Here is a 57671-nt window from a genome sequence, read left to right as displayed (position 1 = left end):
GCTATTGTGATTATACGTTCAGCCAGATCAATATTTTCAATTTTTAAGGCCAACGCCTCTTTAGGTCTGATCCCCGTATGGTATATCATCTGCATTACAACATATAAACCATAGTGCTTCTTTAGTAAAAAGTTGGAGATTCTTACTTTTTCTTCTGGAGTAAACGCTGCATACTTATTGCTTTCGGGAACAGGTTTGCTTCGTGTATTAAGCAGGTAATTGGTATCAATGATCCTATATTGTACCAATTCTGTAAAAATTGCGCGGAGGCAGCCAAGGTATTTATTATATGCGTGATTGCTAAACTTTCTTTTAGCCGAACAATCATCCATAAGTTCTAAGACTATTCCCCGGTCTAAACCCGCGACATTTAGATAGGCATATCCGTTTTCCTCGCTGACTTCCTTTATAAATTCTAGCATGTTTTCATAGTCCTGCTTAGATTTTTTTGCTAGAGATTTCTTACTTAGCCCAATATTTATGGCCTCATTAAGGGTATACATCTGCTTGGCCCGTATTATTTTCTTCTTTGCAAATTTTGGATCAATAATAGGATTCCAACCAGCCTTTAACCATTCCAGGCGTGCCGCTGCGTATGCTTCAGCCTCCTTTTGTCTTTCCGCAAGGTCTTTAATGCGGTTTATACCCCCGCTTAATTTGCGTTCGTGCCATTCGTTGTTATGGAGAAAAGTGAAAAAGATGTACCAGACTTGGGGATTTGTGGTACAGATAACCGGCTCTGTGTAGTGCAGGTTGGTAGTGGACATAAAAAAACGTTTTCGATTAACAACTTTTGTTTACTTCCGACTTTACTTCGGAGTTTTGTTTTGTTAACTCGAAAACGTTTGATAATCAAGTCATAAAGAGCTAAAAGCGGAGAGAGAGGGATTCGAACCCCGGACCTGTGACAGTCAACGGTTTTCAAGACCGCCGCATTAGACCGCTCTGCCATCTCTCCGGCGCAAAAGTAGTATTTCAACTTATTCAACCAAAAAAATGACAGAAATTATTTTGTTTCAGTGCGTTAGCGAAAAAAATAGCATATTTCCAAATAGAATATCAAACAATTTTATCGCCATCCCAACCCAGGGGCCACATGCTCCAAAATAGAAGACAACACATGTACATTGTAGTCTACCCCTAAGGTATTGGGGATCGTCAACAACAGGGTATCCGCTTCCTGGATGGCTTCATCCTCCGCCAACTCTTTGATGAGTTGATCAGGCGCTGCCGCATAACTTCTGCCGAAAATGGCCCGTTTGTCTTGTTCAATCATCCCAATTTTATCTCCTCGCTTGGCTTCCTGTCCAAAGTAAATGCGGTCCTGATCAGTAACCAGTGGGAAAATAGACCGGCTCACTGATACCCTTGGCTCACGCTGATGTCCTGCTTTTTTCCAGGCTTCTTTGTACAACCTGATCTGCTCGGCCTGTTGTATATGGAATGGCTTGCCACTTTCGTCGAACTTCAACGTAGAGCTCTGCAGGTGCATGCCCTTTTCGGCCGCCCAAACAGCGGTAGCATTGGAAGCAGCTCCCCACCATATACGGTCCCGCAATCCTTCCGCATGGGGTTCCAAACGCAGCAAACCGGGCGGGTTGGGAAACATCGGGTTCGGATTGGGCAGGGCAAACCCCACCCCTTTTAGCTTATCCAGGAACTCCAGGGCTTTACGGCGTCCCATATCGGCGTCGGTCTCTCCTGCCGCTGGTTCATAACCAAAATAACGCCACCCTTCAATCACCTGTTCGGGCGAACCCCTGCTGATGCCCAACTGCAACCGTCCCCTCGAAATGATATCAGCCGCTCCGGCATCCTCCACCATATACAACGGATTTTCATAACGCATATCAATCACGCCCGTTCCAATCTCTATTTTGCTTGTTCTGGCGCCAATGGCCGACAGCAAAGGAAACGGAGAAGCTAGCTGCGACGCAAAATGGTGTACCCGGAAATACGCGCCGTCTAAACCAATTGCTTCGGCGGCCACAGCCAGGTCGATAGACTGGAGCAGGGTATCGCTGGCCGAACGGGTTTTATAGGCCGGATGATTAGACCAATGCCCAAATGATAAGAATCCTATTTTCTTCATAATTAGCCTTTCTGATACTGTAAACAGATTTGACCACCAATTGTTTACATGGCCTTGGGTGCACATGTTTTTTGACGCAACCCCCTTTTTTTTTGTCGCGCATCACCCTCCCGATAGTTAGGGCCTTCCAGTACTTTTGATGATATCCATAAATATAAAATCAAACCCATACAATGAGAAATGTGCTATTCGTTATAAATCTTAGCCTGGATGGCTATTGCGATCATACGACATTTAATCCCAGTGAAGAACTGATGGATTATTTTACAGACCTGATGGGCGAGGTAGGCCTCAATTTTTTCGGCCGTATTACCTATCAAATGATGTTTCCTTATTGGGACGATGTGGCAGCCAATCAATCCGGCACTCCGGAGGAAAACAGGTTTGCTGAAAAGTTTAGTGCTATCGAAAAGTTGGTTGTTTCAAAAACCTTAGCCAGTGCAGGAGAAAATACACGGATCATTCGCAGCAACCCGGCAGCAGCACTCCTGGATCTGAAACAGCAGCCCGGCAAAACCATTTCGGTAGGCAGTGTAAGCATGCTCCCGGAATTGATCACAGCAGGCCTCATCGATGAGTTTCGGATAGTTGTTCACCCGGGAATAGCCTGTAAAGGAAGGCCATTACTGCAGAGCGGCAGCCTTCAGGACACCCTTCATTTAAAGCTGGTCAATACGATTATCTTTAAATCAGGTTGTGTAGCGCATCATTACCTGAAACAATAAGAGCACCTATCAGCCAGCTATCGCCTGGTCTCCTCCTTCATATCGAGGTTTTCATCAAAAGGACTTTTCGTAAAAGGGTACACCAGTTGTTTCATATACCCTTTCGGGAAATGCGTCTCCCGCAGGCCGGTACCTTCCGGCCAGGTCTTACCTGGCAGGTAGTAGGTGCCGAATAGCTTATCAATAAAGGGAAATATGGTGGCGAAGTTCTTTCCATAGTATTTGGGATCTTCGCAGTGGTGCCAGTGATGGTATTGGGGCGTAGCAAAAATGTACTTCAGGAAACCAAAATTGATCCGGGTATTGGCATGAATGAGCACCGCATGGATGGCCATGAAAATGATGTAGGTATTAAAAGTGATCTCCGAAAATCCAAAAACGTACAAGGGAATAAAGGTCATGGACCGGGTGACAAAAATATCCACAAAATGGGTCCTTGATCCGGCCAGCCAATCCATGTTTTTGGTGGAATGGTGTACGGAATGGAAACGCCATAAGTAGGTATGAGAATGGAAAAAGCGGTGCGCAGCAAATTGAAAAAGGTCCGTGATCAGGAAGGCTAAGAAAAGCTCGATCAAATAAGGAAGCTGCTGCACCCAATGCTGTACCTCCGACAGGCCGATCCATCCAAAGAATAGTTTTGCCGGCTGCTGGGTTATCACGCCAAAAACTGGATGAACAAATGACTGATCACAAAATAGAGCAGGTCGGTTCTCCATTCTTCGTGAAACTTGCTTTGCTGCCTGTTTTTAGGAAACACCATTTCAATGGGAACAAAGATCGCGGCCATCAGCAACAGGTCAAGCAATAACCAGTCAACACCCAGGTGCCAACTGTTCTTTTCCACCGGCCGGCCCTGTACCTGTAAACCGCCGAACACAATGGCCCCGGTACAGAGCAGCAAGCCGGTCATGGCCCATTTCTTTTGTTTGCTCAACATAAAACTGATGAGGGCAAAGAGAAAAGAGGCGATGATGGTAGCCGTCAACACGATCTTCATAGACTCACCCGTATATACTTCCCTGAATTGGGGTGTGGTGAGCCACTCCGGGTATTTAAAACAAATAACGCCAGTCAGGGAAAGTAAGCCCAGGAATATCGACGAATAGCCGCTTATTTTCCCTTCGCCAATTCCAAGACGCTGTGCAGGTGTAGCCATAGTAATATATTCAATATTGTAAAGTACAAGAGTAGGTAATTAAACTCCCGGTTGCTGCTTTTATTGCCTGTTTATCAGTCCACAAGGTATAATATACTGCAAGGTATCGATGTCATGTCAGCGCATAAAATAACAATGAACGGATGGTAATAAATTTCTTGTGAATGGTGTAGTGTAAGCCTTGAAGTACGTCATTTCTGCGACTACCTTAGTTCCGGATTTGGTTCCGGGTATCCTGCTTGATCCAGACCTGATGCCGGGCCGTCTTAAGCCAGCCTTAAGGTTGCTTTAAGGTTGGGAGTTAAAGCGCACTTACTAAGGGTTGATATCCTCATCAACTCTTGTAAAGTTTTCCAGGAAAATGCCCTACCCCATTCTCCGTAGCTCCAAGCGGGGGCGCCCGTACTCAACCCGTACCTATCACGTACTGCAACCGTATTTAAGGCGCATTTTCATAAATACGCGCAATCCCTGCGACGCCCTAATTACCCTACAAGGAATAATAAATATTTAATAATCAATAATTTACGCGCTGTTGCCAACAAGTGCTACCCAATCCCCACTCCTCCCAACCCTTAGTACCCCTTAGCCCTTACACAATCTCTCCAAACTGTATTGGCTCGCAGCTCGAAGCTCACCGCTCGCAGCTGTCTTACCCCATATCATTCCCTGATGCACCTGTGGTACACGCCACAGCACTGCCATAGTAGTCCCTGGGTAAGTCCTGGGTTCTCCCTGGTCAGGTCCAGGTGAGCAGTAAAGCAACAGTAAAGGAACAGTAAAGCAATAGTAAAGGAACAGTAAAGCAATAGTAAGACTTCGGGGGTCACATGCAGGCCCAGTGCGGGTTTGTATTGTTTTGGATTGGCAAATCCAGCCCCGGCAGGGGTTTGATCGAAAAGGCGGTATGTAAATTTGTATACAAGATCATTTAAATAGCCATGTAATGGGCTTTCATCAATTTACAACAAAAAGCACTCCCAGCCATCCTTTTCAGGCTAAATTTCTCTAGCTCCCTTCTCCTCAGCAATCAGCCTCAATGAAAACGCCTCCTCCTTTAGTTAATGGGGGCGTCAAAAAAATAGTGCCCAAATGCTGTGGGAATGCAGGGATGTAATTATATTAGCAAATAAGATATTTACTAGTTAATATAATTATACCATGAGTAGCAGACCATCCGAACTGATCGTTCAGTCGTTCCGGAACGCCAGCCGTGCCTATTCCGATGCCTCCGTCCTGATGCACGAAGCCATTGCCCGCAAAGCCGGTTTGTCAGGCACCGACCACAAATACCTGGGCCTTATCATGGACAAAGGAGAGCTGAGTGCCGGCCAATTGGCCGACCTCACTGGCCTCACCACAGGAGCCGTAACCGGACTAATAGACCGCCTGGAAAAGAAGAAACTGGTCAAACGGGAGTTAGATAAAAACGACCGCCGCAAAGTGCTCATCATGCCCAATACTCCCAATGCCATCCGGATGCTGGAGCCCCTGTTTATCAATTTGCAACAGCAAACATCCGCCCTGGTCAGCTCCTTTACCGAAGGAGAAATAGTCACCATCGAACGCTATTTCTCCACTGCCGTAAAAATTATGCAAGGCATTACCGAATCCATGAACGAAAAATAAACAACCAGCCTGAATACGTTTACCACCGGCTTATCCTTCCGTCCCATTTTATAGTACTGGTTGTGATCAGCCACCAGGTACCCTGATTGAGATACTTATCCCTGCCCGCCAGTCAACACAAACAAAACAACATACTTATGGAAAGAGAAACCATACCTGCCAACCAGTTTCGGTTGGGCATCACCATGGCAGGCGCAGCTTCCGCAGGTTGCTATACAGGCGGTGTAATGGATTACCTGTTTGAAATACTGCATACCTGAGTCAGGCCAAAAAGGCCAGCTGGAAGCCTATAAAGCCGTACAACACCTGATTCCTACCCATACCGTGGTGATCGATGCACTGGGCGGCACTTCCGCCGGCGGCATGACGGCCACCATGGCAGCCGTATATGCCCTCAATGGACAGATCAAACCGGTCAACCAACCCGGTGAAGCCAAAGAATGGAAGAACAACCTCTTTTATGATTCCTGGGTGGTAATGGAGGACCTGGACCCCAACGACAAACGCGATACCTTTGAAAAGATATTTGATACCAGTGACCTGGCCGATGGTAAAGTGCGTTCCCTCCTCAATTCCGCTTTTATTGATGCCATTGCCGGTCGCTGCTTTGCTGCCAAACACGATATAGCCACCCAGGCAAAGCAATTGCCCGATTACATTTCACCCAACCTGCAGTTGCTCCTATCCCATTGTCTGCTGCGCGGCATTCCGTTTGATGTACACTTTGAAACACCCATCAGCAAAAAAGGCCGTAAAAGCATACTGCTAACCATACTACTTATGAACATTATGTAGTATCCCAGTATCACCTCAACCAGGGTGTTGCACCCGATCCTGACAAATACCTTTGGTTGAATCCTTATGAAGTGCCATCCATTGCCAATATGCAACTTGCTACCAAGGCTACTGGTGCATTCCCTGCCGGTTTATTGTACAGGGAGTTTACTGCAGACAATTTCAATAAGGCCTACCTGGAAAATGTAATGAAAAGAATTGCCCTGGGCCAACTGGGTACGGAAGACCCTGACCCCGAAAAACGGATCAAACTGAAATACCTGAAGAAAGGATATTCTTCATTCACAGTAGATGGAGGAGCCATCAACAATGAACCTTACCGGGAAGTGATGAGTTTGCTGAAAGACAAATACGCCCCCATCACCGATGAGCGTTATCCGCAATTTGGCGTAGTGATGATCGATCCCTTCCCTGATCAGGGACAATTTAGCGGGCCTTATGAAAAGCCGGCCGACCTGTTGGATGTGGTACCGGCTATCCTCGGTGCGCTGACCGATCAGGCAAGGGTTAAAAGAAGGGAATTGTTGGAAAATGACAGTGCGGATAGCTTCCGAGCTATCATCTTCCCACGGCGGTGGACGATACACCATCCTGAAGGTGGAGAACCTTTTCCATCGCCCGAAAAGCACCCCATTGCTTCTGCGGGGGCCATGGCTTTTGCCGGATTACTGGATATTGAGTTCCGTCAACACGATTTCTTCCTGGGCAGGAACAATGCGCGCAACTTCTTCCGGTACTGGTTTTCCTTTCCTTATGATGAAGCCAATGATATCATTCACCCCATTCACCGCAGCTGGACCCAGGCCATGCGTCAGGCCTTTGCATTTAAGCCCAACGAACGCTCGGACGACTTATTCCTGCCAATAATTCCGGATATCCAACTGCTGCTGGCGCCCCAGCCAACAGAAAAATGGGAGCATCTAAAGCTGACCATCGACCAATTTCCCCAATACGATGCCGACCGTTTATTCCGTTTACGGCCTGCCATGACCAGCCGTTTCCTGCAGATCATCGAGCTGCTGAAAACCCGGGAAGGTAAAAGGAGAACCAAGCCCCCTGGCAGAGGCGTGGATCGATCAATATGCTAAAAAGGGTGGTTTGCCCGGTTAAAAGGAAAGCTAGGCAGCGGCATCACCAATATGGCTTATAAAATGGGAAGAAACCCATTGCCGAAAAGATGACTGATGCCGCCATCAGCATGATCCTGAAAGACCTGGAGAAAACAGGTTGTTTAGCAGAACTGCCAAAGCGGTAACAATACCCGGCAACTGTTTTTGAATGCTATTGCTGGTTATTGTGCTTCGATTAACTTTTTATAGGCATCAGGGCTTAATAATTCCTTCAATTCGTCCTTTTTGTCGATGGACATTTTAATCAGCCAGCCTTCGCCATAAGGATCTTCGTTGATTAAATCGGGTGAATCGATCAAATCTTCATTTAAAGTGTTGATCTTACCTGTTAAAGGAATAAATAATTCTGACACGGATTTGACCGATTCAATGGTTCCAAAATCATTTCCCCGCGTTATTTGCTTTCCTATGGTGGGGATTTCTACAAAAACGATATCACCCAATTGCTTTTGGGCAAATTCTGTGATACCAACAGTAGCCGTATTGCCTTCTACCAGTACCCATTCGTGATCGCGGGTATACTTAAGATTTGCCGGAACATTCATACATGTATTTTTTTGAATAAATAAATCGTCTTTCAGGCGCAATACCCTTTCCTACAACAGCACCTGCTTATTGGACAGGTTTACGGTTACCGGCCCCCTGCCAAATCCTGACTGATTGATCTGCTGCTGCTGCTGCTGTTTTTTGTTTTGCAGCAGTTTCATTTTACCCATAAAACAGGCCCGCGCCATCAGCAACTGCTCCTGCAACCGGCCAGTGTCTAACCGGTAATATACCTGCCCGCCGGGCGCTATCATCTGATGTGGATCGGCGCCCGCCAACAGTTCCCAGTCCGTTCCCCGATCGGGGTGAATGGTCATACCAGCATCATGATGGTTGTAATCGCCGTCTGTAAATGCGACAACCTGATCACCAGCTTGCCTACAGGATCACAGGAAGGCGACCCGTCCTGATCAAATAAAATACCGTTGGCGGATAGCCGGAAACTTTCCAACTCGTTATCAGTACGCAGGTACAGCATATCCCATTCCCTCACCGACCTTGGACATAATAGCAGCGAATCAAGCAACTTGGCGCTGATACCACGCCCTATGCGTAGTTCATCCGTATGTTCGATGGCTTGTAAAAACCGGGTACTCCGTACTGTTGATTTGCGGCGGCCGGCCTGTATCATCCGGTATTTGAAGTCCTGGTCATCATACCCATAATCCTGGATACCTTCATCGTATCCGCGGAATGCATAAAAGTCTTTTTCCATAAGCACAAACGGCCTTGTACATCCCACCATTTCTTGCCGGGACCAATCCAGGGCGGCGCCAGGAAAATATTGTTATCCTTTACAAACAATTTGTTGATATAATGCGCAAATCCTGGTCCCGTATAATTGTCGGCATCCAGGCCGCATAAAATATCCCCTGTGGCCAGTTTAAAGGCCATGTTCTTGGAATGGCTCATCTTAAATACCTCAGGAAAATCAGCTTTGTAGTATTTCAGTATGCCCGATTCCAGGTATTCACCCATTTGGCCTATCACCCATTCATGCATATCATCTTTTGAACCATAGTTCAACAACACAAATTCCAGTTGCGGGTAATCGATATTGTCCTGAATATTCCTCAATAGTGTTTCCTTCAGGTGCTGCGTCCTGTTCATACATACCGTACAGAAGGAGATCCTGTAAAAGGTCATTATTAAAATATTAAATAGAGGCTGATCAATAAATCTCAGGCTATCTACCTGCTTTAGCATGAATGGTAATGGTTGAGGGGAATCAGATGCCAGAAAACTGGGCCGATATGGCATAGGAGTTGCACTAAAAAGGAATAGATATGGATACATACGAAATTACAAGGTTACTTAGATGCCTGCCGGTATTGTTGTAGGAATTAACTATTTGTTACCCCACCCATTTAACACAATAGGACCAGTTGTTGCCAATAGGTTATCTTTCACCGCAGAGCAATCACTCCTCCCCTCCTCCCACTCCATAGGATCAGTATTTCATCATTATTTTAACTACCACAATATGAGAATGATTCTATTGTCTTCCGGTTTGCTCCTGCTGGTCATGGTGCAGCAAGGATGTGTAAGCAATAAAAAGTTTGCTGCTCTAAAAGTGAATACGATGCCCTCCACGAATCCACCCGCGACCTGGGTAGCCGGTACCAAACCTGTCAACAAAACCTGGCCGGCGCTACCGCAAGAGTAAGCAGCCTGGAAGAGCAGATCGCAGGACAAAAAGCGACCCTGGCTTCCCTCCAATCGGCCCTCAACAAATGCCTTAATTCCACCAGCCAGGGCAATGTGAATATTTCCAAACTGGTAGATGAGATCAATGCCTCCAACAAATACATCCAGCACCTGGTGAATACCAAAAACAAAAGCGATTCACTCAATATGGTGCTCACCAACAACCTTACCCGCTCCTTAAGCCGGGAGGAAATGCGGGATGTAGATGTACAGGTATTAAAAGGCGTGGTATATATCTCTTTATCTGATAATATGCTGTACAAATCGGGCAGCTATGAGATCTCCGATAAGGCAGGGGCCACCCTGAGTAAAATAGCGAAGATCATCATGGATTACAAGGATTATGAGGTGCTGATAGAAGGTAATACCGACAATGTACCCATCAGCAAGCCCAATATCCGCAATAACTGGGACCTGAGTACCCTGCGGGCTTCTTCCGTAGTACAGGCTTTACAAAACAATTACCAGGTAGATCCCAAACGCCTTACCGCCGGTGGACGGGGTGAATACAATCCCATAGCCTCCAACGATAACGAAGCTGGCAAGGCCAAAAACCGCCGTACACAGATCATCATCACGCCCAAGCTCGACCAGTTTATGGACCTGATCGGCCAGGCGCCCGAGACTGATAAAAAATAATAAGTTTATAGAGGTGACACCTTTCCCTTGCGACGAAAGCGAAAGGTGTCACCTCTTAGGGTGGATCACCCTACACTTTCTGAAGAAGTGTCACCTCTCGTCCTAAATACCCGGTTATCTGTGGGGAAATCAAAACAGGGGTAGGTAGCGGTTTATCCGCTACATGCCCCTGTTGTTTTATTTTTTCCTGGAGAGGTGACACCTTTACCCTTGCGAGACGGACGAAAGGTGTCACCTCTTGTTGAACGTCTTAGGGTGGGTTGCCCTCTAAGGGCGGCTCACCCTAAACCAAGGGAGCTCGCGTCCTTAGAGCTGAAAAGGTTTTTCTTTCGGTCTTCCCGACTTCCCGACTTTCGGACCCTAAGAAATCTCCATTGAAGACGACTTTTACTATGCCTTACTTTTCCAATTGCGCCAGCGAAAACCAGTTGCCCGAATCGTCTTTGAACAAGGCTTCCAGTCCATAGAACTCTTTTTTGGGTGGCTTGATGAAGTGTACTCCTTTGGCTTTAAGTTCCTCATAAGTGGCATATACATCATCGCAGGTGAGTACGCCACAACCAAAAGTGCCTTTCTTTACCAGTTCACGTAAGGTGTCTGCTGTTTCTTTGGAATACCACATGTGTTCCGTAATAGCCGACAGGTTGATCTCCAATTCCGGTTGACCGGGTGGCGATACGGTGAGCCAGCGATGCCCATTGCCTGCAGGCACCAGCGGTACATCCGTCACCACTTTAAAACCCAGCTTATTCGTGTAAAAATCGAGGGCACTGGCCTGGTCCAATACATAGATGCTTACATGGGTGAAACGGGTGATCATTTGGTAGTCTTTATGTTTAACTATTAAATTGCCGCAGGTGATGGTCCGTATGTTTGTAGGCCAGGTAGCCCACCTGTTCCGTGGTCATTTTGCCAAAAAAATCATGCACAAACCCGTGGTTCACGTACTGCCCATACTGTTCTATCAGCCTTATCCATTCGGCTTTTTGTGCCGCCAGATTGCCACTGCCCGTTACTTTAAAAGGCGTGCTGGTGGGTGTATTGCGTGGAAGGGGCCGCTCATCCTTCAGAAACTTATTTAAGGCACCTTTGCCAAAGAGCTTTCAAGAAAAGATACTTTATTGGGTTGGCTTTTCAATATCCATGCCTCCCAAATGCTACAATGCTTCAGCATCTGGTAGACCGTCATTTTGCCCCATTGCCGTTCGCTGTTTTCGTTTACCTGTTCAATCCTGGCGATGAGCTCATCCCGGGTGGCTTTGTCAAATACTGTTTTCATGACTGTTTTTGCCACAAAGAAAGGCGCGGGAGGCAGACCCCATTTCTCTAAAATTGCTGTTTTTACAGCCAGCCGCTCTGGCGGGCAAAACAGGCGGGGATGAAGCTAAAGGGCGATTCCTGTATTTGCGATTGAAGCACCTGCTGCTGTTTGAGGTAAGCCAGGGGTGTGAGGCCGTGAATGCGTTTGAACAGCGCACTGAACGAGCCCAGGCTTTCAAATCCTACCGCATAACAGGTATCAGATACCGTTTTACCTGCTTTTAACAGTTCCAGCGCTTTTTCCATCCTTACGGCGATCAGGTATTGATGGGGTGTTTTGTGGTAAATGCTTTTGAACTGCCGGATGAAATGGAATTTAGACGAGTATACCTCATCGGCAATATTATTGAGGTCGATCTTGTCGGCATAATGCTGATCAATGAACAGCTTGGCCTGTACCAATCGCCTATACAGGAATATCCTGGGGTATTGTTCTTCTGACTTACCTGTCATTGATCCTTGTTGAATGTGCTGCTAAGTTCGGAAAAAGGGATGGTAATATGACTACCCGGTAAATTAGTCTTGCAGGACGAAAAATTGTGGTAACTTAACATTTCCATAGGCACTATCCCCGTGTCTCGTACAACTTCCCTTTATCTGATTATAGCAAGGTCATTGCTAACTTCTTTTAGTATAATCAACCTCCCATTGGTGTAACTGTATTTTCTAACCTTTAAAATAAAATGTTATGCCTTACTCTCCATTATTCGTAAAACCCTTCAGGGAAGAGTTAACCAATATTGGTGTAAAGGAACTGCTTACTGCTGGTGAAGTAGACAAAGCGATGAACCAATCAGGCACTACCCTGGTGGTCGTCAACAGCGTTTGTGGCTGTGCTGCCGGCACCGCCAGGCCGGCACTGAATCAAGCATTATTGGATGCCGGTAATAAAAACCGGACAGGATGGTATCTGTTTTTGCCGGACAGGATCTGGAGGCTACCGCCCGGTTCAGGCAGCACATCGATGATATTCCCCCTTCCTCCCCCTGCTTTGCTTACTTTAAAAACAAAGACCTGGTGGCCTATATTCCCAAACACAGGATAGAAGGCAGGGAAGCATTTTCACTGGCCCTTGAGCTGCAGGGTATATTTGAAGAAAATGCCTGATACAGATAAATGTAAAGGCCGGTCAACCAACCTGACCGGCCTTGCCTTTCTATATAAGGTTAGCATAATGCCTGTTAATACCTGATCGAAACCCCTATATTGATGGCTGTGCCCCTGCCCTTTGAATAAAAGCCAGGCTGCATAAACCATTGCGCGCGGGCGGGGAAATAATCTTCATTGAACAGGTTCTCTATACCCACACTCAACCGTGTATTGCTGTTGACCTTATAGCTGGCTGCCAGATTAAAGAGATTATAAGCCTTTACTGCTCCTTCATTGCCATTGTAGATACCAGTGGTGGCATTTTTAGTAAAGCGGTTGCGGTTCATGATACCATCCCCTATGGGTACTGGTTTCCCGACAAAGGTGAGTCACCCTGCGGCCCGGCATAGCAGCGCTGCAGGGTGGCCCACCTTCGTTAAAGCGCCCTTCACCTCTTACGCGCTCGTAGCTCACCATTCGGAGATTGCTTTCTCTCAGCTTGCTTCCCCCATAAAAGATATTATCTTGGCCACTGGACACCCTAATACCCCTAAACATTATGAAACTGTTGCATATACTGGCCATCAGCCTGGTATTTTCTATGCCGGCATGGGCCCAAAAAAAGCTTTCCTGCCAATTCAGTGCCAGCAATAAAAAGCAATTCGACAGCGTAGTACGACCACCCTACCTCGTCCTCAACCCGCAGGTCAAAAACAGCCCGGCAGGCTGATCATCCCCCTCACCAATCAAACTTTCAAAGTTTTTACCGATATCAATGTGGATAGTGATATGGGCGAGTTCAGTTACCTGGGCGATATACGCAATACGAAGATCTCCCTCATCCGCAAGATCGAATTGCACAACGAACGTTACTACCTCGTTAACCAGGCAACCGGTATGGTCGATAGCCTGCTAGGCGTACCCGTCTTTGCCTTCAACCTACAGGAGTTTGCCTGCATCAACAATCCCGATACCTGGGAGGATCAACAAATACAGGTGGGGCTCATCAAAGATAACCAGGTCATTGTTAAAGGATATATTCCGCCCAAACCAAAGACCTTCTTTTACAGTGTGGCCCATGCTGGTAAAAATGCCCTCTTTGCCAAAGACGATGATGGCAAATACTGGAAGCTGGTACTGGTAACAGATTAATAATATTCCGTGCAAACGATTGTCCGCTTTTTCCTGTTTGCCAAATGATTATTTTTAGCAGCTACAATATTTTATACGATCCATATGAGCGAATCACCCAACCAATCCCTCAACCGGAGAAACTTCCTGGGTTCCATAACAAGAGCGACTGCCCTGGGCACGGCGGCTTTGGCCCCCTTTTCAGTACTGGCCAAAGAGGAGAAAAAGGAAACTGTTGAAGTTGATCATGTGTTCCTGGCACAGCCTTATCTGCAGGCCATGAGCTCCAATAGCATGACCATCCGTTGGATCACGGCCAGGCCCTGTTATAGCTGGGTAGAATATGGTGAACAAGGCGCTTTTGATAAGAAAGCCCATGCGGTAACTGAAGGTCTGGTGAATGCGTATAACCGCGTACATGAAGTAGTGATCGAAGGTTTGCATCCTGGTAAAACCTACAGCTACCGGGTTGTATCGAAAGACATCAAAGAATTTCAGCCGTATAAATTGACCTATGGGGACAGCATTCAAAGCAATGCCTTCTCCTTTACCACCATTGATCCCACCGCCAAAGAACTAAACTGGCTCATCCTGAATGATATTCACGACCGGCCTGCCTCCTTTGGTCACCTGATGGGATTGAATAAAGACAATCCGTATGATTTTGTGTTCCTCAATGGCGATATGTTCGATTACCAAACCGATGAGCAGCAGATCATTGATCATTTGCTCACACCCTGTACCGCCGCCTTTGCTTCCAACAAACCCATGCTGTTTGTACGGGGCAACCATGAAACACGGGGTAAGTATGCCCGCAACCTGAAAGACTATTTCTCCAATCCCGGCGGACAGTATTTTAGTTTCCAATGGGGACCTGTATTTGCCATTGCCCTTGATACCGGCGAAGACAAAGAAGATACCCATCCTGTGTATGCAGGCATTGTTGATTTTGATGCCTATCGTATCAAACAGGCAGCCTGGCTCGAACAACAGTTGCAGAGCAAGGCTTACAAGAAGGCCAAATACCGCGTGGTGATGATGCATATACCTCCCCATTATTCAGGCAAGGGGCATGGCGCCATGCATTGCCGCGAACTGTTCTCTCCCCTATTCGATAAATACAAAATAGACATTGTGATATCCGGCCATACCCACACCTATGGCGTACATCCGCCCGTGGCGGGCCAGCATAATTATCCGTTGATCATTGGCGGTGGTCCCAACGAAGGCAAGCGCACCCTGATCAGGGTAAACGCCAATCAGCAAAAATTGTCCTTGCAAATGTTGAAAGATGATGGTACCGAGGTGGGACAATATGAGGTGATAGCTAAACGATAAACGCAGGCAGCTATATAGTGCCGGTAAGCCATCCTTACCGGCTTAATTCCGATTTTAGTTTCGTCAACTCACCCAATAAACGGGTTTCTCTTACCGTATTTTCCAACTGTAAAGTTTGGGCTATTTGTACAATCGCCAGGTTCAGCGTCTCGATCTCAGTAGGACGTTTGTGGTTTATATCCTGTAAGGTAGAGATCAGTTGACCATCCGACAGCCTACTGATCATCAGCACCGTTTCCATCACTTCATTCACCGTAAGGCCAATCCCCTGGGCATTGGCAATACCTACACATTCAGTAACTACCCGTTGGGCAATGGCCAGTACAGACGGGCTCCGGTGAAAGATACCATTGTCTATTTCCAGTAAGGGGCAAATGGAATTGAACACACTATTGGCAATTGCTTTTTCCAGATGATGGGTTGAATAGCAGACTCGGCCTTAAAGCCGAAATGCGGACTATTGAGCTGCTCTGCGATGGGATCAACCAGTTGGGCATCGCCTTTTATCAGCCCTACCGGAGAAGCCGTTACGGGCTTAAAGCTGATCTGGTTTTCGGCCATTACCTGGCTGGTCATAAACAATACGCAACGGAATACCTGCGGAAATCCGTTGTCAACAAATACCTGCTCTACACCCAGGCCATTCTGTAATAACACCAGGGGCGAATCGCCTGTTTTCCCCTTCAACCCCTGTGCCAGGCCGGCATTGCCAAAAGATTTATTGGTCAATACGATCAGTCCATTCAATGCGGGCGTATTGCTTAAGGTACTCACTTCAATATTAGCCTCCAGTACGCCCTGCTGCGCAGTGACCACCTGTATCTTTTCACAATAATCAGCCTGGTTGTCAACACTGCCGCGTAGCAGTACAACCTTTCTGTTGTTCAAGGCCATTGTCACTGCCAATACCTTGCCTACTGCTCCGGCGCCAATAATATACACCTGTTGCATAACTTCCTGTTTGTGGTCAGTAAAGGTCTGCCAAATTTCAACACTACAACAGGAGCAGTTTTATCAATTCCAGGGGTATCAGTTGCCCTATCCTTAATCCATAAAAAGGCCCTTACACCTGAACAAACAAGCATAAGGGTCAATTTCTACAAGCACGATCAATAATAGCTATTCAATGTTGTTTAGTTAAGCTGTTTCCCGGAGCTTATCGAAGGGTATTCCCGCCCCGTTAGGGGCACCAGCTTGGTAGAAATGAATGTCAATAAATTTCATTTGCCCTGTAGGGGCAAAACGCTAAACGACATTGAATTATTCATAAACCAAACCAGTCAAACTTTGAGGTCAATCCTTCCTGATCCTGTCGCGTTCTTCGCGCGAACCACTATCTACCTGGCGCTGACTCTTTACTTTGTTATTGCCAAACGATTTGGTATACGTGAGCTTAATAATAAAGCTTCTCCTGGATTCCGGTATCCCATCAATATTACTTGTTAATTTATAGGGCGCCAGGCCAGGCTCCATATACAACCTGTAATGCGTAAGACTAAACAGGTCAGGAGCCGACAAGAGGAAACTACCCTTGTTGTTTTTCAGGTCTTTTTCAGTCCGGCTCCCAGCGATCCAAATCCCCTGCGCTTGTAAGCGCCACTGTAATCCGTGGAATAAAAGAAAGCCGTCAGCTCCGCGGCGAAGCCAGCCGGAAGGGTAAAATATTGCCCCATCCAAATATTGATGACCGGATAGTTTTTAGTGAAATTAGGCGCAGCTGTATAAGCTGTTACAATTTCTTTCCAACCCAGGGAAATGGAATTGTACGTCTTCCACCAGGAAGTGATCGTTAATGGAAAAGAGGACTGCAGGATCACCGACTGCTGGTATTTGAGGTTTTGCGTTACAATTTGGAAACTGCTGTCCGAAGGGCTTTCTATATGTTGGTGTTCGATAAATTGATTCTTGTCTTTACTATATGTCAGTGAAAACAGGTATTGCTTGTACTGGAAGGTGGTCTGTATATTATCCGTAATAGCTGGCCGCAACATCGGGTTGCCCAGGTAAATAGAATAGATGTCGTTAAACGTTACACTGGGTGCAATGGCTGCAAAAGGTGGCCGCGCGATCCTTCGGCTATAAGCCAGCTGAATACTGGAAGCATCAGACAGTTCCCGCCGTACAAAAACAGAAGGGAATAAGTTACCAAAACGCCGGTCGAGCCCGGGTTTCCCGGCCACATCATACCCTACCTGCGTATTGGTATGCTCATACCGTAAGCCCACATTGAACTTGGTTTTATTGTAATCCAGTTCTACAGAAGAATAGGCCGCCTGGATCGATTCCTTCATTTTCATGTTATTGGATATGCCGTTGGCATACTGCCATTCGCCATTGTACATATTCACCAATTCCAGGGCATTTTCAGGGCGCGATTCGGAAGCCTTTACACCTGCCATCAACCGCACATGCGAACTGAAGCGCTTTTCATAATCGGCACTGTACACCCAGATATTGATCGGTGTTTTATTCGTGATCTTTTGCTGTGTAAAAAAGCAGGGTCCTGCGAACTGATATCCTTCCCGTCCTTATTACGGAAAAAATTGACGTAGGAAGAAGGGTTGTTATTCTCATAATAGATATAGTCAACCGCCAGGTTGATCTTTTCATCTTTGCCCAGCGTTCTTTGCAGGTTCACATTGTTAATGACCGTTACCCATTTGTTCTTTTCCGTCATGTCGGCGCCCAGCACCAACAATGAATCTCCATAGATCGTATACCTGGCCCGGGTAATACCCTGGGAAGGCAGCGTATTGAACGAGAGGATGGAACTGGCGGCAATACTGGTCTTTTTATCGATCATATAATCAATGCCTGCTGTAGCATTGTGTACCTGCCGGGTGGAGTTGCGCTCATTCACAAAGTCCGAAGCGCGGTGCCCCTTGCCATCATCATACGGAAACTGGAAACCGCCACGGGCTGTTAGTTTCCAGGATGATTTATCGTACGACCAGTTATACGAACCATATACATTCAGCCTTCCTTTGCGGTGATTGAGGCTAAATCCGGCTACCGATTTAAGGCCCAGTCCATAGCCGGCTGTAAAAGCCACTGACCCATTGGTACCATAATTCTCATCTTTCTTTACCACAATATTGATCACCCCCGCTGCCTTCCGCATCGTATTTGGCTGGCGGCACTGGCAGCAACTCGATCTTTTCAATATTATTGGCACTCATACCATCCAGCATATTGTTGATCTCCGAGGCCGATAGGCGAAGCACCCGGTCATTGATCATCACCAATACACTACTTTTCCCATTGAGTACGATCCGGTTGTTTTGCCGGTCGATCAGTACCCCCGGCGATCTTTCCAGCACACCCAGTACCGAACTGCCTTTGGATAAAATACTACTCTGTACGTTGACGATCGTTTTGGTCATATCCTGCTGGAACAGCGGTTTCGAGGCGCGTACTACTACCTCTTCCATTTCCCCCACATTTTTTTCCATTACCTGCAGGTCGAGGTGTTTATCTCCTTGGTTGCTATTGACCTCAAAGCTGGGTGAACTAAAGGTTTTGAAACCTACGGCACTGTATTGCAGGAAATAATGGCCATTAATGGCCACTTCCAGGGCATATTCCCCGTTCATTGGCCATGCTTCCTTTGGCAAGACTGGTATCGCTGGCCTTTAACAGGTATACATTGGCAAATGCCAGTGGCTTGCCATCGGCCTGGGCAATTTTGCCGGTTAGCCGCGCCTGGCCCAGCACAGGACCATACAGGCATAGGAGGGCAAGGCTCCATAATAAGCTTCTCATAATTGGCGTATTTGGCTGGTGATAGATTATTTGAAATTGAATAAGCCCCGTTGGTGCTTCCGCATCCGGAAGGCTACAAAGGCGGTTATTTCTTTCAGATGGAAGTAGATATTGTTATTGAGTACATGACTAAACGAAACACCCGGACCGGTGCCATAAGAATGCCCCGGGTAGATCCGCACAGCGGGGTCAATATGCCGGCGCAACTGTTGCAAGCTGTTGTACATATCAACCGGATCACTCCCCTGCCCAAAGCACATACCACATCCCTCAGGGAACAAGGTATCGCCCGTAAAAGATGATCTGTTACCTGGTAACAAACCCCGCCCCTGGTATGGCCGGGCGTATGCCAGGGAAAAACACTAAGTTGACCAAAGCTCAATACATGACCAGGCGTAAAGGGTTGAAGCCGGTCGCAGGTAAAGCCATGATACGCCTGTTCAATAGCACTCATGAATACCGGCACCTGAAAGCAGTTGGCAAAGAAGGAAGCCAGTGCCGTATGATCCTGGTGATGATGCGATAACAGGATGGCTTTAATGGAGCAGTTGGATTGCCTTATCTGCTCCAGGATCACATCGGCTTCTGCGCCGGGATCTATCAACAGCGCCTCCCTGCTGGCCCGGTGCACTACCAGGTAAGTATAATTAATGAGCGTGGCCCGGCGTACACGCAAGGGGTATACCAGTATCATATCAGGCTACATCAAATTTGTATTCCTGCATATCGATCGCTGTGGCCGCAGGGCCATCAATAACCGCTGAATCAACATGGTGTTGCTCATCATGCCTGTCTTTTCCAAATACAGCGATACAAAGCAACACATTAATGCTCATGAATAACAGCAGCGCATATTGACCAAGCTGGGCAAAGCTGGCGCCATAATGCACCACCCAGCTCGCCAGGCAAACCCCAATGCCGGCCAGCGCCATCAGGATATGAAAAGATTTGCTGAACAACAGCTCTTTCCATTTGAACCTGCTTTCTACCCCTTTGGCGGTCACTTTCCAACCTTGGGACACACCCACCAGGAAATTAATGGTGCTCCTTAGCTGCGTCAGCATAATGAAGGTATCTACCAGGAAGAAAGCCGAATACACGTACCTGATCCTTTTGAATAAAGACGCCTCCAGTTTGGTGACCGAGGTAAAGTAGATGGTGAAGATGCCTACCACCTGGGGCAGTATATAGCCTATCAGCAGAAACAGGTTGGCAGCGCTACCCGGCATAAACCATTGGAATAAGAGCGCAATGGGAAACACAAACCCATTCAACAGGTTATTCAACACATGGTACGAGATATCAAACTTCTCGGTCATTGATACATACCGGCAATAGATCTGCTTGAAGTATTTGAACAATACCTGTGAAGTACCATAGGTCCACCGCATCCACATTCCTTCCAGCGCATTCAGCGAACAGGGCACCCATTCGCCCGTAGGGATATTCAATGATTTACCATAATACCCATTGGCATATACCAATGCCGATTTCAGGATATCCTCCGTAACCATGATATTGCCCTTGTAGTAATCTGTCCACGTGCCTATTACTTCCAATACCGAAGAGCGCCACATGCCATTGTGCCCTTCAAATATTTTATACCCCCATAACTGCGGCTCACCAACCGCATACGGTGCAGGTTTTGTGAGGCCGCTACCGATTGCGTCAGGTCATTAAAGTGATTATTGGTAGCCCGGATGGTAAATTGCAGAAAGCCCAATTTACCATCGGCTATAAATTCCGCTACTGCCTTTTCCAACAAATTGCCATGTGCCGGTAAGGTAGAATCTATATCCAGGATCACTACAAATTCACTGTCTTCTACATGCAGCCAACCAAGGTCCAGGTTGCCGGGTTTTAATTTTCCCTTTTCTGTATTGTAGATAAACCGGGCCGTTACATTGTCTTCCGGGTGCAATAGCGCATACGTATTCACATAGTTTTGCAGCGAAATAAAATCTTCCGTGTCCGTATCCCGCGAATTATCTACCATGATAATATCCTTCCGCCCTTTGTACGGCGCTTTAACGATCGAGTCGAAGGTCATTTTAGCCACCGGGAAAGGTTCGTGATAAGAAGGTACAATAAAGGAGATCGTGGGATACCCTTTGTCGGCCGGGAATGGGGCCTTGGCATCATACGTATTGTTGAAGAAGAACAATAACTTCAGGTCAAACAGTATTTGGTAGAACTTGATCCATACCATCACAAAAATGACAATTTCAATAAGCACAATCGCGTATACGGGTAAATGACGCACTACCAGCAGATGCAAGAACACATAAGCAAAACTAAATAACAATACGAGCAGCAGCATGCGGCGGTTTACAAACTTCTTCCCGATCAGCGCTCTTTTTTCAGCAAAGACCTTCTTTGGCGTCAGTGGTTGGTTGTTCAATGAAACGTCAGCCTTTGCTTTTGGTTTAATGTAAGTTTCCATTTTTTCATTTTAGATAGGTGATATGGTATAAGTGACACGTCAATTGGCAGGCTCTCCTTTGGCAAGCTTGTACAGCAGCTCATTCCTGAGTAGCCAGAAGGCTGTTGCTGCGCTGATGATATCTACCACTGGGAAGGTGTAGAGCACACCCTGGTAGCCGAAACAGTAAGCGAAGACGTATAGTAAAGGGATCAGTAAAACAATGTTTTTGAGTACCGTTAAGAAAAAAGCCGTTTTAGGCCGCCCGATAGCCTGGAAATAAGAGGAGGCTACCACCTGCGCGATCATAAAGGGGAAAAACGAATAAATGATCTTCAGCCCGCGCAGGGTTTCGGCGGCAATAAAGGGATCCTTCGTCAGGTAATGAATAAAGTACGGACTGGTGAGCACCACCACACCGTACAATAGGTAAATGATGAGCAGGCCATATTGCAACCCACCCACTATGGCCTGCCGCACCCGGTACATTTGGCGGCTACCATAATTGTATCCAATAATGGGCCTGATACCACTTTCAAGACCTATTACAGGGATCAGGAACAAGTGATTAATGCGCAGGATAATACTAATGATCACCACCCCGGCTTCCTGCTGGTATTTGAAGAGTATCTGGTTGAGTACGATCACAAACAGGTTGGCCGTAAATACATCCAGCAATACGCTGCCTCCAATAGCAGCCATTTCACGGATCAACGACAGCTTGAGCTTTACATATTCCCAGGCGATCCTGATCTCATTTTTAGGACCGCTGAAAAACGCAGTACCAGCAAGGCATTGAGTGAATAGCCGATCATGGTGGCCCAGGCAGAACCTTCGATACCCATGTTAAATACTTTGATGAACAAGGGATTTAAGGCGGTATTGACGATCGTGGGCAATAGTCCGTTCAGCATGGCCGTTTTGGCATGGCCCATGGTATGAATGATATGATTGCCCAACATGGACCAGGAGAGAAAGGGTACACCAAACAACAATACCTTGTAATAAGCAAGGGCATGGGGAAAGATATCACCCTTGGCCCCGAAGAAAGTTAATATGGGGTCACGGAAGATCCAGCCCAGCAATACGATCACCACGTGGCAGGACCAGGCCAGCATATTCACGTTCATGAAAGCAAAGAAGCTTTCTCTTTATTGCGTTCTCCCAATGCCCGGGCGATGACCGATGAGGCGCCCACACCAATGGCCAATCAAAGAAGACAATAAAAATATCACGGCCCCCACTACCCCTACCCCGGCAATTTGTGCTGTACCCAGGTAGTGGCCAACAAAAAATACATCCGTCAGGTTGTAGATCGTAACCACCAAAAGTTGAGGGCTGCCGGCCAGCCAAGCATAAAGATGAGCTTGCGGACCTTTACAGAGCCCAGCATATCAGAGTTAGACATAAATATGGGTGCTATTTATTTTTGTGCAATAGAAATTCTGCGTGCTTGTAAAATGAGTTCCGTAATAAAAAGGGAACGGCCCAACAGGCCCAGGCCATGAGTATCTTCCGGTCAACGAAATTGCTGATATTCATTTTCGTCAACAGGTCTTCTACCGAACGGAAACCTATAAAGGACAGCGTGAGTACATAACTTTTGATCATCCACTCCCGGTGCATCATTACATTGCCCTTTATGATCGAGGCCCAGGCCATCAACGAAGTGCCCAGCCAAACGATACCCAACATGGCAAGGCCAGTGGCATAAGCTACACCCAACTGGGCAGTAGATACCAGGTAAAAAGAAACCAGGGTGGAAATAACAATGGCGCCCAAATAGGTTTTGCCCATATTGCGGTGCAACTGCGGATAACGGTTTCTGAAACGGGCAATGAATTGGAAGGGCCCAATGAGCGTGGCTACAATACCGCAAATAACATGCACCAGCAACCAGGGCGCCCGGTACCAGAAATAATCCGTGTACACTTCTTTGGAGTATTTGAAATAAACAAAGCCCCTCGTCCATAAATAATACAAAATGAGCAGCGAGGCCATACCTATTACTATTCCCCAGGCAATCTTGTTGTAATTAGGCGCTTGGCCTATCTTTTCGTTGGTTAACACTTTACTTTTCATATAAGCAGGTTTATGTTTTTAATTGTTTTGATCTTCTGTCACCAATAATGGTGAGTCTGTGGCGGCGCCGGAGAAATAAGTCACCAGGTCCTGGATAGTGGGATACTCAAACAACAGGCTGGCAGGCAGGTTGCCGAATACTTTTTCCAGGCTGTTTTTCAATTGTACCATCAGGATAGAATCCACCCCGTAATACTCCAGCCTGAGCGCCGGTTCCATCGTTGCTTTGTCAATACCCAGGGCATCGGCAATGGTGGTAGTAAGGAAATCGTGCAGGGCATTGGGATCGTGCTGAAGAACAGCTGCCAGGTCTTCGGGCAGCGTTTCGGCTACAGGGGCAGGTGTCACCACCTCATTCAATAAACCAGGGTATTCAGTAATAAAGTAGTGTCCTAGCGACCGGATGGTCGTGTGCTCAAAGAACAGGTTGGTGGGTAATTCGCCGGCCACCGCTTCCAGCTTGTTCTTTAATTGCATGATCAAAATAGAATCTATACCATAACTGGTAAAGGAAGTATCTACATCGATGACCTCCGGGGTAAGCCCGTAACCGAGCAAAGCAGGGCAATCAGGTATTGGTTGGTTTTGGCATGGCCATTCCCATTGGTGGCCTTTTTCTCCGGACTGGCTATTGGTGGCTCAATAACTTCGGGCGGCTTGGGCGCTTTGGGTACTTCTATCGGTTCCGGAGTGAGTACCACCACCGGTAGGTTGGCCAGTGATGCCTTTACCCAATATTTTTCCCGGGCAAAAGGATAGGTAGGTAGATGGATCCTTTGCGCACCCAATGTCGCATATAAAAGGCCGGCAGGCAATTCATATCCCTGGCAATAATAACCGGCCAGGATGGCCAGCCCTTCTTCATACACCTGCCCATTGGCAGGAGACTGATTTAATTGAGCGGCCAGGTTGTTGATATAGGTTTTTATGGTGGACTGGTTCCTGCTATCATTCAACACTTCGCCTTGAAACAGGTGCAGGTTGCTGACTCCATTGGCCAGTTGCTTCAACTGGTGAATGGCATCCTCCCTCGTAGACGCTACGGCCGCACAACGGTACCTGAAATGGTGACGGCCCGCTAATAATGTATAGGCTATATCCGTGAGGTTGGCTTGCACCAGCCGGCCGCTTTCCATGGCCTGTACCATATCCGTTAACTTGTCTTTTAAGGCGGCGGACGATTTGGCCGATAACACCAGCAAATAAGCTGCTGGTGGTTGCTTTTCCCTGGGCATAGATAAGGGCGTATAGCTTTGCAACACCAGATGCGCATTGGTACCGCTCATACCAAAGGCGCTCACTGCCCCCAGCCGTTCTTTGCCGGGTACTGGTAACCAGGGTTTGCTTGCTTTGTTGACGTAAAATGGACTGTTGTTCCAGTTGACATGGTTGTTCTCTTCTGCGCAATGCAGGCTGGCAGGTATCAGGTCATGTTGAAATGATTGCACCAATCCGATCAGGCTTACCATGCCCGAAGCAGCGAGCGTATGTCCAAAATTGGTTTTGGAGGAAGTCAGCGCGCAATACGATTGTTGGTTGGTATAAGGTTTAAATGCATCCTGCAAGGCGCTGATCTCAACCGCATCTCCCAAAGGAGTGCCCGTACCATGCGTTACTATATAATCAATATTAGCCGGGTTTACCCGGCATTGATCGTATACCGATTGTAACAAGGCTGCCTGGGCAATGCCGCTGGGGGCGGTAATGCCATTGGTTTTGCCATCATAGTTGAGGCCACTGCCCACAATGGTGGCGTAAATGGCATCCCCGTCTGCTATTGCTTTCGACAGCCGTTTCAATACCACCACCGTTACCGCTTCTCCGGGTACCATGCCATTGGCCCGTTTATCGAAACTGTAACATTTGCCATTGGGCGATAGCATTCCGGCCTGGCTCATGGCGATATAAGGCTCGGGTGTAAACAACAGGTTGACAGCGGCTGCTATGGCTGTGTCACATTCAGCATGGCGCAGGCTAAGACAGGCCTGGTGAACTGCTACCAGCCCCGAGGAACAGGCCGTATTGATGGCCATATTCGCCCCTGAAAGGTTCAGGAAATAAGACAGCCGCGCCGCCAGGATGGCGTTGTTATTACCAGTCAGGTTGCCTTCATTACCCACCAGGCCGGCATAGGTGCTTTCTTCGGCGCCTACATACATGCCCGTCTTATTGGCTTTCAACTGTTCGGCGCCATAGCCGGCATCTTCCAACGCTTTCCAGGCTTCCTGCAACAACAGCCGTTGACGCGGGTCCATCGTAGCCGCCTGTTTGGGCGGTATCTCAAAGAACAAAGGATCAAACTCTTCGATGCCGGGCACCAGTCCACTCCATTTGCAATTGGTTTTACCCGCCTCCATATTGCCCATGCTGTAATAGGGTCGCCAGTCAAACCGCTCCTGTGGAATCTCTGTTATCGCATCATGGCCACCGGCCAACGCTGCCCACATACCTTCAATATCCCTTGCGCCGGCAAACCGGCCACTCATGCCAATGATGGCAATGGGTTCTGGTATCGTTGTGCCAGGTACTACAGAAATCGCCGGCATAGCTTGCGGTTTTGCCACAGCTGCCACGGTTGGTTGAGGCGTGGCTTCAACAACGTTTGGTGTATTTAAAACAGGCTCCTCGTTTGATACACGATAGATGTCCTGCAGGAAGGTCCGGTGTTCCTGCCATAAATAAGCCCCCAACTTTTCAATGGTCGGATAACCAAAGAATACGGCGGGCAATAATTCCAAACCAAAATGGGCTGATAGTGATTTGGCCAGTTGGGTTAGACTGATGGAATCAAAACCGATATCCACCAGGTTTTCATAAATATCAATCTTGTTGGTGGCTATTTTGAGCAATTGATGTACCTGGTCTTTCAGGTCCCATTCAATACACTGTTCCATGTCAATGTCGCCCATTTCTTTTTCCGAAGGCTGGGCTTACTGGCTGTCACAGTTCGTGCTTGTTGTGTAGTTGGTGCCGTTACCGGCGTGATGCCCAGCATTTGGCGTAGTCGTGCCGGCTTGCCTGCCAATACCAGCACCTGAGTAGCTGTCTGTGTCAGTAATTGTTCAAACAACCCCAGGCCCTCTTCCGTATGTAACAGCCTTTGGCCGGTCGACTTAAGAAATAGTTCCGTGAGCGTATCTTCTTTCAGGTGCATTCCTCCTTCCTTCCACAAAGGCCAGTTGATCACTACTGTTTTACCCTTCCTTTGCCCTGCCTGCACCAATTCGTTGCGGTACTGTGCATACGCCATTTGAAAACGATTGCCAATGGCATAATTACAGGTACCAAAGTCGCCCAGTATAGCGGTGCCAGAAGAGAAGTAACACATGAAATCAAGTGGCTCCTGTTCCAGCAACTGGTCCAATACCAGCGTTCCTTGCACTTTGGGTTGCAGCACCTGGCCAAACTGTTCATAGTCCTGGTTAAAGATCGTTTTATCACCGGCTACACCCGCCGCATGGATCACGCCCTGGATAGGGCCCAACTGATACCGTATGGAGGCCAGGGCTACCTGCAGCGCTACCTCATCACTTACATCGGCCTGTATATACATGACCTGGCTGCCCAGTTCACGCAAGGCTTGTAGGGCGCTCTCTTTACAGCATCCAATGGTGATCTTCCCGTAAGCGCCAGTTGTGCCTTATAAGTTTTGGCCAGGTGGGTGGCAATGATCAATCCTAGCCCACCACAACCACCCGTAATCAGGTAGGTGCCCCCTTGTTTGAGTATTGTGTCACCAGTTGATAAAGTACATTCCCGTACCTGGCGGGTATATCGTTTATTGTTCCGGTATAGAACCGTTTCATTGTGGGTTGCCTGCAGTTCCTGCCAAAGCCTGTTCAGGCATTGACCTATAGAGAAGGGTTCAGTGCCTGTTTCATGAAATACACAACTGACCCTGGTATGCGGCAATACCGTTTTGGCCGTACGCTCCAGGCCTGTCCAGGATTGGAGGTAAGCGCTATCAGCCGATACGCCGTCTACCGTACTGGCCCAGCTACCACTCACGATGAATTGCTTCACCGCCATTTGCCCGGTATAGATAGCCCTGGTAATGGCAAACAAGGGAAAATAATCCTGGTTATGCCTGCTTTGCTCCAGGGCATTCAGGTATACAATGGCATCGGGTGTTCCATGTTCCTGTTTGATGCGGCGGAAGACATCCTTATAGGCTGCTTCCTCTTTATCTTCCAGCCAATAGATTGGCAGGAGGTTAGTCGCACTGTGCTGCTTGCCTGTAGCAGCAACAAACAACAGTTTTACCTGCGGATGAAGCGAACGGAGTTGATCGCTGATGAGCTCCTGATTGGCGGGTGAGTGGAGAATGCAAACCAATGTGTTGATAGTAGTGGCTGCATCGCTGGAGGAGATGGTTGCTTCCTGCCAGGTTTCTTCAAAGGTCATCAGCGAATGATCATCGGGCAACTGGTTGTCCAGTTGGCTTATTGTGTGTTCAGCAACAGGGTTATTACTGGTGGTTATTATTTGTGCAGGCTGTATCCGGTATTCCTCCCGGGCAAATGGATAGCCGGGTAAATGAATACGCCTAGCATCGCGGTGCTCATATAAATAGTTGGCCGGTATAGCATATCCCTGGCAAAACAGATCGGCCAGGGCGGCCAGGTGATCTTCCAGCTCGGGGAATCGTTGGCGGGTACACTGCATTGCCTGGCCAGGCTGGCGATGTATTTGTTGATGGAGGAACGCTCTTTAAAATCACGCAACACTTCTCCTTGAAAAAGCCGGGGCGCTTTCTGCTTGCCATCCATCCGTTTCAACAACAGCAGCGCAGCTGCTTTCGTATCAACAATACAGGCAGCGCGGTATTTGAAATGATGGCGGCCTGCCAATAACGTATAGGCAACATCAGATAGCCGGGTTGTATCGAACTGACCCTCTTCCAGCGCTTGCGCCAGTTGAACCGCTCTTTCCTGCAAAGCTGCCGGTGTTTTGGCCGATAATACCAGCAAGTGCAAAGCGCCTTCCGTTTCGGGCTGCCTGTTCTTGCTGCAATAGCTTTGCAATACCATGTGCGCATTGGTGCCGCTCATTCCAAAAGCACTGATGCCACCCATGCGCTCTTTGCCGGGTATAGCCGGCCAGGCTTGTAGTTCCTGATTGACGTAAAAGGCTGTTTCGGGCCAGTTGATATAATCACTTATTTCCTGGCAATGCAGGCTGGGCGGAATGGCTTCCTGCCTGAATGCCTGTACCAGGTTTACCATGTTTACCAGCCCCGAAGCCGCAAAGCTGTGCCCAATATTGGATTTGGCCGAGGTGATGGCACAATAAGATCGTTTATCTGTATAGGCTTTGAAACAATCATGCAAGGCATTCACTTCTACCGGATCGCCCAGGCGTGTGCCCGTACCGTGCGTCACCAGGTATTCAATCGATCCGGGATGGATGCCAAATCGATCATAAACCGATTTGAATAAGGATGCCTGCGCCAGGCCATTGGGGGCTGTAATACCATTGGTTTTGCCATCATAATTAATACCGCTGGCTTCAATCGTGGCATAAATAGGATCGCCATCCGCTTCAGCGTCCGACAATCGTTTCAAGACCACCACCACTACTGCTTCGGCCGGTACCATACCATTGGCCCGTTGATCAAAGGCAAAACATTTTCCATCATCCGACAACATACCTGCCTGCGTCATCCCCACATACAATTCCGGCGAATACATGATGTTGACCCCGGCTGCCAGGGCCGTATCACATTCGCCCGTTTGCAAACTTTGAAATGCCTGGTGGGCCGCTACCAATCCCGATGAACAAGCCGTATTGATGGCCATATTGGGACCAGAGAGGTTCATGAAATAAGAAAGCCTGGCCGCCAAAATACCGTTGTGCGTGGAAGTAAGCGCTGCATCATCAGCAGGCATCGTATGGCCGCTTTCTTCGGCCCCTACAAACAAGCCGACCCGGCTATTATTGATCTGATCAGGTCCGTAACCGGCATCTTCCAGGGCATTCCAGGCTTCCTGTAGCAGTAAACGCTGGCGTGGGTCCATAGTTTCCGCTTCTTTGGGCGATATACCAAAGAAAGCAGGATCAAATTCATAAATACCAGGCATCATACCACTCCATTTGCAATTCGTTTTGCCGACTACAGTCCCTTCAGGGCTGTAATAAGGCCGCCAGTCAAACCGTTCAACCGGTATCTCCCCTACTACATCTTTGCCGCTTGCTAATATCTCCCACAGTTCGGTTGTTGTACGCGCTCCCGGAAAACGGCCACTCATGCCAATCACTGCAATGGGTTCTGGTGTAAAGGAACCTGTTCGTACGGTTCTGGTCGCAGGCATCGCTGTAGTAGTTGCGGGTGGTAATACGGGTGGCTGTGGTGGTAGGGCGGCCACTTCTTCAATGGGTGCAGGTGATCCACTAAGCAATGCGTTAGAGGTATTATTATAGAAGGCTTCCACTACGGAGGCCTGTTCTTTCAGAAAATAGGCTGCCAGTTTGCTGATGGTAGAGTAACCAAAAAAAGATAGCGGGTGCAATGGTAATACTAAAATGCGCGCTAAGCAAGCGCGCCAGTTCTGTCAGACTGATAGAATCAAAACCAATATCGGCCAGGTTATCATCGGGCAGCAGTTCGGTTTCCGGAATTTGCTGCGCCCGGCTCACCAGCATGATCAGGTCTTGTTCCAGCGCCTCCGTCATTTTTAACGCCCTTCTTGCTGGCCTGGTAGTTGGAGCAACCGTAGGGGTTAATACAGACGCATTAGGAGGCAATGCCTCATTGACCGCTTGTATGCCCAGGAAACGCCTGGCCTTGCTTTCCTGACCGGCTACCACCAGTAGTTGTTGCGCCGGTTGCAGAAGGAGCTGTTCAAAAAGCGCCAGGCCTTCTGCTGATTCCAAATAGCGCTGGCCACTCGACTTAAGGTATAGCCGGGTATTTTCTTCTTCCTGCAGGTCCATGCCTCCTTCTTTCCACAAGGGCCAGTTGATGGCAATTGTTTTTCCCTGCCGATGTCCGTTGGCCACCAATTGCCCGCGACTTTGTGCAAAAGCCATTTGAAAGCGGTTGGCAATTGCATAATCGCAAGCTCCAAAATCGCCCAGGATAGCGGCAGAAGAAGTAAAATAACAGATGAATTCCAGCGGCTCAGCTTTCAATAGTTCATCCAGCACAATGGTGCCCTTCACCTTCGGGTCCAATACTTGTTGAAAAGCGGGTAGTGTTTTATCAGGCAATAGGTGCGCATCCATCGTTCCGGCTGCATGGATCACTCCCAGTATAATACCAAACTGGTCTTTTACCTGCTGTAATCCTTGCTGCATGGCATTGGCATCATCAACGGCCGCCTGCAAATAGAAAACCCGGCTGCCCAGTTGTTTCAATTCCTGGATGGCTTGCTGACCAGCTGCGCCAGGTGTAGACCGGCCCGTTAATACCAGGTTGGCCCCATACTGCGTAGCCAGGTAACGGGCAAACAAAAGGCCCAACTTACCCAAACCGCCTGTGATCAAATAAGTGCCTCCCTTTCTTAGCAGGTTATTACCAGCTTGCAGGGTCACAGATTGCACTTGCTGTATATACCTGATCCCTTGTGTATACAGCACCGATCTTTTTCGGCACTGTTCAGTTCTGCCCAAATGCGGTTTGTCCATTCCGTGATGCCCGTTGGCTGCTGTACTATTTCTTCATATACAGCCCTCAATTGTACACCCGGCAGTATTAATTTCAATGACCGTTCAAAGCCGATCCAGGATTCGGCATAACAACGTTCCAGGTTGGGGTCATTCTTTTGTGTAGGCCATTGTGCTGCCAGCAGTATATGTTTTACAGCGATCTTTCCGGCTGCTATTCCTTGCAGCATAGACGCCAGGATAGAATAGTCTTTCAACAACGACCTGTCTTCCAGCGCCCATAAATACACAATGGCATCAATGGCGCCCTTTTGCTGAACAATAGTAGTGAGCAGCGTTTGATAGTTGGCAGCAATCTCCTGTCGGGTCACGAAAACACCTGCACAGCCGGATCATTCTTTTGCATAGCCGCCAGGAATACTTGCTGGGAATGGCTATCGCTGGCAAAACACAACACATGTTTGATTGAGGCAGCTGTCTGTGTCAGGTTCTTTTCCTGCCATCTTTCTTCATAGGTCATCAATTGGAAGGGTTCTTCCACACGGGCGGGTTTTGCGGCAGGTGGTGCAGTAACAGCAACTGCAGGCTGTGGTGTTGCTTGTATAGTATTGGTACTATCGACTGTAGTGATCAAAGGGCCGGTATGCTGTTCTGATATCCAATAGTATTTTCTGTCGAACGGATAAACTGGCAGACTCACCCTTTGCGGGCAATTCATTTCACCGGAAGCATTGGTATACAAACCCTCCCAATCAACCGGAAAGCCTTTGCACCAGGCCGCCATGAGTTGGTCCTGCTTGTTGCTCTGGAGCCATCCGTCGATCATTGCCGCCATATCCGCTTCCTGAAGCATGGCCTGCAGGTTGTCTTTGTATTCCTTCACATTACCGGTAAATAGCTGTTCTGAGGGTGCTACACCCGCCAGGAAGCCTTCCAGTTGGTCGATCCCTTCGGCAAGGGTGCTGATGGAAAAGGCCAGCCTTTCCTCCATCGCCTCGCGGCCGGTTTGAAGGGTAAAAAGCAATACCGGGCAATTGAGCCGCTGTATACCTCCCTTGCCGCAAAGCATGCAGCAATAGTGTAGTATATGCCCGCAATCGGTCTGTATTCCTCGCAGAAAGGAGTATAATAAAAGTGGAACCCATAGTTGTGAATAGAGAATGGTGAGTCAATGTCGTTTACTCAAAGACGGTGCATGTCTTTCTCCCGCTTAGCAGGACTGTGCTTGTCGAAGCTGTCTTTGACGGGCCCCTTTAGGGGCTCACGCTTTGTAAAAAACGTATATAATGTGTTTTGTGCGCTGTAGGCGCACCACCCGGGGCGTCGCCTATGGCGCCGCATCGAATATGCAACATGTTGCTACAAAGCGGGGACCCTAAAGGGGGCCAAATGCCCGTCAAAGTGTGATACCTTAAGCTGACAGTCGGCAAGGCGACTGTGAATCGCTTGATTCGATTTTGGTATCAATAAGCTGCCGGCATAAATTCTTCCAATATCATGTGTGCATTGGAGCCACCCGCCCCAAAGGAAGAAATGCCAGCCATGCGGGGCCATTCTTTCCGGGTACCATTGATGGTGGTGACAGGCCGTTGCCAGGCGGATAAGGATTGTTGCACTACAAAGGGCGACCGGTCAAACTGTATATTGGGGTTCAGGCTGGCGGCATGTAAACTGGGTGCCAGCTGACCATGTTTCATTTGTAAAATGATCTTGGTAATACCGGCAATGCCGGCGGCAGCTTCCAGGTGGCCAATATTGGATTTGGCCGATCCGATGGCGCAATATTGGGTATCGCTGGTATCCGTACTGAATGCCTGGGTAAGACCAGCAATCTCTATCGGATCGCCCAGCATCGTACCCGTACCATGCGCTTCTACATAACTGATCATACGGGCATTGACCTGGGCTTTATCAAGGGCCTGACGGATCAGGTCACCCTGCGCTACTGGATTGGGCACGGTGTACCCATTGGTCTTACCTCCGTGGTTAATGCTGCTGCCTTTTATCACGGCATAGATATGGTCTTTGTCGGATATTGCCCTGGATAATGGCTTTAGCAAAACTGCCCCTACGCCTTCGCCGGGTACATAGCCGGTACCACCTACACCGAAGCTGCGGCACCTGCCATCGGCCGACAGGAAATTGTTGGCGCTTAACAATACATAATCCGAAGGGTGCAACAACAAGTTGACCCCACCCGCCAGGGCCATGGCGCATTCTCCTTTCAACAGGCTTTCTACAGCATAGTGAATGCTGGTCAAAGAAGAAGAGCACATCGTATCAACCGGTACACTAGGCCCTTTCAGGTTGAAGAAATAAGATACCCGGTTGGCAATGGCACTCGTAGCATTGATCACATATTGACCATGCTTCATCAACTCATCCCCATAGCAGGAGAAACCAGTACGCGTTACGCCTGCATATACCCCCACATTTCCCTGGTATAATTTTTTGAGGGTGGCGCGTGTATATCCGGCATCTTCCAATACCTGCCAGCAGGTTTCCAGGAAAAGGCGTGCCTGTGGATCAGTGCCGCGTGCTTCCTTGGGCGATATATTGAAGAACCGCGCATCGAAGCCTGCAAAATCATTAATAAAACCACCCCATTTGCCATAGCTCTTTCCTAAACTGGCGGCCTGTTCACTATCTGCATGGAAAAAGCCATCCACCGCCCACCGGTCAGCAGGTATCTCAGTAATACAATCTTTTCCTGCACGCAGGTTGTCCCAATATTCATCCAGGTTACTGGCCTGAGGATAACGCCCGCTGATGCCAATAATGGCAATGGAATCGGAAGAGGACAGAACAGCAGACTTTGTAATAGGCTTATTGGTTTTTACCGGTGGCTGTGTTGCTGGTTGTGATCGCACACCTGTCCAGGCAATGCATGGCTCGTGGTGATCTTGTACCAGCCAGCCAGCTAATGCGCCCAGGGATTGGTATTGGTAAAACAAGGTAGCTGGCAGGTCGCCAAAAATAACCGCCAACTGCTTATTCAGCTCCACGATCATGATAGAATCAATACCATAGTTTTCGAGTGCCTCCTGCTCATCGATCTGGTGAACAGGATACTTCACAATACCCGCAAACAAAACCTTTAACTGGTATACTGTTTTTTCCAACAGCAGGTTGCTGACTGGCCCTTCCGGTGGAGCCACTTTCACTGCAGGCGCAGGTACAATACTGGATTCGGAAGGTGCGCTGTTTGCAGTCTCCGTAACAGCGGTATTATTCACTACAGCTTTCTTTACCCCTGTACCGGATATCCAATACGATTCACGGGCAAGGGATAAGTGGGCAAACTGATCCTACGGGGTTTCCCAGGATCGAATTGCCCAGGTGTTGTGTACAGGGCCGCCCAATTGACTTCACCCCCTTGCACCCATTCCACAGCCAACGAAGCAAAGTCTATTGCAGAATGAATGCCGCTATGGGCAACGGTATTATTTTTCCCTGCTAATTGTTCTTTGGCGGTAGCGTTTTTGCTATTGCCCCAAAAGCAATTGTCCAATTGCTTATTGTCCAGGTATCCCCTTAAACTTTCGATCAGTGCAGGGATGCTATTTACTACAAAGGCCACCCTTTCTTCCAAGGCTACCCTGCCTGTTTGCAAAGTATACGCCATATCCAACAGTGTTGGCAATGGACCCGAAGGGGAACCCAACAGGCGAAGCATATTGCGTACCATGTCAACTAAACGTTCTTTGTTCTTCGCACTGAATGGTATAATATAAGTAAGGTTGTTATTGGTATTGTTTTGTTGATGGGCTGCAACTTCCTCCGGATAATTGTATTCTTCCAGCAGGATGTGTACATTGGCGCCACTGGCGCCGAAAGAACTGATACCAGCCCTTCTGGGATAGGTAACCCGCTTGTTGTGCTGCAATAACTCAGGGCGGTTCCAGGGCATGGTTGCCTGTTGCACAAAGAAGGGCGAATGTTCCAGGTCGATATAAGGGTTCAATTCTGTAGCATGCAGGGAAGGCACCAGGGTTTTGTACTTGAATTGCAGCAATACTTTGGTCAGTCCGCTGATGCCTGCAGCAGCTTCCGCATGGCCAATATTGGACTTGACAGAGCCAATGGCGCAAAACTGGTTGTCGGTGGTATAGCCGGCAAATGCTTTTTCAATCCCTGTATCTCAATGGGGTCACCCAGGGAAGTACCCGTACCATGCGCCTCTATATAACTGATGGTGCGCGGATCAATACCTGTTTTCTCCAGGCAGTCTTTGATCATGCCGGCCTGGGCAACGGGACTGGGCACCGTAATGCCGCTTACACTGCCTACATGGTTCACACTACTGCCTTTAATAACCGCATAGATCTGGTCATTATCCTGTATTGCGTTTTTTAATGGTTTCAGAACAATCGCTCCTACCCCTTCGGCCGATACATATCCATCACCTCCCTTCCCAAAAGTTCTGCATATCCCTTCACTGGAATGCATGTCGATTAACCCATAGGTGAGGTATTTGGCCGGATGCAAGGATAGGTTTACACCACCGGCCAGGGCTATTGCACATTCACCGAGCCGGATGTTTTGCAAAGCCAGGTGAACGGCGGTGAGGGAAGATGAGCACACGGTATCCACTACCATACTGGGACCATGAAAATCGCAGTAATAAGAGACCCGGTTGGCAATAGAAGCATTGCTCAGCGATAAAGGCAACTTATCGCCTTGCATCGTTTCATCATTGCCTATTAACGTATAATCTTTATGCATGACCCCGGCAAATACGCCCACTTTACCATTGCCGGTTTTGTTGGCATGGGTGATCAGGTTGTCGGGTGTATAACCCGCATCTTCCATGGCTGCCCAGCAGGTCTCCAGGAATAAACGCTCCTGTGGGTCCATCAATTCCGCTTCCCTGGCCGATATCCTGAAGAAACGTGGATCAAAGCAATCCGGCTCATTGATAAAACCTCCCCATCCCGATATGTTTTTGCCGGTGGGCGATTTTATGTCTGCATACTGCGTGGTATCCCACCGGGAGGCAGGTATCTCTGTGATACAATTGCGGCCTGCCTGCAGGTTTCCCAAAACACTTGCAGGTTATCCGCCTGCGGGTATTTACCCGCTACACCAATAACGGCAATATCTTCTGCCTGAGCTGCTGAGGTTGTATCCTTAGGGGTAGTTGCCGCAATGGAAACCGGTATGGCATCAGCAACCGTTGAAAGGGTATATTGACTGCTAAGTGCAGCAGCCAGTAAAGCAATATTGGGGTATTCAAATAAAATGGTAGGTGGCAGATCAATGCCCAGCTGGCGACCAATATCAGCCGTAATTTGTAATAAGCTGGCCGAGTGCAAACCCATTTCGTAATAACCTGCTTTTTCTTCAATAGCAGTGGCATCGGTATGGAGATAAGCCGCCAGTAGTTGTTTTAAATAATCAATAAGTGCAGGTGCTTGTTTCCCGATACTGGTAGTGAAAGGTGTAATACTTGCATCCGGCGCCTGTTGATGGGCATGGCCAATGCCTGCTTCGGCCCTTACCATTTTGGTAGTAAGGTTGGTCAGTTCAGCTATTTTTGGCCAGCTTGGTCATAATAATGGATCGTAAGGGTAATCAGTTCCCCTTTCCGGCTAATGGTGTTTACCGGCACCCAGGCATAACAACGTTGTTGAATACAGGCAGTACCCTGGAAGGCCCCATAAAACAAAGGCAGAAAAAGGGTTTCTTCCTTGCCCACCAATTGATCAAACAAGCCCCTGGTGGCCACCGCACTGGCATCGATCAATGCCGGGTGAAACAGAAAGTAACCGGCGATGGCTTCCGCCGCTGAACCAACCCATCCATCAAACAGCATACCCTCACTGGTTTCATACACGGTGCCTGCGGCCTTCATCAATCCACTATGGTCTAATCCCCGGGCCTGGTATTGGTCATAGATCGCTCCTATCGGGTATTGCTTTTTTGACTGACTTTTTATAGGTGCAATAGCAATAGTGCCGGTTAATAGTTGTTTACCAGTACGGTTCACCTGGGCAGTAATGTATAACAAGTCTCCTTTTAAAGCTACCTGCCAGTGACCAGCCTCGGTTTCCACGGCTTCAATGGTAAGGGTTACGTTCCCTTGCGGATCAACGATCAGGGGATGGTGGATCGTAATATTTTGTACGGTCAATTCATCGAATGGATACCCATGTTTTCTGAAACATTGTAGTAGGATATCAATATAGGCCAGTCCGGGCAGGATGGCCTGACCTTGTACCTGGTGCCCGGCTATTACAGGGTTCTTCAATGAAAATACCAGCTTGTCCTTTATCATGGTGACGGCGATTAATTAAACAGTTCCCAAATTGATTCCTGCAGTGCCGGCTGTTGTAAGTGGCGGCGGTGTAAAACAGGTACAGCCAATGGCTGCTTGTTTCCTGTATGAATAGTAGCCGCTTCCCAGGCTTGTATAATTACATGGGCATTGGTACCGCCATCGGCAAAACAATTGAGGGCCGCTATCGCTGGCGCTCCTGGCCAATCATGCAATGCCCTGGAAAAGCGGAAGGGAGAAGCAGTAAAGTCAAAATATTTCATCGGCTGCTGGCCCGACAAGAACGGCACCAACTGCCTGCTGTGCAGCATCTTCACTACTTTGATAAAACCGGCAATACCCTCTGCACACAGGGGTGGCCGATATTGGGTTTTACCGACCCAAGCGTGCAGGGTACAGCAACACCCGGACGATAAACAGCGTTGATGGCTTTCATTTCAATGAGGTCCGTTATTTCTGTACCCGAACCGTTTACCTCAATATAACTGATGTCTTGCGGCGTATGTCCGCTCTTGTTCAATGCTGTTAGCATCACTTCCTTCAATGCTTCGATATTGGGGGCTGCAGGTCCCGCTGTACGTCCATCGTTGTTGATGGCTACTGAACGTACAACCGCATAGATGCTATCACCATCCGCTTGCGCTTGTTCCAGCGTCTTTAACAGCACCATACCGATGCCTTCGCCCGGTACAATACCAGCAGCACGCTGATCGAACAGGTGAAAATCTTTGCCCTTGTTCAGGATGCCTCTTTGCTGAAACAATTGATGCGTTTCTTCCGAACCCAATACATTCACACCGCCTACAATGGCCGCTTCTATTTCGTTATCCAGTAAAGCTTGTACGGCCATTTTCATGCCCGCCAGGGCCGATGAACAAGCCGTATCTACCACGATGGCCGGTCCGCGCAGATCATAGAAGCGGGATATATTGGCCGACAGGTAGTTTTGACCTACTGTAACGATCGGGTTCCTGGCTTGCTCCAGGGCACCGGCGCCGGGTTGATGGCGGCTGCGGCCACCGAGGTACACACCAATTGGTTTTCCCTTTACATCGGCTGCTGTATACCCGGCATGACACAACAAGGCCAGACTTTCTTCCAGTGCCAGCAATGCTTGCGGGTCCATCGCTTTGGCATCATTTTCATGCAGCATAAAGAAATCCGGATCAAAGTAATGGAGGTCATCCAGCAATCCCGCATAGTAGGGCTGGGAGGTATTCCAACGACCGGCAGGTACGCGTTTAATAGCCGACCGGCCCTCTTGCAACAATTCCCAATAAGCATCGAGGTTAGGCGCACCGGGAAAACGGCAAGCCATGCCTACTACGGCAATACCCGTACTACGCAAAGGCGCTACAGCTGTAGGTGGTGGTGCCACAGGTACTTGCTTCGTGTTGGATAAGAGCCTGGCAAATTGACCAGGATAGGCCTCAGCCAGCCAGGCAGCGAAGCTGGCGATGGTTTGGTATTCAAATAAAAGCGAAGGATCAATATCTGCGTCCAAGGCTTTCTTAACAGGTTGTATCAATTGTGTGATCAATATAGAGTCGATACCATAATCCGGAAAGGGTTTATCCGCTTTCAGCTCACTGGTTTCCATGTTGAGTTCGCGGGCAAATAAAGCCGTGAGCCATTCCTGTACCTGTTCCTTTAATAAAGTAGCAGTTGGGGCAACGGGTACGGGTGGAATAACGGGGGAACTATTGCCAGGATGGATGACTGCTGTTTTAATGCGGCGGCTCACCTGCAATAATTCACCGGGTTGCCAGTGAGCGCTGTCCACCAGGCAAGGCATCACCACAGGGCCGCTTCTTTCCTGCAATACCCTGTCCAGCAGGTGCAACCCTTGCTCATCGGTCAGTGCCAGTAAACCGGTATTGGTATAAGCCCTGGATTTGATTTCCCCCATACCCGACTCTTTCCAATTGGGCCATTGTATACTGGTGATGGGAAAAGCCGCCGCAGTTGTTTCGGCAAAATGATCCATCCAGGCATTGGCCATGGCATAAGCTGCCTGACCAGCTCCCAACGAAGGAATAACTGCCGAAACGGAAGAATACAACAGGAAAAACTGTAAGGGTTCATCTTTAAAAGATTGATATAGGTTATAGGTGCCTTGTACTTTAGGTGCTAATACCGTTTGGATACCCGCCAGGCTCTTTTTGATAAAGGCGGGATTCTCCTGGTCACCAATACCTGCACAATGGACCAGGCCGGCAATTGGCCCCCACTCACTTTTAATGGTTTCCAATTGCTCTTGTATTTGTTGCACATGGGTTAAGTCAGTAGCCAGCACTTTTACTGTTGCACCCAATGCTTCCAGGGCCAGCAAGCCTTTTATTTTTTGTGCGGTGGCAGTATCCTGGTTTTTATATTGATCCCATTCATGCCGGGCAGGCAATTGTTCCCGGCCGGTCAATACCAGGCGCTTAACGCCATAGTGGCGTACCAGGTGTTGCGCGCATAAATAGCCCAGCCCACGGGTGCCGCCGGTGATCCATACAATATCTTGCTGGTGGAAACTGATGGATTGCGTGCTGGCAGGCATTGGCATTTCCTGCATCACCGGGTAATAGCGGTTACCTGCCCGGTAGCAAATGGCTGCTGTTTCGTCTCGGCAGTACAGCTCATCTACGATCTGAGTTACCAGCAGGGCCATTGGAGTGCCCGCTTCCACATCTACCTCCCTGGATACAATATAACTGTATTCACTGCCCAGCATACGGTACAAACCTGCTGCTAAAGCACCGGCAGGATTGTACTGGTTGTTTTGAAAGGGGTAAGCCCCTGGCTAATGTGTACTATTTGTATTCCTTCTTTACGCCCCTTGGCTATCAGCGTTTGCAGCAACTGCATCCAATCGTTGGAGGTTATGGGTTGACTATTCATACCCAATAGGTCAATATAACCGTCGATGCTTTGCCAATTGATTAATGCAACCCTTTGTGACAACAATACCCCCTCCTCCATATCCACCAATTGGGCGTTTTCAAAACGCAGTTGCAGCAGTTGGGCCAATTCCCTGCTCTGGGTACTATGCAGAATGAGTACCTGCTTACAAGAGATGCTGGCAACAGCAGGTAAGGAAGGCAGCCATTGCTTTTGCAACAACACACCATTGAGGGAGTATGGGAGGGCTTGCTGAACCAGCAAGTTTTCTTAGCAAACGGATACACCGGCAAACTGATTCGTTGGGGCCGGTATACCGGCTTGTCACCATCCTGGTGAAGCTGAAGCCAATTGACTGTTGCACCTTTTACCCAAAGGGCCATGAGTTGCTCAGGACTATAATAGGTATTCTGCGAACCATCTTGTTCCCAGTTTTCGCAGGCAGGCTGTAGGGTGTCTCTGTATACACCTGGTGCAGCCTGTTCATCATGGATCAGCGTGATGAGCTTATTTTCCAATTGTACAAAAGAACCCACCTGTGTGGCCCAGCGTTCTTCCATGGCTTCCCTGCCGGTTTGCAGGGTATAAGCCAGGTTGGCCAATTGGGTGTTGGAATGGTCTGTTGTGCCTTGTACCCACTTCAACAGGCGTGCGGCCTGTTGTTGTAACTGTACCGCTGTTTTTGCAGAGAGCAGGATCACCTGTTCTTGTGGGGCGGCAGGTGCTGCAATAACTGTATCAGAAGTAATCTCCTCCTGGTTAGCAGGTGTATACTCTTCAATCAATAGATGGGCATTGGCTCCACCGGCGCCAAAAGAAGAGATACCAGCGCGCCGTGGAAACACCACCTTTTTCCCTTCGATGGTAACCGTTGGTTGTTGCCATTCGGTCAATTCCTTTTGTACCTTGAAGGGGCTATTCACGAAATCAATATGCGGATTCAGTGGATCGGCATGTAAGGAAGGCACCAATTGACGGTGTTTCATTTGCAGTAATACCTTGGTCAACCCCGCAATGCCCGCGGCACTTTCAGCATGACCAATATTGGACTTTACCGAACCTATGCTGCAATATTGCTTACCCACCTGGCCGAATGCTTTGTTGAGGCCGGCAATCTCAATGGGATCACCCAAAGATGTGCCTGTACCATGGGCCTCCAGGTAGCTGATGCTGCGGGGATCAAAACCTGCCAGCTGCAGTGCCTTATTGATCACCTGGGTTTGTGCAATGGGATTGGGTACAGTATATCCATTGGTCTTGCCCCCGTGATTAATGGCTGTTCCTTTGATCACGCCATAGATACGATCACCATCGGCCAGGGCGCGCGACAGGGGTTTCAGCAATACCGCTCCTACCCCTTCACCGGGTACATATCCATCACCGCCGGCGCCAAAACTTTCACATAAGCCCTTACCCGATAAGAACTTTCCATAAGCAAGACCCACATATTTATTGGGATGCAGGGAGAGGTTTACCCCTCCGGCAATAGCCGCTTCACATTCGCCCAGGTACAGGCTTTGGCAAGCCAGGTGAATAGTAGTAAGCGAAGATGAACACATCGTGTTGAGCGATATACTCGGGCCATTGAAATTACAGAACCAGGATACCCGGTTGGCGATACTGGCCGAGTTGCCCGACAGTACCAGCGGACGGCCCAGGGCCGTTTCCTCCGGACCATACAACTGGTATTCCTCCGTCATCACACCGGCAAATACCCCCACACTTCCTTTTACGCCTGTGCTGCTATTCATACCCAGTGTATGCCTGGTGTAACCGGCGTCTTCTATCGCTTCATATACACATTGCAGGAACAGGCGTTCCTGTGGGTCCATGGTGGCTGCTTCCCTGGGCGTGATATTAAAGAACAGGGGATCAAATTCCTCCACACCATGCAGGAATCCTCCCCACTTGCTATAGGTTTTACCGGGTTCATTTCTGGTAGTATCAAAATAAAGGCTATGGTCCCACCGGCTAGCAGGTATTTCAGTAATACAGTTGCGGCCTTCTTTCAATACTTGCCAAAAGGCTTCCAGGTCGGGTGACTGCGGATAACTGCCGGCCAGCCCTACAATGGCAATATCCAGCGAACCACTATCCGCTTTACTTTCCTGCTTTTTCTCCTGTACCGGACTGCTGGCTTTAAAACGATGGACCGGGGCCTTTACTGGTTCTACATTATTGTTGGTAGTAGCTGCAGGTACTACCAGCAGCTCATGCAGCTTACCGGGAAATGTTTCCAGGAAGTAATTTGTCAGCTCCCCGATGCTTTGGTATTCAAAGAACAGCGTCTTGCTTAAGCTGCCAAATACTTTCTCCAGTTCATTGGTCATTTGCATCACCATCACTGAATCAATTCCATATTCCTCCATGGGTTTTGTGGCACTGATCTGTGTGGCGGGTAACTTGATAGCGGCTGATAAAATGTTTTTAAAATAACCAAGGGACAATGTCTTGTTAAGTTTGTCATTGGATAGGGCGGGTGCAGCCACTTCAGGAATTACTTTATCAGCCCTTTCCAGGAAGGTGGCTTTGAGTTTCACTGTATCACCTTGTAATACCATTACCTGGCTGGCATCCAGCTGCATAGCCTGGTACAGCGCTTCTATACCAGCTGTTGTTTCCAGCGGCGTCATGCCATATTGATCCAGCAATGTTTTTCCTGGGTAGCGGTAACCTGCATACCTCCTTCGCGCCACAAAGGCCAGTTTACCGATAAGGTTTTACCACTGCGTTGTTGGGTCTGCAACAAAGAATGCCGGTACGCAGCATACCGGTCCATATACGCATTGGCCAGTGCATAGGCAGCCTGCCCGGCATTGCCGGTAACGCCTGTGGTGGAAGAGCAAAGGATAAAGAAGTCCAGTGGCAGGTCCTTGGTGGCAATATCCAGGTGCGTTGTTCCTGCCACCTTGGGGCTTAATACCGCTTGTATATCTTCCTCCGTTTTTTCAAAATATAATGATCCCGCAACAGGCCGGCACAATGGATAATACCATTCAATGGCCCAAACTCCTGTACGATATCCTGTACCAGCTTATTGACAGCTACTCCATCGGCCATATCAGCCTGCCGGTAGCTAATGCACACACCTGTAGTCTGCAATGTTTGAATGGTATTGTTCAGTGGTTCCTGCAAAGGCGAACGGCCTGTGAGGATCACCGTTGCATCTTTTGGTGCTGTGGGCAATAGCCTCCGCAAAGATCAATCCCAGCCCGCCTGCACCACCCGTGATCAGGTATACACCGGCCTGTTTCCATATAATAGGAGCATTGTAAACAGCAGTTGATTCATAAGGTCGTATACTAAATACTTCCCGTTGATGCTGCCGGTATCGTATAAGGGTATCTGTACCCTGTTGACGGTTTTCTTTGATCCTGGTAATCAGATCACTGGTTGTGGTACCTGGCTCTATGCCTATTACTTGTCCCGTAAACAAAGGATTTTCCAACGCCGCTGTTTTCAGCAGACCGGCTATGGCCAACAACACCTGCTTTTCTTCGGCTGTTGGTACCACTACCTGCAGCAGCAGTTGGTGTTTGGGTTTGGACTGCAGCCATCTTTTTACTTCCCCGAAAACCTCCAGGGCATAATATTCAAAACCAGCGGCTTGTCTGGCTGGTAAGGATATGACCTTGGTGGAAGACATTTGTTCCTGTACAGCCCTGGCCAGTTTATCTTGTTCTATGCATACCAGTATATGTTCTGTATCACCACCTGTAGTGGGTGATGCACTTATTTTCTTTTCCTGCCAATAAGGCTCCAGCAGCAAGGTCGTTGGCTTGGTCTGAATACCTTCCTGCTTTTCCAGCTCGCGTGAGGTAAAGCCCACTATCTGCACACATATCTCGCCCGCTTCATTACACAGGTCGATATCAAATGTGAGCCCGTTTGCACCGACACCACCTTGTGCCTGATCGTGCTTAATGTAGGCCCACATAGCCGGTGTACAAGGGTGTAGTATCTGCAGCCGGCGGATGGCAAACGGAATAGCAAGCGGCAGGCGGTCTGGTAGTATACCCGGCGTGATCATACAGCCGATAACACTTTGCAGTGCGGCATCCAGTAAACTGGGATGCAAGGCATATTGTGATAAGGTATTGGCTACGCTACCAGGAATGGACAATTGGGCCAGGGCTTGCCCCTGCCCTTTGTAAATACATTGAATGCCCCGTTGGGCAGGGCCATAAACGATGCCCATTTGGGCAAATAGGTCATAACACGCATCTGCCTCCAGCCTGCCCAGGCTCATGATCGCTTGCAGGGCCTTGATATCAATAGCAGGTACTTCCGCCTGGCCTAAATACCTGGCCATACCCTGACTATGCGTGCGGGCATTGGGTTCGCCCGCCGTTGGATGACTATGTATATCGAACCTGATATCGCCATTGTCTTGCGGCAATAGCTGGATGCTAATATTTTCGGGATGCCCGTTCACGCTAAAGGGCTGCAGCCATACCAGGTTTTCTACTTCAATAGCCTTCCCCTGCTGTCCACCGGCTATGCCCATTGCTTCATAGACCATTTCCAAATACGCTACCCCGGGCAACAATTTCTTTCCATTCACCAAATGATCCTTCAGGAAAAACTCTTCTCCCGTAAAGGTGGAGCTGAACTGTTGCACGGCAAACGTAGACGTGTTTTGATGCACCAGCGGATGCAATACCGCAGTAGCGGCGGTGCTCATTGCAGCTGCGGGTAGCCCATTCAAAGGCAAGGGCCAGTAACGGTCTCTGGCAAATGGATAGGTAGGCAGGCTGATGCGTTGCAAATGGTATTGGGTCTGGTCACCCGTTGTATACAATTTCTTCCAATTGATATCCACCCCATGTATCCATAAAGGCAGCAGTTGTTTGTATTTCTTTTTCCTGCACCAGGTGTCAAGCGTTTGTTCCATATCCTCATCCGAAACCACCAACGATAAGATAGCTTGATGGTCTTTTGCTTTTCCCTGCCACAGGTTTTCAATGCTCCGCTCTCCCTGGAGATAAGCCTGAGTTTTGCTTCCAGCTCTTTCAGCGAGTTCACTTCCAGGGCCAGCCTTTCCTCCATGCTTTCCCGGCCTACCTGTAAAGTATAAGCCATAGCTGCCAGATCCTTATCCGTATACACATTGGTGCGCACGAGGGCCAGCAATTGCTGCACCATTTGTCGTAAGCGGTCTTCCTGCCTGGCTGATAAGAGGATCGCTACCGGCTGTATTGCATTGTTGTTGCCAGGCGTATAAGCAGGTGCAGGTATGTATTCTTCAATAACTATATGGGCATTGGCGCCGCCTGCACCGAAAGACGATATGCCGGCCCTTCTTGGATACTCCCGCTCCTTACCATTCAGTGCCAGCCGGGGCCTTTTCCAGTCAACCAGGTCTTGCTGTACCTGGAAGGGACTATTGGTAAAATCAATCGCTGTATTTAGAACCGTTGAATGCAGGGAAGGTACCAACACACCATGCTTCATTTGCAGCAGTACCTTGGTAATGCCCGCAATACCGGCCGCACTTTCGGCATGGCCGATATTGACTTTACCGAACCGATGGCGCAAAATTGTTTATCGCTGGTCGTAAAGGCACTGGCCAGCCCTGCTATCTCTATCGGATCACCCAGCGCTGTTCCTGTACCATGTGCTTCCATATAACTAATCGTGCGTGGGTCCCACCCTGCTGCGTCAATGGCCTGCCTGATCACTTTGGCGTGCGCTTTCGGGTTGGGCACATTGTATCCATTTACCTTGCCGCCATGGTTGAGGGCCGATCCCCTGATCACACCATAGATCTGATCGCCATCGGCCATAGCACGCGACAATGGTTTCAGCATCACAGCACCTACCCCTTCCGAGGGCACATAGCCATCGCCCCCTCTCCAAAACTTTCACATAGCCCTTTTGAAGAAGCCATTTTACCATAACCTAATATGAGGTATTTGGAAGGATGTACCGACACATTCACACCGCCTGCAATGGCCACGGCACAATCGCCCTGGCGCAATCCCTGGCAAGCCAGGTGGATGGAGGTCAATGACGAAGAGCACATCGTATCAACCGCTACACTGGGTCCGTTAAAATTGCAGTAATAAGATACCCGGTTGGCAATGGAGGCAGAACCCGACGATAATACCATCGGTCGACCCTGAGCTATTTCCTGGGCCGCCAATTGCTGGTACTCATTCCACATCACCCCTACATATACGCCTACCTTTCCCTGCTGGGCATTGTCCCATAAGGATTGACGGGTGTATCCCGCATCTTCCAGCGTGGCATAAGCACATTGCAGGAACAGGCGCTCCTGCGGATCGGTGACTTCCGCTTCACGTGGTGATATATTGAAAAAGAGCGGATCAAATTCATCCATCCCTTCCAGGAATCCGCCCCACTTCGTATTTGTTTTAAAAGCCTTGTTCTTGTTTTCATCGAAGTACAACCGATGGTCCCACCGGTCTTTTGGTATTTCCGTAATACAGTTCCTGCCCTGCACCAGGTTGTCCCAAAACTCTTCAACGGTTCTTGCCTGGGGATAACTGCCCGATACACCAATGATGGCAATATCCATTTCCTGGGGTGTTTTGTGGGCAGAGCTGGCCACTACAGGTTGGGTCTTTCGTTTAAAGCTTGCCGGAGCAGCTACCGGTTTATCAACGGGTGTCGTAGTTCTGGCAGGTTGCTGTTGTTGGTCTGACCCCAACAAGGTCATTAGCCTGCCTGCATGGGAGGAAAGGAAATAGGTGCTTAATTCACTGATGTGCTGGTATTCGAAGAACAGCGTTTTGGGTAAAGCGCCGAATACTTTTTCCAGTTCGGTGGTCATCTTCATCACCATGATGGAATCAATACCATATTCTTCCAGTGCTGTATCGGCATTGATCCGCTCAGGCGATAGATTGATCACGCCCGATAATAATTTTTGAGGTAGGTGATCGTTTTCTCTTTCAGGCCGGTCACCTGTTCAACAGCAAGCGACTGTGGGATAGCCAACGATTCTTTGCGCCCTTGCTCCAGGAAGGTATCACGCAATACAGGCAAATGGCCTGCTACTACCATCAGTTGAGAATGACCGGCTGCCAGCATCGTATACAGCGCTGTCAGTCCGGTGGCAGTATCCAGGGGCAGCATACCCAGCGTATCCTGCATCATGGCTTCTACGGCCGCGCCTACCTGCATACCACCTGCTTTCCATAAAGGCCAGTTGATGGCAACAGTAGCGCCATATCGTTGCCCGGCTGTTACCAATTGATGGCGATGACTGGCAAATCCATCCATGAAGGCATTGGCCACGGCATAATCGGCCTGCCCCGTATTGCCCATAACGCCGGCAACCGACGAAAAGACAATGAAATGATCCAGTGGTACCTGTTGTGTGGCAAGGTCCAGGTTGATCAGGCCCTGTACTTTCGGCGCCAATACCGCTTTAACTTCTTCCGTTGTTTTTTGATCAGGAAATTATCGCGGATAATGCCCGCTGCATGGATAACACCATGAAGTGCGCCATGCTGTTGTAGTATATCTTGTATCAATTGATCCACAGGGGCGGCATGGACAATATCTACCTGTTTGTATTCTACCAGTGCGCCCCTTTGCCTCAGTTGTTCCAACTGTTCAAACTTATCGGCTGTTAATTCCGAACGCCCGGTGAGGATAAGTTTGACTGCCTGGGCACGCTGAGTTATTTCCTGAGCCAGTAGCAGACCAAGGCCGCCGGCGCCACCTGTAATCAGGTACACGCCTCCCGCTTTCCAGGGTATGACTGATTCCATGGAGGCAGGTGTATAGGTTTGTAAGCGTTGTACCTGTTGGGTGCCGTTGGTATATCGAATTAGCGTATTATCGGGTTCCTGACTGCATTGCTGTATACAGGTACGAATCGACTGCCAGCCTGCTCCTTCCTCCACAATGATCACCTGTCCGGTAAAACGGGGATTCTCCATGCGGGCTGTTTTCAATAAACCTGCTACGGCACTTTGCATAGCAGCCCCTTCACCGGTTTTTAATAATACCTGTAGCAGTACTTTACCGGCAGGCATGGCCCGCAACAAGGATTGTACTTCAGCAAAAACCAACAGCGTTAGTCGTTCCAACCGGTTGGCAATGCCACTTGCCACTGCCTCGTAAGAAATACAACGAATGCCATTGCCTGCTGCTGGCGCTTCCAGCAATCCAGCTTCGTACAATACCACCTGCTCATCATAAACGATTTGATGGTTATTATTAACGGGTGCAGCTGTTTCCCAGGTTGGTTGTAAATAGAGAACCGGTTGTAACCAGGAGCGGCTCTCTTTTGATACGCCCGCGATATAAAACCTTGCATGCACACACATACCTTCCCTGCTTCATTACAAAGGTCCAGGTCGAAGGATAAATTATTGATGATTGTGGGTTTGTTGGCATCTATCCGGTGATAGCGAATATGCGCCCACATGTTGGCGGTACAAGGTGAATACACGGTGAGCGCTTCCAGCGCAAAGGGTACCGCCAACGAAGGTGACGCGGTTTCATCACCACCACCGGCCACCATATATCCCATGATGGCCTGGAAGGCGGCATCCATAATACTGGGGTGCAGCCAATATTGGTGCAATGTACCGGCAACAGCGGGTGGAATAGTAAGCTTGGCGAGTATTGCCTGTTCGCCTATTTGTATATAGTCGATGGCCTGGTGTGCAGGACCATAGGTAATACCCAGTTCAGTAAACAGTGTATAACATTGTGCCGTAGTGATCTTTTGACGGCTGGTCAATTGGTTGATAGCCGATAGGTCAAGCACAGGAGCTTCCTGCTCCCTTTCGGTAAGCAATACCGTTCCCTGGCTATGTACCTGTACTGCTGCTTCAGTATCTTTCTCGTTGTCGCTGTAAATAGTATAACTGACCTCTCCATTTTCACCCGCCTCCAGTTCTATGGTCAATTCCGCGGGTGTATCTTTTACTACAACAGGCCGTATCCAGGCTACGTGCTGCAGGTTGACCTGACAGTTTGTATACTCCTCCGACCGCTTATCTGTTGCCATCATGATGGCTGCCCGCACCATTTCCAGGTAGGCTACGCCGGGCAATAACTTTTCACCTTGCACCACATGATCCCGCAGGAAAAACTCCTGGCCTGTAAACCGTGAGGTGAACTGCTGCTGTGAAAAAGTAGACCCATTCCGGTGCACCAGGGGATGCAGTACGGATAAAGGAGCCGCATTGGCATCGGCAACCTGCTTGCTGGTATCGGGCAAACCAAAATACTCTTTGAGGAAAGGATAACCGGGCAGACTGATACGATGTGGCAGCGAACCGGCCCGGTGACTGCCCTCGTATAAACGATTCCAGTTAAAGACATATCCTTTTACCCAGGCTTCTAATAGGTCAGTATACTGACCGGCTTTTATGGCTTCCGGCAGGCTCGCCTCTTGTTCGGGTGTGAGCAGTGTGATACCCTTGTATTTATTCCTGTTGTCATTACAATACAATGTGCCAGCGCTGTGGCCAGCCAGGAAGGTTTGCAACTTATGTTGTAATTCAGGTATAGTGGTGGCAGTTAGCGCCAGCCTGTGATCCAGCGCCACCCTGCCCACTTGTAAGGTATAGGCCATGTCGGGTAGCAGGTGTTGTGCCTCCTCTTGTGCATCAACAAATGCCAGCAATTGCCTTACCTGTTCCTGCAATAAAGCAGGTTCACGAGCTGATAATACAATAATAGCCGGCTTATCAAGCGCTACAGTTACCCTGTTGATAGATGGTGCTTCTGCTACCACCAGGTGGGCATTGGAACCGCCCGCACCAAATGAAGATAAGCAGGCCATGCGGGCAATACGGTTACCGTACTTATCCACCGGTAGCCAATCGCTTTGTTCCTGTTGTACATAAAGGGGGTGTTGGCAAAGTTGATGTGCGGATTCAACTGCTGGGCATGCAAGGAAGGAACCAGCTTACCCTTTTTCATTTGCAACAGCACCTTGGCCAATCCCGAAATACCAGCAGCTGCTTCCAGGTGACCGATATTGCTTTTTACAGAACCAATGGGACAATATTGTGCATCAGGTGTATCATTCCGGAAAGCATCCAGCAGCCCCCTTATTTCAATGGGATCGCCCAGTGATGTACCTGTACCATGTGCTTCCACATAGTTAATATCTCTTGCGTTGATTTGCGCTTTTTGCAGTGTATGGGTGATGAGCGCTGCATGTGCCTGTGGATTGGGCACGGTAAAGCCATTCGATTTACCACCATGATTCGTAGCCGAAGCCCTAATCACCCCATAGATATGATCCCTGTCGGCAAGCGCCCGTTGTAAGGGTTTAAGCAAAACCGCACCTACCCCTTCGCCCGGTACCATACCATTGGCCTCGCTGCCAAAGGAGCGGCTTCTGCCATCGGGCGACAGCATGTGCAAACCCGATAAAGCGGCAAAATGAGAAGGGCCCAGGAAAGCATGTACGCCCCCGCAATAGCTACTGTACACTCTCCGGCATGAATATGCTGACAGGCTTCATGAATAGCCACCAGCGAAGAAGAACAAGCTGTATCTATCGGCATACTGGGGCCACGGAAGTTCATCGTATAAGATACCCGGTTGGCTACGGGAAACATAGATACTTTATAAGGGTCCAGGCCACTCCTGGTTACACCCGCAAATACACCTACCTGTTCTTTCGCCAGTGACTGAGGGGTATAACCCGCATCTTCCAATACATGCCAGGCACATTGCAGAAACTGCCGTTCCTTGGGGTTCATAGCGGCCGCTTCGGTAGGCGAAATAGTAAAGAACAACGGATCGAAATAATACAAGTCTTTGAGAAAGCCGCCCCATTTGCCATAACTCTTGCCCGTGTTATCGGCTGTTTCCATATCGGGCGTAAAATGGTCCTCCACTGCCCAGCGGCTGGCTGGTATTTCTTCTATACAGTCCTGTCCCGCCAGCAGGTTTTTCCAGAAAGCATCTAAGTTGGCTGCCTGTGGAAAGCTGCCAGCCAGCCCGATCACAGCAATCAGGTCTTTATCGGTTGATGGCGCAGGGACAGTACCTTGTATAGACTGAATGACTGGCTGACTGTTTTTTCCGGGTGCTATTGGTTGAGTTATTTGTGCACCATAATTTTTACTGAGATAGGTAATGAGTTTAGCAGCCGTATTGTGCCCAAAGAAAACGGCGGGCTCTACCGTCAATCCATATTGATCATTTAATCTTTTAGACAGATTGGTCACCAGCAAGGAGTCAAAGCCCATTGCGTTGAACTCCTCGTGGATATCAATTTGTGCAGGAGATGTTTTTAAGAAATAACTCAGGGTTTGCCGGATGATCGTCTCCACTTGTTCATTGACTTCGCTGAAAGCTAAGGGCGCTTCCTGAGGTTGGAGGTCTTGTGGTTCTTCGGCCATCCAGTATGCACTGCAATTGAATGGATATACCGGCAGGTGCAGGCGTTGTACAGGTTGCGCGAAATGCGTACCATTCCAGGTGATCGCTGCTCCTTCTACCCAGGCTTTGGCCTGTGCAGCGGCATCGCCGCTTTCTGGCAGGGTACTGTTCTTTTGTCGGTCACTACCCCTTGCCAAATTCCCTGCCTGATCACCCTTTCGCCATAAGCCTTGGCCTGCGCCAGCCATTCCTGCCGGGTGCTGGCTACAAATGCCACCCGATGTTGCAAAGCATCACGACCGGTTTGCAAAGTAAAGGCAACGGAAGCCAGTGAATAGGATGGATTGGCTGCCACCACCGCTGCCAGGTTGCGTACAATGGTTTTGCATTGTTCGGCAGTTGCAGCAGCGATAGGAATCACTACGGGTTGTCCTTCCGCTACTGTAGGATGAGCAGGTGCTTTATATTCTTCAATCAACAGGTGTGCATTGTTACCGCCCGATCCATGCGAATGGATACCCGCGAGCCGTGGCCAGGGAGCTACAGGCCAGTCTTCTGTTGTTGTGGCCAGGCGACAGGGTTGGCCTTCCATATCGAGATCAGGATTTATTGTAGTAAAACCTTGTATACAATGGATCTTATTGGTAGCCAAACTCCGGATGATCTTGAACAGCGCACCCAGCGCCGAAGCTGAGTGCATATGCCCGGTCATAGGTTTTAGCGTGCTTACCCGGCATCCTCCTTCGGGTAATGGTATATTCTTCTCCTTCGCCAGGCTTTTCAGGGCTTTGTTGAAGGATTCCCATTCGGCGATATCGGCCACGGGATTGCCCATTCCCTGCGCTTCTATATACCCTACCCTTCGGGGATCAATACCCGCTTCCTGGTAGCAAGCTGTTATAAGGTCTGTGTGAGCCGGGATATTGGGCGCTGCCATTGATAGACCGCCCTGGCCATTATAATTAACAGCCGTGTGTTTGATAATGGCATAAATGCTATCATGATCAGCAACCGCTTTCGACAAGGGTTTCAATACAAGGACGCCTACCCCATCGGCCCGTAGGAATCCCCTGGCATCTTTGCCAAAAGAAATTACAGAACTATGCGGGCTCATCTGGCCCGTTCTGGAAAGGAAAACAAACGGATCAGGATGAAGTAATAAATTGGCAGCACCTACCAATGCATAATTGATTTCGCCCGAACGGAGGGCATTTACTGCCCGGTGAATGGCTACAGCCGCACCGGAACACATGGTATTGATGTATTCACTGGGGCCACGGAAATCAAAGAAATAAGAAAGCTGGTTGGCGATGAGGGAAGAGGAACTGCCGCTGCCATTCTTCATATCCACCCCGTTTTCCAACAGGCATTGCCGGTACTCATCTTCTTCAGCAGCTACAAATACACCCGTTGTTTTGTCTTTCAATGAACGGGGTGCATATCCGGCATCTTCCAGGGCATGGTAAGCCGCCATCAGCAACAGCCGTTTGCGGGGGTCCATCTGGTCGGCTTCCGAAGGCAAAATGCCGAAGAAAGCAGGATCAAACTGGCGAATATCAGGAATGATGCCCGCCCATTTGGTATGAAATTTATCATCGTCTTTCCCTTCCGCATCGTATAGCTTTTCCATATTGAAGCGGTGGGCCGGGATCTCTTCTATCAAGGAGCGGTCCTGGTCCAGCGCCTCCCAAAATGCTTGCAGGTTGGCACACTGTGGCAGGTAACCGGCCAGTCCAATGATCGCAATGGGATCAGGTGCTGTATCCTTGGTTGGCGTTACCGGCGCTGCGGCCGCCATCATCCTTTCAATAAGCGCTGTTCGCTTGTTTTCTACGTTCATAAAGGAACATTTATAAAGAGGGGTACTTTCAATAGATTATAAGTAGTGCGACACCAGTTTTTTCAAATAAGGCAGGGAGCTTTTACCAGGTCATAGTCTACACCAAAATCAACCAGGCAGGCAATGTCATTTACTCCCACCGCAATGGCCTGGTCTACGATCTTGCGACCATCCTCTACCGAACCGAAGATGGCGCCGGTGGTAAAATAGCGGTGATAGGCATAGTCCAGTATCTGCTCTTTTTCGGCAGCGCCAATTTCACCGGTTTCTTTTTCCGTCCTGCAGGGCCTTTACATGCACTTCCATCGAACTTTTAATGTATTGTTTAAAGGGACGCTCTACCGCTGCCGATACCGTATGTTCATCGCGGTGCACCATCGTATGCAGCATTAAGGATACAATGCCCGTAGCAGGGTCATAACCCGCCTCTTTACGCGACTGGCGGTACAGCGCTATTTTTTTGCCCATCGCTTCCAGGTCCATGCCATACAGCATTGTAAACACATGGTACCCCATTTTGCCAGCCTGGATAAATGAATCATCACTCTTGGTGGCCAATAACCATACATTCAACTCTTTTGAACCGGACGGGGGTACACGGTTACAGGAACCAGCTCTCCACCCGGACCAGGAAACAACACCGTTTCCCCACGCCATAATTTTTGAACAATGGGTATCCGGTCCCAGCAAACCTGTTTACGGTCTTCATAGTTATCCGGTGCAAATATGAAATCAGGTTTATTCCACCCCGTACCAAATCCCAGGTCAATACGTCCACCAGATAGGATGTCATTCATGGCCCACCATTCCACTACTTCGGCGGGATGGTGTAAAGGGAGTGAAACGCCGGCCGTTCTGAACCGGATGCGATTGGTGAGGGGATGAGGTGGGCCGCCATGATGGCCGAATTGGCATAGATAGAACCAAACTCATAAAAATGCCGTTCAGGTATATAGATCGCTTCAAACCCTTCCCGGTCGCCAAACAACGTCACCTCTTTCATGAAGGCATACTTGGCTGCATCCGTTACATCCTTCCGTACATCCGAAAAGAACAGGAAGCTAAAACTAACATCCCGGGCAGGGGCTTGCGGAATAGCAAAAGCATTGTTGGACTGAATGTTCAGTAATGACTCAATGGACTCCATAAATGATAAGTTTTTTATTGACCAGTTTCTTCATCAGAGGTGACACCTTTCCCTTGCGATGCGGACGAAAGGTGTCACCTCTCTCCTGGCTCCTTTTTCTAAATCAGGTAGCTTACTTTTTCATCAGAGGTGACACCTTTCCCTTGCGATGCGGACGAAAGGTGTCACCTCTCTCCTGGCTCCTTTTTCTAAATCAGGTAGCTTACTTTTTCATCAGAGGTGACACCTTTCCCTTGCGATGCGGACGAAGGTGTCACCTCTCTCCTGGCTCCTTTTTCTAAATCAGGTAGCTTACTTTTTCATCAGAGGTGACACCTTTCCTTTGCGATGCGGACGAAAGGTGTCACCTCTCTCCTGGCTCCTTTTTCTAAATCAGGTAGCTTACTTTTTCATCAGAGGTGACACCTTTCCCTTGCGATGCGGACGAAAGGTGTCACCTCTCTCCAGGTTAGGTGGCTTATTGAATTGCCTGTGACTGAGTCCCGGCCAGATGCCCGGCCAGCTCCAGTAAAGTGGGAAACTCGATGAGCCATTTGGGCATCACTTCCCTGCTGAGCTTTTTGGCAATATGAGTAGATAAGCGCATCGCCATGATCGAATCGAGACCGTAATGCTGTAAAGGCTTCCCATCTTCTATTGCTGGTGTTTGTAATACTTCGGCAGCGGCTTTCCTGAGCATGGGCAATAGATCGTATTTTACGGATGTTTCAGCAGTTGGTTGAAAAGCTGGCAGAGCGTCATTGTCGAAACACAAACTATATACCCTTTCTACCAGTCCGCTATCCATGGCTTCCATGGTTTCGATGGAAATGGCTTGCTGTACCATACTCAGGGTGATGGATTGCCCCTGGCGTTTTTGTTGCTCCCATTGCAGGATCAATGATTCATAAAAAGGCACAGGCGCCTGATCCTGTACTGTATTGGTGGGTTCAACTACCGGCAATACTTTATCGGTCAGGGTGCTTTGCATACCCAGTACTGCTTTGACTTTTTCCTTGTCAAAAATGGTACAGAGGCCCAGTATGGAATGCGGGTAATGCACAGAGGCTTCGATTATAGGGAAAGCGTTTTCCATATTAATGAGGTCGAGGCCCAGCGCCTTCATTTTCTTGCGGCTTTCGGGAAACAAGCGATCTTCTTCCCACGGCCCCCAACATTGCGAAATGGCGGTGCCCCATCTTTCACCGGCTTGTCGCAATTGATTCCTGTAGCAGGCAAAGGCATTCTGGAAAGCCACCGAAAAAGCATAGTCTGCATCACCCCGGGCGCCATACGCACCAATGGAGGCAAATAACATAAACAGGTCGAGGTGTTCTTCTTTGGTCAAAGTATCCAGGTTGATCGTTCCCTGATCTTTACCTGGCTCGTGGTATAGAAAGAATCCCAGCTTTTGGACAGTATGCTTTTACTATCATGTTTCCTGGCCAGGTTGATCACCCCGTGGATGTCGCCTAATTCCTGCTTCACCTGTGCATAGGTAGCTTGCAGGGCTGCCATGTCGGTGATATCGCATACATGGTAATATACTTTAGCCCCTGCCTGCCGCCATTGATCACATTGACGTTTTCTTGCTTCATCATAAGGCCCGCTTGATAAAATAGCCAGGTGAGCCTGGTATTGGGTGGCTAGTTTTTCCAGGAGGGAACTGCCGATATATCCCATACCGCCTGCAATGATGTAATGGCCATTTTTACGGAATGCCGGCGCAGTTGCTGCAGGCAGGTTGGTTTCTATCAACTCCTGTGCATACCGTTGTCCATCTTTGTATTGAATAACTGTGTAACGACCTGTGCCGGGTACCACCGCTTCAGCACCCAACCATTCTTTTACAATGAGCTGGTATTTAGCAGCCTCCTGCTGCACCTGGTGCAACCTTACAGAAGTCCATACATGATTGGGATTTTCTTTCATGGCCGACCGGAAGAAACCTGAAAGGGCTGTTAGTTCCAGGCGGGTATTGGCATCGGTTGTTTCATAACAATAATATAGTTGCACTGGCTCCTCCCAGGCTGCCTGCATCAGGCATTGGGCAAGTTGATATACCCACTGCAATTCCTTTTCCACAGGATGTACAGATGGGCTATTAGTTTTTCCTGGTCCAAGCATCAATACCATATCGGGCTTACAACTATTGAAGGACTGTACACTGATCTGCTGTACTGGCAGCTTATGGATGTATAAGGTTTGACCGCCTGATCGTTGCAGTTTTTCCAGTAAGGCGATTAACTGATCGGCTTCGGCTTCCTGATCGTATACCAGGTAAACCTGTTTGCCTGCATACTGTTGTAGTTGTTTGTTCCAGTCAATCTGTTTTGACTGCTCTGCCAGCACCCACTCCTCTGTTGTGAACAGCCATTCCTTGACAGGTAATTGCTCAGTAACAGCGGGCTTTGTTGCCGCAGGTTGGTTCAATAACAAACCAGGCAACCAGTAAGTAGTAGGTTCAAAATTGTAAACAGGCAGGTTGATGCGTACAGGATACCATGGCCCACCTTTCAATGCGGTATACAATTCCGGCCAGGCTACCTGTTTGCCACCGGCCCATTGTTCCTGTAAATAATTAGTAAAGCTATGCCCATTGCTGTAATGGCCGGTGATCAATTCCTCCAGTTTTTGTTGTAATTCCTGCCAGTCATTGATCCGCACTGTCCAGCGTTCTTCCATGGCTTCACGTCCTATCTGCAAGGTATACACCAGGTTCAATAGGTTGCTTTGATCTTTATTAAAGGTTGGTTGATTAATGAATGCCAGCAATTGTGTGGCGCGGTCCTTAAGCCTGTTGCTATTGCGGGCCGATAGTACCATGATCAGAGGTATGGTTTTTAGCATCGCTTCCGGTAGTGCTCCACTTATCACCGGTGGCAGGTATTCTTCAATGACCACGTGGGCATTGGAACCGCCTGCACCAAAAGAAGAGATACCTGCTATGCGTGGCCCTTTATATTGCCTGCCTGTTGCTTCCCATACGGGCCGGTTCCAGGCAGCCAGGCTGCGTTGCACATAAAAGGGTGTTTTACTA

At 48.7% G+C, this 57671-nt stretch carries 59 protein-coding genes, 1 tRNA gene and 8 pseudogenes (2 of these 68 only partly in view); 12 read left to right on the top strand and 56 right to left on the bottom strand.

Annotation, left to right across the window (positions count from 1 at the left end; all coding sequences use genetic code 11):
• The 3 genes from RS881_RS24170 to RS881_RS24160 form a co-directional block, all read right to left on the bottom strand.
• Positions 1–767, bottom strand: the 5' portion of a protein-coding gene (locus tag RS881_RS24170; RefSeq protein ID WP_315823437.1) for a tyrosine-type recombinase/integrase. It extends 280 nt beyond the left edge of the window; only the first 767 of its 1047 coding nucleotides appear in the window; its start codon is at positions 765–767; its stop codon lies beyond the left edge, outside the window.
• 107 nt (positions 768–874) lie between these two features.
• Positions 875–958 (bottom strand) — tRNA-Ser (locus tag RS881_RS24165).
• 111 nt (positions 959–1069) lie between these two features.
• Positions 1070–2092, bottom strand: a complete 1023-nt coding sequence (locus RS881_RS24160) for an LLM class flavin-dependent oxidoreductase (RefSeq protein WP_315823436.1) — start codon at positions 2090–2092, stop codon at positions 1070–1072.
• Positions 2093–2265: 173 nt separating this feature from the next.
• Here RS881_RS24160 and RS881_RS24155 point away from each other — a divergent pair, with 173 nt between their 5' ends.
• Positions 2266–2817, top strand: a complete 552-nt coding sequence (locus RS881_RS24155; RefSeq protein WP_315823435.1) for a dihydrofolate reductase family protein — start codon at positions 2266–2268, stop codon at positions 2815–2817.
• A 17-nt stretch (positions 2818–2834) separates the two neighbouring features.
• Here the strand turns inward: RS881_RS24155 and RS881_RS24150 are convergent, their stop codons facing one another.
• Both RS881_RS24150 and RS881_RS24145 read right to left on the bottom strand, forming a co-directional pair.
• Entirely contained in the window at positions 2835–3479 is a 645-nt protein-coding gene (locus RS881_RS24150; RefSeq protein ID WP_315823434.1) for a sterol desaturase family protein, read from the bottom strand.
• Positions 3476–3976, bottom strand: coding sequence for a hypothetical protein (locus RS881_RS24145; RefSeq protein ID WP_315823433.1), 501 nt, complete (start codon positions 3974–3976; stop codon positions 3476–3478). The genes RS881_RS24150 and RS881_RS24145 overlap by 4 nt, the downstream gene beginning before the upstream one ends.
• A 1161-nt stretch (positions 3977–5137) precedes the next feature.
• Between RS881_RS24145 and RS881_RS24140 the strand changes: the two genes are divergently transcribed.
• The 4 genes from RS881_RS24140 to RS881_RS24125 all read left to right on the top strand — a co-directional run bounded on the left by RS881_RS24140 (position 5138) and on the right by RS881_RS24125 (position 7488).
• Positions 5138–5605, top strand: coding sequence for a MarR family winged helix-turn-helix transcriptional regulator (locus RS881_RS24140; RefSeq protein ID WP_315823432.1), 468 nt, complete (start codon positions 5138–5140; stop codon positions 5603–5605).
• Positions 5606–5742: 137 nt separating this feature from the next.
• Positions 5743–5865 (top strand): hypothetical protein, encoded by a 123-nt coding sequence (locus tag RS881_RS24135; protein WP_315823431.1) that lies wholly within the window; start codon positions 5743–5745, stop codon positions 5863–5865.
• Positions 5846–6400, top strand: a complete 555-nt coding sequence (locus RS881_RS24130; protein WP_315823430.1) for a patatin-like phospholipase domain-containing protein — start codon at positions 5846–5848, stop codon at positions 6398–6400. The genes RS881_RS24135 and RS881_RS24130 overlap by 20 nt, the downstream gene beginning before the upstream one ends.
• Positions 6401–6456: 56 nt before the next feature.
• The gene (locus RS881_RS24125) at positions 6457–7488 is read left to right on the top strand and encodes a hypothetical protein (RefSeq protein ID WP_315823429.1); all 1032 of its coding nucleotides are present in this window, start codon (positions 6457–6459) and stop codon (positions 7486–7488) included.
• A 203-nt stretch (positions 7489–7691) separates the two neighbouring features.
• On the opposite strand, the gene gcvH is transcribed toward RS881_RS24125, so the two are convergent.
• Genes gcvH through RS881_RS24105 form a run of 4 tightly spaced genes read right to left on the bottom strand, consistent with a single transcriptional unit; the run spans position 7692 to position 9222 of the window.
• A complete protein-coding gene (gene gcvH, locus RS881_RS24120; protein WP_315823428.1) occupies positions 7692–8117 on the bottom strand; it encodes a glycine cleavage system protein GcvH in 426 nt (141 codons plus the stop codon).
• 9 nt (positions 8118–8126) lie between these two features.
• The gene (locus tag RS881_RS24115) at positions 8127–8393 is read right to left on the bottom strand and encodes a hypothetical protein (protein WP_315823427.1); all 267 of its coding nucleotides are present in this window, start codon (positions 8391–8393) and stop codon (positions 8127–8129) included.
• Entirely contained in the window at positions 8390–8707 is a 318-nt protein-coding gene (locus RS881_RS24110) for a hypothetical protein (protein ID WP_315823426.1), read from the bottom strand. Before RS881_RS24110 ends, RS881_RS24115 begins: the two co-directional genes overlap by 4 nt.
• The gene (locus tag RS881_RS24105; protein WP_315823425.1) at positions 8704–9222 is read right to left on the bottom strand and encodes a glycosyltransferase; all 519 of its coding nucleotides are present in this window, start codon (positions 9220–9222) and stop codon (positions 8704–8706) included. The genes RS881_RS24110 and RS881_RS24105 overlap by 4 nt, the downstream gene beginning before the upstream one ends.
• A gap of 337 nt (positions 9223–9559) precedes the next feature.
• Between RS881_RS24105 and RS881_RS24100 the strand changes: the two genes are divergently transcribed.
• Both RS881_RS24100 and RS881_RS24095 read left to right on the top strand, forming a co-directional pair.
• Positions 9560–9742 carry a hypothetical protein gene (locus RS881_RS24100; protein WP_315823424.1) on the top strand — a complete coding sequence of 61 codons (183 nt, stop codon included), beginning with the start codon at positions 9560–9562 and terminating at the stop codon, positions 9740–9742.
• A gap of 95 nt (positions 9743–9837) precedes the next feature.
• The gene (locus tag RS881_RS24095) at positions 9838–10422 is read left to right on the top strand and encodes an OmpA/MotB family protein (protein ID WP_315823423.1); all 585 of its coding nucleotides are present in this window, start codon (positions 9838–9840) and stop codon (positions 10420–10422) included.
• A 397-nt stretch (positions 10423–10819) separates the two neighbouring features.
• On the opposite strand, the gene RS881_RS24090 is transcribed toward RS881_RS24095, so the two are convergent.
• From RS881_RS24090 to RS881_RS24080, 3 genes are all read right to left on the bottom strand, one after another.
• Complete coding sequence (locus tag RS881_RS24090; protein ID WP_315823422.1) at positions 10820–11242, bottom strand: VOC family protein; 423 nt, start codon at positions 11240–11242, stop codon at positions 10820–10822.
• A gap of 258 nt (positions 11243–11500) precedes the next feature.
• A complete protein-coding gene (locus RS881_RS24085; RefSeq protein WP_315823421.1) occupies positions 11501–11701 on the bottom strand; it encodes a hypothetical protein in 201 nt (66 codons plus the stop codon).
• A 62-nt stretch (positions 11702–11763) separates the two neighbouring features.
• Complete coding sequence (locus tag RS881_RS24080) at positions 11764–12195, bottom strand: helix-turn-helix domain-containing protein (protein ID WP_315823420.1); 432 nt, start codon at positions 12193–12195, stop codon at positions 11764–11766.
• A gap of 235 nt (positions 12196–12430) precedes the next feature.
• Here RS881_RS24080 and RS881_RS59935 point away from each other — a divergent pair.
• Both RS881_RS59935 and RS881_RS24070 read left to right on the top strand, forming a co-directional pair.
• Positions 12431–12565, top strand: a pseudogene (locus RS881_RS59935) (BrxA/BrxB family bacilliredoxin); the annotation flags it as partial.
• 80 nt (positions 12566–12645) lie between these two features.
• Positions 12646–12849, top strand: a complete 204-nt coding sequence (locus tag RS881_RS24070) for a BrxA/BrxB family bacilliredoxin (RefSeq protein WP_315823418.1) — start codon at positions 12646–12648, stop codon at positions 12847–12849.
• Positions 12850–12923: 74 nt separating this feature from the next.
• On the opposite strand, the gene RS881_RS24065 is transcribed toward RS881_RS24070, so the two are convergent.
• Positions 12924–13178, bottom strand: a complete 255-nt coding sequence (locus RS881_RS24065; protein WP_315823417.1) for a TonB-dependent receptor — start codon at positions 13176–13178, stop codon at positions 12924–12926.
• 212 nt (positions 13179–13390) lie between these two features.
• Here RS881_RS24065 and RS881_RS24060 point away from each other — a divergent pair, with 212 nt between their 5' ends.
• The 3 genes from RS881_RS24060 (at position 13391) to RS881_RS24050 (ending at position 15300) form a co-directional block, all read left to right on the top strand.
• Positions 13391–13561 carry a hypothetical protein gene (locus RS881_RS24060; protein ID WP_315823416.1) on the top strand — a complete coding sequence of 57 codons (171 nt, stop codon included), beginning with the start codon at positions 13391–13393 and terminating at the stop codon, positions 13559–13561.
• 47 nt (positions 13562–13608) lie between these two features.
• The gene (locus tag RS881_RS24055; protein WP_315823415.1) at positions 13609–13983 is read left to right on the top strand and encodes a hypothetical protein; all 375 of its coding nucleotides are present in this window, start codon (positions 13609–13611) and stop codon (positions 13981–13983) included.
• A gap of 84 nt (positions 13984–14067) precedes the next feature.
• On the top strand, positions 14068–15300 hold the full coding sequence (locus RS881_RS24050; protein ID WP_315823414.1) for a purple acid phosphatase family protein: 1233 nt from the start codon (positions 14068–14070) through the stop codon (positions 15298–15300).
• A gap of 34 nt (positions 15301–15334) precedes the next feature.
• On the opposite strand, the gene RS881_RS24045 is transcribed toward RS881_RS24050, so the two are convergent.
• The 43 genes and pseudogenes from RS881_RS24045 to RS881_RS23820 all read right to left on the bottom strand — a co-directional run.
• The gene (locus tag RS881_RS24045) at positions 15335–15688 is read right to left on the bottom strand and encodes a ketopantoate reductase family protein (RefSeq protein ID WP_315823413.1); all 354 of its coding nucleotides are present in this window, start codon (positions 15686–15688) and stop codon (positions 15335–15337) included.
• Complete coding sequence (locus RS881_RS24040; RefSeq protein WP_315823412.1) at positions 15655–16251, bottom strand: ketopantoate reductase family protein; 597 nt, start codon at positions 16249–16251, stop codon at positions 15655–15657. The genes RS881_RS24045 and RS881_RS24040 overlap by 34 nt, the downstream gene beginning before the upstream one ends.
• Positions 16252–16593: 342 nt before the next feature.
• On the bottom strand, positions 16594–16818 hold the full coding sequence (locus RS881_RS24035; RefSeq protein ID WP_315823411.1) for a hypothetical protein: 225 nt from the start codon (positions 16816–16818) through the stop codon (positions 16594–16596).
• Between the two features lie 23 nt (positions 16819–16841).
• The gene (locus RS881_RS24030; protein ID WP_315823410.1) at positions 16842–17747 is read right to left on the bottom strand and encodes an outer membrane beta-barrel family protein; all 906 of its coding nucleotides are present in this window, start codon (positions 17745–17747) and stop codon (positions 16842–16844) included.
• Positions 17699–18421, bottom strand: a complete 723-nt coding sequence (locus RS881_RS24025; RefSeq protein ID WP_315823409.1) for a TonB-dependent receptor — start codon at positions 18419–18421, stop codon at positions 17699–17701. The genes RS881_RS24030 and RS881_RS24025 overlap by 49 nt, the downstream gene beginning before the upstream one ends.
• A complete protein-coding gene (locus tag RS881_RS24020; RefSeq protein ID WP_315823408.1) occupies positions 18375–18893 on the bottom strand; it encodes a peptidase associated/transthyretin-like domain-containing protein in 519 nt (172 codons plus the stop codon). The genes RS881_RS24025 and RS881_RS24020 overlap by 47 nt, the downstream gene beginning before the upstream one ends.
• A complete protein-coding gene (locus RS881_RS24015; RefSeq protein ID WP_315823407.1) occupies positions 18859–19062 on the bottom strand; it encodes a hypothetical protein in 204 nt (67 codons plus the stop codon). Before RS881_RS24015 ends, RS881_RS24020 begins: the two co-directional genes overlap by 35 nt.
• A gap of 94 nt (positions 19063–19156) precedes the next feature.
• On the bottom strand, positions 19157–19756 hold the full coding sequence (locus RS881_RS24010; protein WP_315823406.1) for an MBL fold metallo-hydrolase: 600 nt from the start codon (positions 19754–19756) through the stop codon (positions 19157–19159).
• A 1-nt stretch (position 19757) separates the two neighbouring features.
• Positions 19758–20639, bottom strand: a complete 882-nt coding sequence (locus RS881_RS24005) for a glycosyltransferase family 2 protein (RefSeq protein ID WP_315823405.1) — start codon at positions 20637–20639, stop codon at positions 19758–19760.
• Complete coding sequence (locus RS881_RS24000; protein WP_315823404.1) at positions 20612–21505, bottom strand: glycosyltransferase; 894 nt, start codon at positions 21503–21505, stop codon at positions 20612–20614. The genes RS881_RS24005 and RS881_RS24000 overlap by 28 nt, the downstream gene beginning before the upstream one ends.
• A gap of 39 nt (positions 21506–21544) precedes the next feature.
• Positions 21545–22198, bottom strand: coding sequence for an MATE family efflux transporter (locus RS881_RS23995; protein WP_315823403.1), 654 nt, complete (start codon positions 22196–22198; stop codon positions 21545–21547).
• 14 nt (positions 22199–22212) lie between these two features.
• Entirely contained in the window at positions 22213–22614 is a 402-nt protein-coding gene (locus tag RS881_RS23990) for an MATE family efflux transporter (protein WP_315823402.1), read from the bottom strand.
• Between the two features lie 21 nt (positions 22615–22635).
• Positions 22636–22812 (bottom strand): hypothetical protein, encoded by a 177-nt coding sequence (locus tag RS881_RS23985; protein WP_315823401.1) that lies wholly within the window; start codon positions 22810–22812, stop codon positions 22636–22638.
• A gap of 91 nt (positions 22813–22903) precedes the next feature.
• Positions 22904–23566, bottom strand: a complete 663-nt coding sequence (locus tag RS881_RS23980; protein WP_315823400.1) for a DUF2306 domain-containing protein — start codon at positions 23564–23566, stop codon at positions 22904–22906.
• A gap of 18 nt (positions 23567–23584) precedes the next feature.
• The gene (locus RS881_RS23975) at positions 23585–24124 is read right to left on the bottom strand and encodes an acyl carrier protein (RefSeq protein WP_315823399.1); all 540 of its coding nucleotides are present in this window, start codon (positions 24122–24124) and stop codon (positions 23585–23587) included.
• Positions 24085–26475 (bottom strand): beta-ketoacyl synthase N-terminal-like domain-containing protein, encoded by a 2391-nt coding sequence (locus RS881_RS23970; RefSeq protein WP_315823398.1) that lies wholly within the window; start codon positions 26473–26475, stop codon positions 24085–24087. Before RS881_RS23970 ends, RS881_RS23975 begins: the two co-directional genes overlap by 40 nt.
• Positions 26433–27143, bottom strand: coding sequence for an SDR family NAD(P)-dependent oxidoreductase (locus tag RS881_RS23965; protein ID WP_315823397.1), 711 nt, complete (start codon positions 27141–27143; stop codon positions 26433–26435). Before RS881_RS23965 ends, RS881_RS23970 begins: the two co-directional genes overlap by 43 nt.
• Complete coding sequence (locus RS881_RS23960; RefSeq protein WP_315823396.1) at positions 27098–27991, bottom strand: KR domain-containing protein; 894 nt, start codon at positions 27989–27991, stop codon at positions 27098–27100. Before RS881_RS23960 ends, RS881_RS23965 begins: the two co-directional genes overlap by 46 nt.
• A 56-nt stretch (positions 27992–28047) precedes the next feature.
• Entirely contained in the window at positions 28048–30075 is a 2028-nt protein-coding gene (locus RS881_RS23955; RefSeq protein ID WP_315823395.1) for a type I polyketide synthase, read from the bottom strand.
• On the bottom strand, positions 29981–31144 hold the full coding sequence (locus tag RS881_RS23950) for a beta-ketoacyl reductase (RefSeq protein ID WP_315823394.1): 1164 nt from the start codon (positions 31142–31144) through the stop codon (positions 29981–29983). Before RS881_RS23950 ends, RS881_RS23955 begins: the two co-directional genes overlap by 95 nt.
• Positions 31096–31542 carry a hypothetical protein gene (locus RS881_RS23945; protein WP_315823393.1) on the bottom strand — a complete coding sequence of 149 codons (447 nt, stop codon included), beginning with the start codon at positions 31540–31542 and terminating at the stop codon, positions 31096–31098. The genes RS881_RS23950 and RS881_RS23945 overlap by 49 nt, the downstream gene beginning before the upstream one ends.
• Positions 31539–32240, bottom strand: a complete 702-nt coding sequence (locus RS881_RS23940; RefSeq protein WP_315823392.1) for a KS-MAT linker domain-containing protein — start codon at positions 32238–32240, stop codon at positions 31539–31541. Before RS881_RS23940 ends, RS881_RS23945 begins: the two co-directional genes overlap by 4 nt.
• Positions 32241–32634: 394 nt before the next feature.
• A complete protein-coding gene (locus RS881_RS23935; protein ID WP_315823391.1) occupies positions 32635–34407 on the bottom strand; it encodes a type I polyketide synthase in 1773 nt (590 codons plus the stop codon).
• 11 nt (positions 34408–34418) lie between these two features.
• Positions 34419–36214: pseudogene (locus RS881_RS62600) on the bottom strand (KS-MAT linker domain-containing protein); the annotation flags it as partial.
• Entirely contained in the window at positions 36133–36675 is a 543-nt protein-coding gene (locus tag RS881_RS23920; protein ID WP_315823388.1) for an acyl carrier protein, read from the bottom strand. The gene RS881_RS23920 and the pseudogene RS881_RS62600, both read right to left, overlap by 82 nt.
• 26 nt (positions 36676–36701) lie before the next feature.
• Positions 36702–37448, bottom strand: coding sequence for a hotdog family protein (locus RS881_RS23915; protein WP_315823387.1), 747 nt, complete (start codon positions 37446–37448; stop codon positions 36702–36704).
• An 11-nt stretch (positions 37449–37459) separates the two neighbouring features.
• Complete coding sequence (locus RS881_RS23910; protein ID WP_315823386.1) at positions 37460–37765, bottom strand: beta-ketoacyl-[acyl-carrier-protein] synthase family protein; 306 nt, start codon at positions 37763–37765, stop codon at positions 37460–37462.
• A complete protein-coding gene (locus RS881_RS23905) occupies positions 37765–40170 on the bottom strand; it encodes an SDR family NAD(P)-dependent oxidoreductase (protein ID WP_315823385.1) in 2406 nt (801 codons plus the stop codon). Before RS881_RS23905 ends, RS881_RS23910 begins: the two co-directional genes overlap by 1 nt.
• 17 nt (positions 40171–40187) lie before the next feature.
• Entirely contained in the window at positions 40188–40418 is a 231-nt protein-coding gene (locus tag RS881_RS23900; RefSeq protein WP_315823384.1) for a hypothetical protein, read from the bottom strand.
• The gene (locus tag RS881_RS23895; RefSeq protein ID WP_315824594.1) at positions 40379–42988 is read right to left on the bottom strand and encodes a type I polyketide synthase; all 2610 of its coding nucleotides are present in this window, start codon (positions 42986–42988) and stop codon (positions 40379–40381) included. The genes RS881_RS23900 and RS881_RS23895 overlap by 40 nt, the downstream gene beginning before the upstream one ends.
• A pseudogene (locus RS881_RS23890) lies at positions 42967–43496 on the bottom strand (SDR family NAD(P)-dependent oxidoreductase). Before RS881_RS23890 ends, RS881_RS23895 begins: the two are co-directional and overlap by 22 nt.
• Positions 43414–45231, bottom strand: a complete 1818-nt coding sequence (locus RS881_RS23885) for a polyketide synthase dehydratase domain-containing protein (protein ID WP_350340172.1) — start codon at positions 45229–45231, stop codon at positions 43414–43416. The pseudogene RS881_RS23890 and the gene RS881_RS23885 overlap by 83 nt, the downstream one beginning before the upstream one ends.
• Before the next feature lie 107 nt (positions 45232–45338).
• Positions 45339–46123 (bottom strand): annotated as a pseudogene (locus tag RS881_RS59930) (KS-MAT linker domain-containing protein); the annotation flags it as partial.
• Between the two features lie 32 nt (positions 46124–46155).
• The gene (locus RS881_RS23870; protein WP_315823381.1) at positions 46156–47214 is read right to left on the bottom strand and encodes an acyl carrier protein; all 1059 of its coding nucleotides are present in this window, start codon (positions 47212–47214) and stop codon (positions 46156–46158) included.
• Positions 47211–48079: pseudogene (locus RS881_RS23865) on the bottom strand (SDR family NAD(P)-dependent oxidoreductase). The gene RS881_RS23870 and the pseudogene RS881_RS23865 overlap by 4 nt, the downstream one beginning before the upstream one ends.
• 308 nt (positions 48080–48387) lie before the next feature.
• Positions 48388–50139 (bottom strand): polyketide synthase dehydratase domain-containing protein, encoded by a 1752-nt coding sequence (locus RS881_RS23860; protein ID WP_315823380.1) that lies wholly within the window; start codon positions 50137–50139, stop codon positions 48388–48390.
• Positions 50055–51289 (bottom strand): annotated as a pseudogene (locus tag RS881_RS59925) (beta-ketoacyl synthase N-terminal-like domain-containing protein). Before RS881_RS59925 ends, RS881_RS23860 begins: the two are co-directional and overlap by 85 nt.
• A 180-nt stretch (positions 51290–51469) precedes the next feature.
• Positions 51470–51685, bottom strand: a pseudogene (locus RS881_RS59920) (acyl carrier protein); the annotation flags it as partial.
• A 95-nt stretch (positions 51686–51780) separates the two neighbouring features.
• On the bottom strand, positions 51781–53505 hold the full coding sequence (locus RS881_RS23845) for a beta-ketoacyl synthase N-terminal-like domain-containing protein (RefSeq protein ID WP_315823379.1): 1725 nt from the start codon (positions 53503–53505) through the stop codon (positions 51781–51783).
• 258 nt (positions 53506–53763) lie between these two features.
• Entirely contained in the window at positions 53764–54162 is a 399-nt protein-coding gene (locus tag RS881_RS23840; protein WP_425476365.1) for an LLM class flavin-dependent oxidoreductase, read from the bottom strand.
• On the bottom strand, positions 54075–54371 hold the full coding sequence (locus tag RS881_RS23835) for an LLM class flavin-dependent oxidoreductase (RefSeq protein ID WP_315824591.1): 297 nt from the start codon (positions 54369–54371) through the stop codon (positions 54075–54077). Before RS881_RS23835 ends, RS881_RS23840 begins: the two co-directional genes overlap by 88 nt.
• Positions 54317–54652: a hypothetical protein gene (locus RS881_RS23830; RefSeq protein WP_315823377.1), complete on the bottom strand. Its 336-nt coding sequence runs from the start codon at positions 54650–54652 to the stop codon at positions 54317–54319. The genes RS881_RS23835 and RS881_RS23830 overlap by 55 nt, the downstream gene beginning before the upstream one ends.
• 457 nt (positions 54653–55109) lie before the next feature.
• Positions 55110–57671: pseudogene (locus RS881_RS23820) on the bottom strand (beta-ketoacyl reductase); its annotated part runs 2266 nt beyond the window's last position; the annotation flags it as partial.

It is taken from the genome of Paraflavitalea speifideaquila (genome assembly GCF_032395985.1).
Classification (GTDB): domain Bacteria; phylum Bacteroidota; class Bacteroidia; order Chitinophagales; family Chitinophagaceae; genus Paraflavitalea; species Paraflavitalea speifideaquila.
This window is presented reverse-complemented; position numbering and strand designations above follow the sequence as displayed.

What these genes read in the sequence shown, in the direction of transcription:
- RS881_RS24105 (WP_315823425.1), bottom strand. Translation starts at nt 9,222, where the DNA reads ATGACCTTTTACAGGATCTCCTTCTGTACGGTATGTATGAACAGGACG.
- RS881_RS23915 (WP_315823387.1), bottom strand. Translation starts at nt 37,448, where the DNA reads ATGATAAAGGACAAGCTGGTATTTTCATTGAAGAACCCTGTAATAGCC.
- RS881_RS24135 (WP_315823431.1), top strand. Translation starts at nt 5,743, where the DNA reads ATGGAAAGAGAAACCATACCTGCCAACCAGTTTCGGTTGGGCATCACC.
- RS881_RS23940 (WP_315823392.1), bottom strand. Translation starts at nt 32,240, where the DNA reads ATGCTTTGCGGCAAGGGAGGTATACAGCGGCTCAATTGCCCGGTATTG.
- RS881_RS24050 (WP_315823414.1), top strand. Translation starts at nt 14,068, where the DNA reads ATGAGCGAATCACCCAACCAATCCCTCAACCGGAGAAACTTCCTGGGT.
- RS881_RS24005 (WP_315823405.1), bottom strand. Translation starts at nt 20,639, where the DNA reads ATGTGGCGCTCTTCGGTATTGGAAGTAATAGGCACGTGGACAGATTAC.
- RS881_RS24115 (WP_315823427.1), bottom strand. Translation starts at nt 8,393, where the DNA reads ATGACCATTCACCCCGATCGGGGAACGGACTGGGAACTGTTGGCGGGC.
- RS881_RS23830 (WP_315823377.1), bottom strand. Translation starts at nt 54,652, where the DNA reads ATGGAGTCCATTGAGTCATTACTGAACATTCAGTCCAACAATGCTTTT.
- RS881_RS24160 (WP_315823436.1), bottom strand. Translation starts at nt 2,092, where the DNA reads ATGAAGAAAATAGGATTCTTATCATTTGGGCATTGGTCTAATCATCCG.
- RS881_RS24155 (WP_315823435.1), top strand. Translation starts at nt 2,266, where the DNA reads ATGAGAAATGTGCTATTCGTTATAAATCTTAGCCTGGATGGCTATTGC.
- RS881_RS24085 (WP_315823421.1), bottom strand. Translation starts at nt 11,701, where the DNA reads ATGAAAACAGTATTTGACAAAGCCACCCGGGATGAGCTCATCGCCAGG.
- RS881_RS24025 (WP_315823409.1), bottom strand. Translation starts at nt 18,421, where the DNA reads ATGCGGAAGGCAGCGGGGGTGATCAATATTGTGGTAAAGAAAGATGAG.
- RS881_RS23970 (WP_315823398.1), bottom strand. Translation starts at nt 26,475, where the DNA reads ATGGGCGACATTGACATGGAACAGTGTATTGAATGGGACCTGAAAGAC.
- RS881_RS24000 (WP_315823404.1), bottom strand. Translation starts at nt 21,505, where the DNA reads ATGGAAACTTACATTAAACCAAAAGCAAAGGCTGACGTTTCATTGAAC.
- RS881_RS24010 (WP_315823406.1), bottom strand. Translation starts at nt 19,756, where the DNA reads ATGATACTGGTATACCCCTTGCGTGTACGCCGGGCCACGCTCATTAAT.
- RS881_RS23905 (WP_315823385.1), bottom strand. Translation starts at nt 40,170, where the DNA reads ATGCTGGGCAGTGAATACAGTTATATTGTATCCAGGGAGGTAGATGTG.
- RS881_RS23990 (WP_315823402.1), bottom strand. Translation starts at nt 22,614, where the DNA reads ATGAACGTGAATATGCTGGCCTGGTCCTGCCACGTGGTGATCGTATTG.
- RS881_RS24070 (WP_315823418.1), top strand. Translation starts at nt 12,646, where the DNA reads ATGGTATCTGTTTTTGCCGGACAGGATCTGGAGGCTACCGCCCGGTTC.
- RS881_RS24090 (WP_315823422.1), bottom strand. Translation starts at nt 11,242, where the DNA reads ATGATCACCCGTTTCACCCATGTAAGCATCTATGTATTGGACCAGGCC.
- RS881_RS24065 (WP_315823417.1), bottom strand. Translation starts at nt 13,178, where the DNA reads ATGAACCGCAACCGCTTTACTAAAAATGCCACCACTGGTATCTACAAT.
- RS881_RS24015 (WP_315823407.1), bottom strand. Translation starts at nt 19,062, where the DNA reads ATGAGAAGCTTATTATGGAGCCTTGCCCTCCTATGCCTGTATGGTCCT.
- RS881_RS23980 (WP_315823400.1), bottom strand. Translation starts at nt 23,566, where the DNA reads ATGAAAAGTAAAGTGTTAACCAACGAAAAGATAGGCCAAGCGCCTAAT.
- RS881_RS23885 (WP_350340172.1), bottom strand. Translation starts at nt 45,231, where the DNA reads ATGGAACAAACGCTTGACACCTGGTGCAGGAAAAAGAAATACAAACAA.
- RS881_RS24040 (WP_315823412.1), bottom strand. Translation starts at nt 16,251, where the DNA reads ATGCAACAGGTGTATATTATTGGCGCCGGAGCAGTAGGCAAGGTATTG.
- RS881_RS24060 (WP_315823416.1), top strand. Translation starts at nt 13,391, where the DNA reads ATGAAACTGTTGCATATACTGGCCATCAGCCTGGTATTTTCTATGCCG.
- RS881_RS23845 (WP_315823379.1), bottom strand. Translation starts at nt 53,505, where the DNA reads ATGAACGTAGAAAACAAGCGAACAGCGCTTATTGAAAGGATGATGGCG.
- RS881_RS24020 (WP_315823408.1), bottom strand. Translation starts at nt 18,893, where the DNA reads ATGAACGGGGAATATGCCCTGGAAGTGGCCATTAATGGCCATTATTTC.
- RS881_RS23900 (WP_315823384.1), bottom strand. Translation starts at nt 40,418, where the DNA reads ATGGAGGAGGGGGTATTGTTGTCACAAAGGGTTGCATTAATCAATTGG.
- RS881_RS23840 (WP_425476365.1), bottom strand. Translation starts at nt 54,162, where the DNA reads ATGGCGTGGGGAAACGGTGTTGTTTCCTGGTCCGGGTGGAGAGCTGGT.
- RS881_RS23920 (WP_315823388.1), bottom strand. Translation starts at nt 36,675, where the DNA reads ATGGTAAGGGCCGAAGCAGGCATTGGCCATGCCCATCAACAGGCGCCG.
- RS881_RS24145 (WP_315823433.1), bottom strand. Translation starts at nt 3,976, where the DNA reads ATGGCTACACCTGCACAGCGTCTTGGAATTGGCGAAGGGAAAATAAGC.
- RS881_RS24140 (WP_315823432.1), top strand. Translation starts at nt 5,138, where the DNA reads ATGAGTAGCAGACCATCCGAACTGATCGTTCAGTCGTTCCGGAACGCC.
- RS881_RS24100 (WP_315823424.1), top strand. Translation starts at nt 9,560, where the DNA reads ATGAGAATGATTCTATTGTCTTCCGGTTTGCTCCTGCTGGTCATGGTG.
- RS881_RS24080 (WP_315823420.1), bottom strand. Translation starts at nt 12,195, where the DNA reads ATGACAGGTAAGTCAGAAGAACAATACCCCAGGATATTCCTGTATAGG.
- RS881_RS24110 (WP_315823426.1), bottom strand. Translation starts at nt 8,707, where the DNA reads ATGATACAGGCCGGCCGCCGCAAATCAACAGTACGGAGTACCCGGTTT.